Source organism: Anabaena sp. AL09, from assembly GCF_001672255.1.
GTDB classification, from domain to species: Bacteria; Cyanobacteriota; Cyanobacteriia; order Cyanobacteriales; family Nostocaceae; genus Dolichospermum; species Dolichospermum lemmermannii.
Genome location: NZ_LJOQ01000045.1, coordinates 1 through 57,671, shown reverse-complemented (window position 1 = coordinate 57,671; position 57,671 = coordinate 1). Strand labels below are relative to the sequence as shown.

Annotated in this window: 52 protein-coding genes, 1 tRNA gene and 1 pseudogene; 26 read left to right on the top strand and 28 right to left on the bottom strand. The window is 37.9% G+C overall.

All coding sequences use genetic code 11. The features are described from left to right. The first annotated feature begins 350 nt into the window (after window positions 1–350). From AN490_RS09495 to AN490_RS09485, 3 genes are all read left to right on the top strand, one after another. Window positions 351–1,550, top strand: coding sequence for an iron uptake porin (locus tag AN490_RS09495; RefSeq protein WP_300002281.1), 1,200 nt, complete (start codon window positions 351–353; stop codon window positions 1,548–1,550). Window positions 1,551–1,688: 138 nt separating this feature from the next. Beyond that, on the top strand, window positions 1,689–2,039 hold the full coding sequence (locus AN490_RS09490) for a hypothetical protein (protein ID WP_300002278.1): 351 nt from the start codon (window positions 1,689–1,691) through the stop codon (window positions 2,037–2,039). A 134-nt stretch (window positions 2,040–2,173) separates the two neighbouring features. Next, window positions 2,174–4,375, top strand: coding sequence for an ABC transporter substrate-binding protein (locus tag AN490_RS09485; RefSeq protein WP_300002275.1), 2,202 nt, complete (start codon window positions 2,174–2,176; stop codon window positions 4,373–4,375). A gap of 270 nt (window positions 4,376–4,645) precedes the next feature. Here AN490_RS09485 and AN490_RS09480 read toward each other — a convergent pair whose 3' ends face one another. Further along, on the bottom strand, window positions 4,646–5,584 hold the full coding sequence (locus AN490_RS09480; RefSeq protein WP_174782892.1) for a glycosyltransferase: 939 nt from the start codon (window positions 5,582–5,584) through the stop codon (window positions 4,646–4,648). 137 nt (window positions 5,585–5,721) lie between these two features. Here AN490_RS09480 and AN490_RS09475 point away from each other — a divergent pair, with 137 nt between their 5' ends. Beyond that, window positions 5,722–6,921, top strand: coding sequence for an argininosuccinate synthase (locus AN490_RS09475; RefSeq protein WP_213718527.1), 1,200 nt, complete (start codon window positions 5,722–5,724; stop codon window positions 6,919–6,921). 42 nt (window positions 6,922–6,963) lie between these two features. On the opposite strand, the gene AN490_RS09470 is transcribed toward AN490_RS09475, so the two are convergent. Further along, the gene (locus AN490_RS09470) at window positions 6,964–7,593 is read right to left on the bottom strand and encodes a DedA family protein (protein ID WP_213718526.1); all 630 of its coding nucleotides are present in this window, start codon (window positions 7,591–7,593) and stop codon (window positions 6,964–6,966) included. Between AN490_RS09470 and AN490_RS09465 the strand changes: the two genes are divergently transcribed. After that, window positions 7,572–7,802 (top strand): hypothetical protein, encoded by a 231-nt coding sequence (locus AN490_RS09465; RefSeq protein ID WP_300002264.1) that lies wholly within the window; start codon window positions 7,572–7,574, stop codon window positions 7,800–7,802. The genes AN490_RS09470 and AN490_RS09465 overlap by 22 nt on opposite strands. A 343-nt stretch (window positions 7,803–8,145) precedes the next feature. Continuing rightward, a complete protein-coding gene (locus AN490_RS09460) occupies window positions 8,146–8,502 on the top strand; it encodes an STAS domain-containing protein (RefSeq protein ID WP_015079471.1) in 357 nt (118 codons plus the stop codon). Window positions 8,503–8,565: 63 nt separating this feature from the next. Here the strand turns inward: AN490_RS09460 and ruvB are convergent, their stop codons facing one another. Next, the gene (ruvB, locus tag AN490_RS09455) at window positions 8,566–9,669 is read right to left on the bottom strand and encodes a Holliday junction branch migration DNA helicase RuvB (RefSeq protein ID WP_300002258.1); all 1,104 of its coding nucleotides are present in this window, start codon (window positions 9,667–9,669) and stop codon (window positions 8,566–8,568) included. 339 nt (window positions 9,670–10,008) lie between these two features. Between ruvB and hisF the strand changes: the two genes are divergently transcribed. The 5 genes from hisF to AN490_RS09430 all read left to right on the top strand — a co-directional run bounded on the left by hisF (window position 10,009) and on the right by AN490_RS09430 (window position 14,105). Next, window positions 10,009–10,782, top strand: coding sequence for an imidazole glycerol phosphate synthase subunit HisF (hisF, locus tag AN490_RS09450; protein ID WP_300002298.1), 774 nt, complete (start codon window positions 10,009–10,011; stop codon window positions 10,780–10,782). Window positions 10,783–10,886: 104 nt separating this feature from the next. After that, window positions 10,887–11,078: a hypothetical protein gene (locus AN490_RS09445; RefSeq protein ID WP_300002255.1), complete on the top strand. Its 192-nt coding sequence runs from the start codon at window positions 10,887–10,889 to the stop codon at window positions 11,076–11,078. A gap of 290 nt (window positions 11,079–11,368) precedes the next feature. Next, window positions 11,369–12,067 carry a hypothetical protein gene (locus AN490_RS09440; protein WP_213718523.1) on the top strand — a complete coding sequence of 233 codons (699 nt, stop codon included), beginning with the start codon at window positions 11,369–11,371 and terminating at the stop codon, window positions 12,065–12,067. 120 nt (window positions 12,068–12,187) lie between these two features. Then, window positions 12,188–12,961, top strand: coding sequence for a DUF1350 family protein (locus AN490_RS09435; protein WP_148766478.1), 774 nt, complete (start codon window positions 12,188–12,190; stop codon window positions 12,959–12,961). Between the two features lie 7 nt (window positions 12,962–12,968). Then, window positions 12,969–14,105 carry a SpoIIE family protein phosphatase gene (locus AN490_RS09430; RefSeq protein WP_300002249.1) on the top strand — a complete coding sequence of 379 codons (1,137 nt, stop codon included), beginning with the start codon at window positions 12,969–12,971 and terminating at the stop codon, window positions 14,103–14,105. Here AN490_RS09430 and AN490_RS09425 read toward each other — a convergent pair whose 3' ends face one another. Together AN490_RS09425 and grpE are read right to left on the bottom strand one after the other, a co-directional pair. Continuing rightward, window positions 14,106–14,432: an STAS domain-containing protein gene (locus AN490_RS09425; protein WP_300002246.1), complete on the bottom strand. Its 327-nt coding sequence runs from the start codon at window positions 14,430–14,432 to the stop codon at window positions 14,106–14,108. 158 nt (window positions 14,433–14,590) lie between these two features. Continuing rightward, window positions 14,591–15,259, bottom strand: a complete 669-nt coding sequence (gene grpE / locus AN490_RS09420) for a nucleotide exchange factor GrpE (protein ID WP_148766484.1) — start codon at window positions 15,257–15,259, stop codon at window positions 14,591–14,593. A gap of 261 nt (window positions 15,260–15,520) precedes the next feature. Here grpE and AN490_RS09415 point away from each other — a divergent pair, with 261 nt between their 5' ends. Next, on the top strand, window positions 15,521–17,098 hold the full coding sequence (locus tag AN490_RS09415; RefSeq protein WP_300002239.1) for a SpoIID/LytB domain-containing protein: 1,578 nt from the start codon (window positions 15,521–15,523) through the stop codon (window positions 17,096–17,098). Window positions 17,099–17,174: 76 nt separating this feature from the next. On the opposite strand, the gene AN490_RS09410 is transcribed toward AN490_RS09415, so the two are convergent. The 4 genes from AN490_RS09410 to AN490_RS09395 all read right to left on the bottom strand — a co-directional run bounded on the left by AN490_RS09410 (window position 17,175) and on the right by AN490_RS09395 (window position 26,730). Beyond that, entirely contained in the window at window positions 17,175–17,468 is a 294-nt protein-coding gene (locus tag AN490_RS09410) for a 2Fe-2S iron-sulfur cluster-binding protein (protein ID WP_271823819.1), read from the bottom strand. Window positions 17,469–17,723: 255 nt separating this feature from the next. Beyond that, a complete protein-coding gene (locus tag AN490_RS09405) occupies window positions 17,724–19,133 on the bottom strand; it encodes an MFS transporter (protein WP_300002234.1) in 1,410 nt (469 codons plus the stop codon). A gap of 98 nt (window positions 19,134–19,231) precedes the next feature. After that, entirely contained in the window at window positions 19,232–25,639 is a 6,408-nt protein-coding gene (locus AN490_RS09400; protein WP_300002231.1) for a non-ribosomal peptide synthetase, read from the bottom strand. Window positions 25,640–25,800: 161 nt separating this feature from the next. Continuing rightward, window positions 25,801–26,730, bottom strand: a complete 930-nt coding sequence (locus AN490_RS09395) for a sterol desaturase family protein (RefSeq protein ID WP_300002228.1) — start codon at window positions 26,728–26,730, stop codon at window positions 25,801–25,803. A gap of 621 nt (window positions 26,731–27,351) precedes the next feature. Here AN490_RS09395 and AN490_RS09390 point away from each other — a divergent pair. Genes AN490_RS09390 through AN490_RS09380 form a run of 3 tightly spaced genes read left to right on the top strand, consistent with a single transcriptional unit; the run spans window position 27,352 to window position 29,338 of the window. Next, a complete protein-coding gene (locus tag AN490_RS09390) occupies window positions 27,352–28,350 on the top strand; it encodes a Gfo/Idh/MocA family oxidoreductase (protein WP_300002225.1) in 999 nt (332 codons plus the stop codon). 11 nt (window positions 28,351–28,361) lie between these two features. Beyond that, the gene (map, locus tag AN490_RS09385; protein WP_300002222.1) at window positions 28,362–29,132 is read left to right on the top strand and encodes a type I methionyl aminopeptidase; all 771 of its coding nucleotides are present in this window, start codon (window positions 28,362–28,364) and stop codon (window positions 29,130–29,132) included. Continuing rightward, the gene (locus AN490_RS09380; protein WP_300002301.1) at window positions 29,027–29,338 is read left to right on the top strand and encodes a hypothetical protein; all 312 of its coding nucleotides are present in this window, start codon (window positions 29,027–29,029) and stop codon (window positions 29,336–29,338) included. The genes map and AN490_RS09380 overlap by 106 nt, the downstream gene beginning before the upstream one ends. On the opposite strand, the gene AN490_RS09375 is transcribed toward AN490_RS09380, so the two are convergent. The 3 genes from AN490_RS09375 to AN490_RS09365 all read right to left on the bottom strand — a co-directional run bounded on the left by AN490_RS09375 (window position 29,311) and on the right by AN490_RS09365 (window position 32,554). Next, the gene (locus AN490_RS09375) at window positions 29,311–29,733 is read right to left on the bottom strand and encodes a protease inhibitor I42 family protein (RefSeq protein ID WP_300002219.1); all 423 of its coding nucleotides are present in this window, start codon (window positions 29,731–29,733) and stop codon (window positions 29,311–29,313) included. The two genes, AN490_RS09380 and AN490_RS09375, sit on opposite strands and share 28 nt — an antisense overlap. A gap of 87 nt (window positions 29,734–29,820) precedes the next feature. After that, complete coding sequence (locus AN490_RS09370; protein WP_300002216.1) at window positions 29,821–31,008, bottom strand: C1 family peptidase; 1,188 nt, start codon at window positions 31,006–31,008, stop codon at window positions 29,821–29,823. A 232-nt stretch (window positions 31,009–31,240) separates the two neighbouring features. Further along, on the bottom strand, window positions 31,241–32,554 hold the full coding sequence (locus AN490_RS09365; protein ID WP_148766496.1) for a pentapeptide repeat-containing protein: 1,314 nt from the start codon (window positions 32,552–32,554) through the stop codon (window positions 31,241–31,243). Between the two features lie 496 nt (window positions 32,555–33,050). On the opposite strand from AN490_RS09365, the gene AN490_RS09360 reads away from it, so the two are divergent. The 4 genes from AN490_RS09360 to AN490_RS09345 all read left to right on the top strand — a co-directional run bounded on the left by AN490_RS09360 (window position 33,051) and on the right by AN490_RS09345 (window position 36,136). Continuing rightward, the gene (locus tag AN490_RS09360; protein ID WP_300002211.1) at window positions 33,051–33,794 is read left to right on the top strand and encodes a tetratricopeptide repeat protein; all 744 of its coding nucleotides are present in this window, start codon (window positions 33,051–33,053) and stop codon (window positions 33,792–33,794) included. Window positions 33,795–33,959: 165 nt separating this feature from the next. Next, the gene (locus AN490_RS09355) at window positions 33,960–34,664 is read left to right on the top strand and encodes a 16S rRNA (uracil(1498)-N(3))-methyltransferase (RefSeq protein ID WP_300002208.1); all 705 of its coding nucleotides are present in this window, start codon (window positions 33,960–33,962) and stop codon (window positions 34,662–34,664) included. Next, the gene (locus tag AN490_RS09350) at window positions 34,661–35,272 is read left to right on the top strand and encodes a TIGR04282 family arsenosugar biosynthesis glycosyltransferase (RefSeq protein WP_300002205.1); all 612 of its coding nucleotides are present in this window, start codon (window positions 34,661–34,663) and stop codon (window positions 35,270–35,272) included. The genes AN490_RS09355 and AN490_RS09350 overlap by 4 nt, the downstream gene beginning before the upstream one ends. Window positions 35,273–35,371: 99 nt before the next feature. Beyond that, window positions 35,372–36,136: a WecB/TagA/CpsF family glycosyltransferase gene (locus AN490_RS09345; protein ID WP_300002202.1), complete on the top strand. Its 765-nt coding sequence runs from the start codon at window positions 35,372–35,374 to the stop codon at window positions 36,134–36,136. A 2-nt stretch (window positions 36,137–36,138) separates the two neighbouring features. Here AN490_RS09345 and AN490_RS09340 read toward each other — a convergent pair whose 3' ends face one another. From AN490_RS09340 to AN490_RS09320, 5 genes are all read right to left on the bottom strand, one after another. Next, entirely contained in the window at window positions 36,139–36,336 is a 198-nt protein-coding gene (locus AN490_RS09340) for a hypothetical protein (RefSeq protein ID WP_300002199.1), read from the bottom strand. Between the two features lie 70 nt (window positions 36,337–36,406). Then, window positions 36,407–37,795, bottom strand: a complete 1,389-nt coding sequence (locus tag AN490_RS09335; RefSeq protein WP_300002196.1) for a transposase — start codon at window positions 37,793–37,795, stop codon at window positions 36,407–36,409. A gap of 120 nt (window positions 37,796–37,915) precedes the next feature. Next, on the bottom strand, window positions 37,916–38,524 hold the full coding sequence (locus AN490_RS09330) for an IS607 family transposase (protein ID WP_300002193.1): 609 nt from the start codon (window positions 38,522–38,524) through the stop codon (window positions 37,916–37,918). 103 nt (window positions 38,525–38,627) lie between these two features. Further along, window positions 38,628–38,699: transfer RNA gene (locus tag AN490_RS09325), tRNA-Lys, on the bottom strand. A 541-nt stretch (window positions 38,700–39,240) separates the two neighbouring features. After that, window positions 39,241–39,885, bottom strand: coding sequence for a DUF3386 domain-containing protein (locus tag AN490_RS09320; RefSeq protein WP_300002190.1), 645 nt, complete (start codon window positions 39,883–39,885; stop codon window positions 39,241–39,243). A gap of 103 nt (window positions 39,886–39,988) precedes the next feature. On the opposite strand from AN490_RS09320, the gene AN490_RS09315 reads away from it, so the two are divergent. From AN490_RS09315 to rlmN, 3 genes are all read left to right on the top strand, one after another. Then, complete coding sequence (locus AN490_RS09315; protein WP_148763026.1) at window positions 39,989–40,645, top strand: LuxR C-terminal-related transcriptional regulator; 657 nt, start codon at window positions 39,989–39,991, stop codon at window positions 40,643–40,645. A gap of 236 nt (window positions 40,646–40,881) precedes the next feature. Beyond that, window positions 40,882–41,712, top strand: coding sequence for a metallophosphoesterase (locus AN490_RS09310; protein WP_300002185.1), 831 nt, complete (start codon window positions 40,882–40,884; stop codon window positions 41,710–41,712). A gap of 215 nt (window positions 41,713–41,927) precedes the next feature. Further along, window positions 41,928–42,998: a 23S rRNA (adenine(2503)-C(2))-methyltransferase RlmN gene (gene rlmN, locus AN490_RS09305; RefSeq protein WP_300002182.1), complete on the top strand. Its 1,071-nt coding sequence runs from the start codon at window positions 41,928–41,930 to the stop codon at window positions 42,996–42,998. A gap of 13 nt (window positions 42,999–43,011) precedes the next feature. Here rlmN and AN490_RS09300 read toward each other — a convergent pair whose 3' ends face one another. The 8 genes and pseudogenes from AN490_RS09300 to AN490_RS09265 all read right to left on the bottom strand — a co-directional run bounded on the left by AN490_RS09300 (window position 43,012) and on the right by AN490_RS09265 (window position 51,018). After that, the gene (locus AN490_RS09300) at window positions 43,012–43,191 is read right to left on the bottom strand and encodes a hypothetical protein (protein WP_015078966.1); all 180 of its coding nucleotides are present in this window, start codon (window positions 43,189–43,191) and stop codon (window positions 43,012–43,014) included. 513 nt (window positions 43,192–43,704) lie between these two features. Next, window positions 43,705–44,481 carry a sulfite exporter TauE/SafE family protein gene (locus AN490_RS09295; RefSeq protein ID WP_015078965.1) on the bottom strand — a complete coding sequence of 259 codons (777 nt, stop codon included), beginning with the start codon at window positions 44,479–44,481 and terminating at the stop codon, window positions 43,705–43,707. Between the two features lie 72 nt (window positions 44,482–44,553). Then, window positions 44,554–45,270: a hypothetical protein gene (locus AN490_RS09290; RefSeq protein ID WP_300002173.1), complete on the bottom strand. Its 717-nt coding sequence runs from the start codon at window positions 45,268–45,270 to the stop codon at window positions 44,554–44,556. A 56-nt stretch (window positions 45,271–45,326) separates the two neighbouring features. After that, window positions 45,327–46,940, bottom strand: coding sequence for an iron uptake porin (locus AN490_RS09285; RefSeq protein WP_300002170.1), 1,614 nt, complete (start codon window positions 46,938–46,940; stop codon window positions 45,327–45,329). 199 nt (window positions 46,941–47,139) lie between these two features. Next, window positions 47,140–47,451 (bottom strand): annotated as a pseudogene (locus AN490_RS09280) (DUF4351 domain-containing protein); the annotation flags it as partial. 105 nt (window positions 47,452–47,556) lie between these two features. Further along, entirely contained in the window at window positions 47,557–48,558 is a 1,002-nt protein-coding gene (locus AN490_RS09275; protein WP_300002167.1) for a pentapeptide repeat-containing protein, read from the bottom strand. Window positions 48,559–48,579: 21 nt separating this feature from the next. After that, complete coding sequence (locus AN490_RS09270) at window positions 48,580–49,635, bottom strand: YwqG family protein (RefSeq protein ID WP_300002165.1); 1,056 nt, start codon at window positions 49,633–49,635, stop codon at window positions 48,580–48,582. A gap of 99 nt (window positions 49,636–49,734) precedes the next feature. Next, entirely contained in the window at window positions 49,735–51,018 is a 1,284-nt protein-coding gene (locus AN490_RS09265; protein WP_300002162.1) for an aspartate aminotransferase family protein, read from the bottom strand. Between the two features lie 489 nt (window positions 51,019–51,507). On the opposite strand from AN490_RS09265, the gene AN490_RS09260 reads away from it, so the two are divergent. From AN490_RS09260 to AN490_RS09250, 3 genes are all read left to right on the top strand, one after another. Then, the gene (locus tag AN490_RS09260; RefSeq protein ID WP_300002295.1) at window positions 51,508–52,524 is read left to right on the top strand and encodes a TrkA family potassium uptake protein; all 1,017 of its coding nucleotides are present in this window, start codon (window positions 51,508–51,510) and stop codon (window positions 52,522–52,524) included. Between the two features lie 69 nt (window positions 52,525–52,593). After that, a complete protein-coding gene (locus tag AN490_RS09255; RefSeq protein ID WP_300002159.1) occupies window positions 52,594–53,166 on the top strand; it encodes a leucine-rich repeat domain-containing protein in 573 nt (190 codons plus the stop codon). Between the two features lie 58 nt (window positions 53,167–53,224). Then, entirely contained in the window at window positions 53,225–53,851 is a 627-nt protein-coding gene (locus tag AN490_RS09250; protein WP_300002156.1) for a leucine-rich repeat domain-containing protein, read from the top strand. Between the two features lie 116 nt (window positions 53,852–53,967). On the opposite strand, the gene AN490_RS09245 is transcribed toward AN490_RS09250, so the two are convergent. Continuing rightward, complete coding sequence (locus tag AN490_RS09245) at window positions 53,968–54,651, bottom strand: response regulator transcription factor (RefSeq protein WP_300002153.1); 684 nt, start codon at window positions 54,649–54,651, stop codon at window positions 53,968–53,970. A 297-nt stretch (window positions 54,652–54,948) separates the two neighbouring features. Between AN490_RS09245 and smpB the strand changes: the two genes are divergently transcribed. Then, window positions 54,949–55,419 carry an SsrA-binding protein SmpB gene (gene smpB / locus AN490_RS09240; RefSeq protein WP_015078954.1) on the top strand — a complete coding sequence of 157 codons (471 nt, stop codon included), beginning with the start codon at window positions 54,949–54,951 and terminating at the stop codon, window positions 55,417–55,419. A 32-nt stretch (window positions 55,420–55,451) separates the two neighbouring features. On the opposite strand, the gene AN490_RS09235 is transcribed toward smpB, so the two are convergent. Together AN490_RS09235 and AN490_RS09230 are read right to left on the bottom strand one after the other, a co-directional pair. Then, the gene (locus AN490_RS09235; RefSeq protein WP_300002149.1) at window positions 55,452–56,846 is read right to left on the bottom strand and encodes an IctB family putative bicarbonate transporter; all 1,395 of its coding nucleotides are present in this window, start codon (window positions 56,844–56,846) and stop codon (window positions 55,452–55,454) included. A gap of 278 nt (window positions 56,847–57,124) precedes the next feature. Next, the coding region (locus AN490_RS09230) for a tetratricopeptide repeat protein (protein ID WP_300002146.1) at window positions 57,125–57,671 on the bottom strand (547 nt) is incomplete at its 5' end.

Sequence of the window (57,671 nt, the reverse complement as noted above, 5' to 3'; positions counted from 1 at the left end):
TCTGACATCCATACCAAATCAAAGCTGTACATCATTTGCATATTTTCTGGCTTCGATCTCAATACTTAATTAATTAAGTAGCCATCATCAACTGCGTACACCAGGGGGGATGAAAAAAACTTCTTATTCCCCTCCTCGCAAGCGGGGAGGGGTTAGGGGTGGGGTCTTATTTTCAAGTCAGAGGGGGCTAATTAAATATAAGCTAGGCAATGCCCATGCTAAATGTTACTCGCCTTACAAAAAGCTGTTTTTGGGCAATACCCACTTGACAACTTGTATGTCGTGTTTAATTAACTACCTCTACTTAATAAATTGCACGGAAGATAGTAATTCAAGAAGTAGGAGGAGTGATGTTGAAGAAAATAATTCGTCTGTTTTTCCAAGCCATTATAGTTTTGATATTGCCAAGTGCGGTTTTAGCTCAAGAGACTTTAGTTTTAGATGCTTCTGATTCTCTTAATCAAATTACCAATGTCAGCCAGTTACAAGACGTGCAACCAGGCGACTGGGCTTATCAAGCACTACGGGGTTTGGTGGAACGTTATGGTTGTATTGCTGGATATCGTGATGGGACATTTCGGGGTAATCGAGCTTTAACTCGTTACGAATTTGCAGCAGCTTTGGATACTTGTTTACAGCAAGTACAACAATTGATTGATTCTGGAACAGCTAACCTAGCTACAAAGGAAGACTTAGAAATTTTAAGTCGTTTAAATCAAGAATTTAAATCAGAATTAGCAACTATTAGCGAAAGAGTTGGCAAATTAGAAGAGAAAACCGATTTTTTGGAAAAAAATCAGTTTTCTACCACGACTAAGTTAAAAGGAGAAGGGATTTTTGCTCTAAGTTTTACGGATAAAGGAGAAGCAACTTTTAGCGATCGCGTCAGACTCAATTTTAATACCAGTTTTACAGGGAAAGATTTGCTGAGAATTCGTCTGCAAGCCAATAATGTTCCGAATTTATCAGGGGTAACTGGTACTGATATGAGTCGGACATCTTTCGATGCTGGAAACAACAATAATGTTTCACTCAATGAGGTCTACTACAGATGGAGTGATGGAAAAAAAATCCAATTCTGGATAGGGACAATAGGTTTAGATATTGATGACGTTTTCAATCCATACAATCCCAATTTAAACCCTAGTGGCACAGGAACAGTAACTCGATTTAATCCTATTGAGTTAATAATTTATCAGGGGAAAGACCAAATAGAACGTCGCACCGCTAGATTACCTCAAAACTCAGAACTGTATGAAAGTTTACAGAGTTTTTTATCGCATGAATATGAGCTACCAACAAGATCGTCACGACACACTATGCCAATATCGGTACAAACAAACCCAGAGCATAATTTAACGAATAAGTTTAATGATTGGCTTAAAAGCGAAGAGTTTAAAGAGATGAAATACCTATTTCTCTATCACGCGAGAGGGTTCGATGGTCTCATAATAGAATGTAATCAACTTGAAATTAAGCGGCTCCCCTGGTCATCCTGGGAAATAATCAGGACATATTGCCCCAATATAGTGGTTTCCTACACTTCTTAAACTTTTACTTTATGTGGAAAAACCCTAAAGGCGAATTAGCGAATCAATATTCGCCTTCACTTAAAAATTAAGGATTAACAGAAAGATTGTACTACAGTACCCTTGCTCATTTAATTTACTTGACATTTGAGGATCAATATGAAAAAAATAGCAGTTTTAAGATTTTTTCAAGGAACTATCCAGGAAGGGTGTCCTGCTGTTGAATTGCAAATTTATAAAAATAAACAACTAATTGACAATCGTGTAGGAACATTACCTAAAGGTGAAATTTCCATCACTTCTAAAAAAACATTGGAGGAAAAGTTTGATAATTGGCTTAATAGCAAAGAGTTTGAAAAGATGAATGAGTTCTTTATCTCTTACGCTCAAGAAATTGATATGCTCATAATAGAGTCAAACCAACTTGAAATTAAGCGATTACCTTGGTGGCAATGGTCAACAATTAAGAGGTTTTGTCCAAAGATATGTATTGGCTTTACTTCTTACTAATAGTTTAGTAGGGTAATATAATTTAAATTATGTTACGCGCAAGAATATAGCTAAGTTTGAATAAAAATAAAGACATAAGTTATGCCCCCCTTTAATGTAAATTCGCCAAAATATACGGTTCTACCGTTCCCCTTATGATCAAACATCCTTTTAATATATCCAAAACCATTGGTTTTGAAAATATTAAAACCTCAAATCCAATCGGTGTAGGGGTTTCAGGGATATTTTACCGAAAATATCATAAAGGGAGCGGTAGAGCCAAATATACTTTTCCCACACCTGTCAAAATTTTAATGCTTGTGGGTAAATATACAGATCCAAAGGAAAATATAGATACAGAGACGGATAAAAAATTAATTAGTAATTTAACCGGCGCGGCAAAACCTAAGATTGTTGAAGTTACATCAATAGCCGAAGTAATAAATGCCCTTGATAACAATAAATTTGATATTCTCATGTTTGCAGGGCATAGTAGCACTTTACCTGATGGTACGGATACAACCATTTGGCTAACTGACAATTTAAAAATTAATATTAATCAGATAAGCAACCAAATTCGTAACGCATTAAATAGAATAGATCATCCTCTAGTTTTAGCAATATTTAATTCTTGTGATGGTATAGGAATTGATGGTCAACTAAAAGAGCAAGGGATAAGAATACCTTATCTAATTGCTATGAAAGCACGAATCACAGATGAAATTGCCCATACATTTTTAACGCTATTTCTGCGTTATTTTGTCAGGAATAGAATGAGTTTTCAAATGGCATATCAACAAGCGCAAAACGGTTTAGATCCTTTTGTTCCTGGTGCAGGATCTTTACCTATTCTCTGTGTTAAACAAGCAATAATGCCAAATTTATTTTGGCCATTAGGTCGTAATCGCTATGTTCCATATTTTGGTGTAGCTATCATTATAGTAATAGCTATTATAGCCGTTAACAGACTACCATCAAAATTAGAAAGTGTTACTTGTCAAGCAGATACTAAATTAATAAGCTGTTATAATCCGTCAATATTAAATCTATCCGGTTCTCCAATAGATCAAAGTATACAGAAAAAATTAAAAGCGGTATTTACGGAAAATAAAAATATTGTTGATGATGTAAAAGCAGGAAAAATTGCAGAAAAAAACGTAATTAAAATTGCTCTTTCTCTTACTCTAAACGACACAAGTAGCCCAATTTATGAAACCGCTATATCTACCCTTAAAGGTGCAATTTATCTACAAGATGAATTTAATAGAAATCCAAACAAAAAACTATTAATTTTAATTGCTAATGACCCGAATAAGTGGGATCAAGCAAGATCACTGGATGTAACTACAGAGAAACTTAACAAAGAATTAATTGGGAGAGACCTTGATGCAGTAGTTGGACATTATGCTTCTAAATTGACATATTATACTTTAAAAAATACTTTCAATCAGAAAGAACTAGTCCTCTTATCCTACGCAGCTGCGGCTACTAGAGATGAAAACGCACAGAACTACTCAATCAACCAATTAACACAGAAACATAACAGAACTTACTTTTTTAGAGTAACTAACACAACTAGAGAAATGGCTCAACTACTAGCTAAATATTTCCAACGCCAAGGTATTGAGAATATAGCGTTATTTTATAACGATACAGAATTATTTAGTAGCTCGTTTGGATATGAGTTTAAACAGACTTGGAAAGGTAAGTTTATCTCGCAGGATCAGTCTAATATAAGCAAAATGACTAATGAAAAAATTCAAAGTATATTAAAGCAAGCTAATAATACTAATAATATTAATAAAACAGCTATCTTATTATGTCCAAATTCCTTCATAGACGATCCACTTACATCAGGAGAAATAAAGAATACGGAAACAGTAATGAAACTTAACAATGGACGATTATTGATTGGTGGTTGTAGCCTTATACCTGTTTATAAACAAGAATCAATCAATCCTAATAATCTTGTGGCTGCTGTTGCTTGGTCGGGAGATATCAATTCTCCAAATATTACCCCGGAACAGCGCACAAAATTTGTAAGTTTAAAGAATTACTGGGGACAAAATCTTACACAAGAGCAGATACGCCGTATAAGTTTAGGCTATGACTCAGTTATGGTGATAGCCGAAAGCCTATCACAAAAAGGAACTCAAAGTTTACAACAATATTTAATTAATCGTACTACACCTTTTAAAGGCATAACTGGTGACATATCGTTTAATGATGGTACGGGTAATTTAGGAAGTTTAGGAAGCGATCGCATTCAAAATGTCTCAGCTATTATTAAACCTAAATGCTTATCAACACCTTGTGAGAATTGGAATGGGCAATGGAAAACTGAATATAACAATTAATAAAAACTAGATAATAGATGTGTCTTGAAAATAGGAAGTAGGCAGTGGAGAGTGGGGAAGAGGCATTTTAACTTAAGGCATTACTGGCGAAATATCTTTTAAAGGAAGCGATCGCGTTTAGATACTTTAAGGGTAATTACTCCTAAATGGGAACTACAGGAATTTGCAACTGCTTATATGTAGCGAACCTTAACGGGTGACAAGACGCGTTATTTTCATAAAAAACAATATCAAAAATATGGTTAGAGGAATTAGTCCACAATTATTTAATTATTTACTTTCTATCTCAGAATAAGCCGCATAAACACCCTTTACATTATACCAATTCAAGAAAATTCGGGCAATTTCTAAAGCCAATTGTGGCTTACCCAAATCAATCAACCATTGCAAAAATGGGGACATAGTTTTTTCATTCAATAACCCGTTTACAGAAAGAATCCCCCATAATAAACGATGAAACCAAGTCATTTGAATCATCATTTTCACTTCCCAAGTAGGATGTTTTTGATAAAACAAAACTCCCATTCTTCCCCGTTGAATTTCCTGATCAATTAACTTAGGAATTTGCTGTAAACTAAAAGGTGGATGCCAATGATAACCAACAGCTTCAGGACATTTAATTAATTGCAAACCTAATTTTTTTAACCTCACACCTAATTCTAAATCTTCCCAACCATAAAGTTGAAACCCATTATCAAATAAACCAGCTTCTTCTAACCAACGTTTAGGAATAGCCACATTACCCGTAGCAAAGAAAGCAGCGGAAAAATCTGTGATTTTATAGGGTTCAGCGGTGGGATTGGCAAAATTACAAGTATTTATTACAGCACCGTAAGTAAAAAAACAGTTATTTCCTAATTTCTCTTTTCCTTGTACCAAAGCATTTGTATGAGCTTGCAGGAAGTTAGACAAAACCACTAAATCACTATCAATAAAAATAATTGTGTCACCTTGGGCTTTTTCCACACCTAAATTTCGTGCCGCAGCCGGACCTGCATGATCCTGCTCAAAACAGCGGACATGAGAAAACTCATCTTTGTGTACTGCTAACCAGTTCAAAGTACCATCAGTAGAACCATCATCTACCAATACAACTTCATAACCTTCTATATAGTTTTTGTTGCTGAACTCCTGACTCTCCAAAGCGCGGAGGCACTTTTCCAAAATTGGTAAGCGATTATAAGTAGGAATGACAATACTAAAAAACACAGTTTCACCCAAAAAAACTACTGACCATATTGAGAATAAGACAAATATAACAAAGTTACTGTTGCACAAGAAAATATACGCTAGGCAAGTCAGATATAATAATAACTCATTCTTTGTTTTCCTAAGTGGAGAAATTCATGGGTCGCGCTAAAAAGGTTGTTCTAGCATATTCTGGTGGAGTTGATACTTCTGTTTGCATTCCCTATTTAAAGCAAGAGTGGGGAGTAGAAGAGATAATTACCCTAGCAGCAGATTTAGGTCAGGGAGATGAATTAGAACCAGTTCGAGAAAAAGCCCTGAAATCCGGTGCAAGTGAATCCTTGGTAGTGGATGTTAAGGATATATTTGTTAAAGACTACGCATTTCCAGCGATTCAAGCCAACGCCCTCTATGAAAATCGCTATCCTTTAGGAACAGCCCTGGCTCGACCTTTGATTGCTAAAATATTAGTAGAAGCTGCTGCAAAATATGGTGCAGATGCGATCGCTCACGGTTGCACAGGCAAAGGCAACGACCAAGTACGCTTTGATGTCTCCTGTACAGCCCTCAACCCCAACCTCAAAATCCTTGCACCAGCGAGAGAATGGGGTATGAGTCGGGAGGAAACCATAGCCTATGGTGAGAAATGTGGTATTCCTGCACCGGTGAAAAAATCTTCTCCCTTCAGTATAGATAAAAACTTGCTTGGTCGCAGTATTGAAGCTGGTACATTGGAAGATCCAGCAAATGAGCCGCCAGAAGAAATCTATGAAATGACCAAAGCCATAATTGATACTCCCAATGAACCGGAATATCTAGAAATTGGGTTCCAAAAAGGGCTTCCTACCACCATCAATGGCACATCAAAACAGCCTGTGGAGTTAATTGAACAACTCAATAAAATCGTTGGTAATCATGGGATTGGGCGGATTGACATGATTGAAAACCGCTTGGTAGGAATCAAATCACGGGAAATTTACGAATCACCAGCAATGATAGTTCTAATTAACGCTCACCGTGACTTAGAAAGCCTCACTTTAACAGCAGATGTCAGTCAGTACAAACGAGGTATGGAAGAAACCTATACCAAACTCGTATATAACGGACTTTGGTACAGCCCACTCAAAGCAGCTTTAGATGCTTTTATTCAACAAACACAAGAAAAAGTTTCTGGTGTCGTGCGGTTAAAACTTTTCAAAGGTAACGCCACCATAGTTGGCCGTTGGAGTGATAATTCCCTCTACACTCCCGATTTAGCCACCTACGGCGCAGAAGATCAATTTGATCACAAAGCCGCAGAAGGCTTTATCTACGTTTGGGGACTACCTACTCGCATTTGGGCGCAACAGAATAAGTAATAATTCATATCCCCGACTTCTTAAAGAAGTCGGGTATCTTTACTACTCTTCTGTTTGCTGCTTAACTTCGCGGGACTCTAACCAAATTGGTATAGCAATCACAGCAACTAAAATAAGTAACGCCAAAATTGCAAATTTACTTACCCAAGCCACCAATTGTTCTAGGGAAATAATCCTTCCCGCAAAAAAAGCTAATGTCACCATGACACTAGCCCAAGTGGTCGCCCCAGCTACGTTATAAATCAGGAATTTACCAAAGGGCATTTCTGCTATACCCGCAAGTGGTGAAGCGAAAATCCGCAATAAGGCAAAAAAGCGGCCAAAAAATACAGCTTTAGCGGCGTTTTCCGTAAATTGCTCTTTAATACTCAGCAGTCGGACTTCGGAAATGCGGAAAATCTTGCCAGCTTGGAGCAGAAAAGGCCAACCGCCAACTCTACCAATCCAATAGCCGCAATTACCACCAATTACAGCACCTCCAATAGCGTTACCGAGAACCAGCCAGTAATTTAATTCATTACTACCAGCAAGGAAACCACCAACAATCGTGACGGTTTCTCCAGGAAGAGGAATGCCCAAATTTTCTAGCAATATTCCCAAAAAAATCGCTAAATAACCATAATTATGAGCAATTTCTTGGATGTTTTCTAGTGAAAGTAGCTCAAAAGACATCCAGCACCACCGAGTTTACAAATTTTTACCTTTACCATATCTTTGCTTGTTTTTGGCTAGGGTGTCAATCAAACCGCAATAGGAGGAGTCAGGAGTCAGGAGTCAGGAGTCAGGAGTCAGGAGTCAGGAGTCAGGAGTCAGGAGTCAGGAGTCAGGAGTCAGGAGTCAGGAGTCAGGAGTCAGGAGTCAGGAGTCAGGAGTCAGGATGAAGAATGAAGAATGAAGAATGAAGAATGAAGAAAATTCCTTCCCTGTTCCCTGTTCCCTGTTCCCTGTTCCCTATCTCTACAAGTAAGTTCATGAATCAAACCGGATTGCTATAGATAATTTTAGATAATGATAAGTTCGTTACCGAAATTAGCAGTAAATTATGCTTATACTAGAAAGACTTGTCAACAAATTATACGGCATAAATACTGAAAAAACTTTTTCTCAACTGTGCTACTGTTAATTCCCATAAACTTTGCGAAAACAGTCATTATGCGGTTGAATTATAAACAGTATTGATGTCAATTTTTCCTTTATCAGTGTTTCAAATACAAAGTTAAATTTATGACTCTTACACAAGAACGCCAAGTAATTTTGTTCAAACCTCAAGGTAGTATAGACCTGGATAGTGGTACTATCTTGAGCGAACAGATGGCTGCAATTGAACCTCAGCATCACCAACTCTGGGTTATAGATTTATCAGAAGTGGATTTCATGGATAGTTCTGGATTAGTCCCCCTCGTCAAGGGACTTACATCAGCGCGTCAAAGTGGTTGTCGGTTGGTTCTTTGTAATGTCAAAGCTCCAGTTAAGTTGATTTTGGAACTTACCCAGCTTGATTCAGTATTTGAAATTTTCCAAAATTACGAAGATATTTTTGCTCCTGTTACTAATCAACAGCTAGTAGCAACTGGAGTTTAGACTAAATTAGTATTTTTATATCTTTTAAGATCCCCGACTTCTTCAAGAAGTCGGGAATCTGGTCTACAGTAATGATAATTGCTCATTAGGTGGCTTAAAACCCATGTGTTGATAGGCTGCTTTAGTTGCGATTCTCCCCCTGGGTGTCCGGCTTAAATAACCTATTTGCATTAAATATGGTTCATATACTTCTTCAATGGTTTGGGTGTCTTCCCCAGTGGTAGCAGCGATGGTTTCTAAACCCACTGGCCCACCATTAAAGTTTTCAATAATCACACTGAGCATTTTTCTATCTGTCCAGTCTAATCCACAAGGATCTACTTGGAATAGTTGTAATGCTTCTGCTGCAACAGTTGCATTAATTTCCAGGAAAGATTTCACTTCCGCATAATCACGGACTCTTTTTAATAATCTATTGGCTATTCTTGGTGTTCCCCGTGAACGTTTGGCGATTTCTGTCGCCCCATCTAGATTAACTGGAGTTTGTAATAATTCAGCGGTGCGGATAACAATCCTAGTCAGTTCCTCAACTTCATAAAAACGCAACTTTTGAATTAAGCCAAAGCGATCGCGCAAGGGTGAAGTTAAAGCTCCGACGCGAGTTGTCGCTCCTACCAAGGTAAATTTACATAAAGGTATACTTCTAATTCTGGCACTAGAACCTTTACCCACCGTAATATCTAAGCGATAATCCTCCATCGCTGGATACAGAATTTCTTCTGTCATCCGTGATAACCGATGAATTTCATCTATAAACAGCACATCTCCTGGTTTCAGGTTTACCAATAACCCCACGATATCCCGTGGCCGTTCTAATGCTGGGGCGCTGGTAATTTTGCAACTTACCCCCATTTCTGATGCTAAAATCATTGCCATTGTGGTTTTACCTAAACCTGGTGGTCCATACAACAGCAAATGATCCATGACTTCCTCCCTAGATTTAGCGGCTTTAATGGCTATATCTAAAACATCCTTTAAATCCTTTTGGCCGATGTAATCAGCAAAGCGCTGGGGACGAATACTCTCTTCTGGTTTCCCTTGTTCATTAATAGCCGCTTCCGATTGTAACAGATTTTCTGCGGGGGGGGCTACTTTTGCTGATTCCCTTTGCTGTTTGGGTTCTCCATTGGGTTCTGGAGGCTGTTTTTTGGAAGAGATAATCGCCATAATTTTCAGGGATTCAGAAGTACAGAAATAGGGATTTAGCAGTTCATAAGTAAAATCAGTATAGGATATTTGGGGTTAGTTGAGAATACAGATACTATTTTCACAATATAAATATTTATTTCATTAAGTAGGTGAACACAATAAAACCAAACTGTGTAAAGAAATGTAAAATCGCTGAAAACTTCTTTACTCTTTACTCTTGCCTCTTGCCTGTATATTTGTTTAATTAGTTTTTCGTCTGGACAAGATCTGTTATATGTTGATCCTATCTTGTCAACTATTCCCCAATTGCCTTTACAATTTAAATTCCTAGCAATTACCGGGAGTGAAAACGTCATTATGTTGGCTAAAAGAATCTTACCTTGTCTAGATGTCAAGGCGGGCAGAGTTGTGAAGGGAATTAACTTTGTGGATCTCAAGGATGCTGGTGATCCTGTAGAACTGGCCAAGGTTTACAATGAAGCCGGTGCAGATGAGTTAGTGTTTCTAGATATTACGGCTACTCATGAAGACAGGGACACGATTATTGATGTGGTTTACCGGACTGCTGAACAGGTCTTCATTCCCCTGACTGTGGGTGGTGGGATTCAAACCTTAGAAAATGTTAAAGATTTGTTACGAGCCGGGGCGGATAAGGTTAGTATTAATTCGGCGGCGGTCAGAAATCCAGATTTAATTAATCATGCCAGCGATCGCTTTGGTAATCAGTGTATTGTTGTAGCTATTGATGCTAGACGTAGGCTTGATCCTGAGAATCCTGGCTGGGATGTATACGTTCGCGGTGGTAGAGAAAATACTGGTATTGATGCTCTATGGTGGGCGGAAGAAGTCACAAGACGAGGGGCTGGAGAACTGTTGGTGACGAGTATGGATGCTGATGGTACTCAAGCTGGTTATGATTTGGACTTGACAAAAGCGATCGCTAATGCTGTAGAAATTCCCGTGATTGCTTCTGGTGGTGCGGGAAATTGTGAACACATTCACACTGCATTAACGGAAGGTAAAGCTGAAGCCGCACTTTTAGCGTCTTTGTTACATTTTGGGAAGCTAAGTGTAGCACAAATTAAAACTTATTTGCAAGAACGCCATGTTCTGGTCCGTCTTCCTACTTGATATTAGACAGAAGAAAGCGACCAACTGCATCTGTTGAAGATAAAACACAGTTATCCAAAACAGTGTTAAGATAAGGGTACTTCTATGAAGAAATATTAAGAAATATGTTGGTTCCTATTTTAATCTTTGATGTGGCACTTGTAGCATGGTCGCTACACCTGATGGAAAAAGCTTATGAGCATAAAGAATTTTCGCTGATGCTGGCTGGTATACTAGTAGCATTGGCCGCAGCCGCAATGCTAGTAGTTTATTTTTTAATGGGTAACTGCATGAGCTATTTGTTGCAAGTAACTTAAGGGAGGAGTCAGGAGTCAGGAGTCAGGAGTCAGGAGGAAGAAAGGAAGAAAGGAAGAAAGAAGAAGAAAGAGGAGGAAGAAGGAAGAAGGAAGAAAGAGGAGGAAGAGGGAAGAGGGAAGAGGGAAGAATCATGTAGAACTTGAAAAGTGGTTGGTTTTTGATGGTATCAACATTTATTTCTTACACATTATCAACATTGAATACCCCTAAAATCACCGATTAATTGCCATTCTGGAAATCCACTTGTTATATTAGACTAAATCAATAGTATGTTAAGGATTTAGCAACTGTGCGAGATGATTTACAGGGATTGGATATTAGTCATGATCAACTTCAAGATGCGACTAACTTACCTGTTCATAATAAATTAATAATTATTACTGATGTTATTCAGCAATTCGGTATAAGGTTGCTAAAGAAAGCTCAAAAAACAGAAATTGCTACTGTAATTGCTACTGTGGTTTTCGCTGTACTTGCTATTTCTGTTTGTACTTACCTGTTAGTAAAACTATCATCTTGGCTATCATTAATTATCTTCGTTTTATGGACAGGTGGGAGTATACAAATTCTATTATATTTATTATGGAAAGGCAAAAGTAAGTTTCTCAAACAGAATATGACAAATTCTTTACGGATTTTACTAAATGATGTGGAAAGATATAATTCCGTGATTAAAGCTATAGATATTAACGACCAAATTGAAGATGTTGGCAACTTAGGAGTAAGTATACAAGCAAGAGAAAAAGTATTATTAGCACTTGAATTAACTAGAAATGATTTAATCCGCGCTTTAAAAACAGAGAGAATTTTGCGAGAAAATAAAAGTTTTATTATCACTAATTCTGATTTATTTACCAATAATTTAGCCGCTTTGGCATCAATGCAAGTTACTGAAGAAGCAACCGAACATGGTAGATTATTAAATGAAGCTTTGCAAATTTCCCTAGATGTACAGCAGGAAATGAAAAACTTGCAAAGTCAGAGTTAATACTTGATATATGTTTAGATGTAAATGTAAAATATATCTATAGAAAATACTTCCTTCTCTTTCTTCTCCTGACTCCTGACTCCTGACTCCTGACTCCTGACTCCTGACTCCTATTTTAACATGAACTGGCAAGAAATTAGAGGCAATTGGGTACTTATTCCCCGTAATCCCATTGGGATCATTCATTTTTTAGGTGGTGCATTTGTCGCCACTTTACCACATTTAACTTATCGTTGGTTACTTGAAAATTTAGCGGATCAAGGATACGTCATTATTGCCACACCTTTTGTCAATACATTAGATCATATAGCGATCGCTAAATCTGTCCAACTTAAATTTGAATATACCCTAGAAAAGTTACAAGACGCTGGAAAACTCCGCAAGCTGTACCTTCCCACCTATGGAGTCGGACATAGCATGGGTTGTAAACTCCATTTACTAATTGGTAGCCTGTTTCCAATCCAACGGGCTGGTAATATTTTAATATCCTTTAATAACTTTGCTGCCAATGAAGCCATACCATTAGTAGAACAGTTAAATTCCCAGTTCAATTCCCAATTAGACATTGAATTTACACCTACACCCGCACAAACTAACCAAATAGTCCAAGACAGCTATCAGATTCGGCGGAATTTAGTAATCAGATTTAATAAAGATACCCTGGATCAATCAGCAAACTTAACAAGAATTTTAGAACAACTCTTTCCTAATATGGTAACAACACAAACCTTATTAGGCACTCATACCACACCTTTAGGACAAGATGTTAAATGGCAACCAGGAAGTTCTTTTAGCCCCTTTGATGCTTTAGGACAATGGTTAAAACAAGAAGTCTATCGAGATTTAAATCAATTAAAACAAGTTATATTGTTTTGGTTAAATCCCCTTTCCTAATAATCTCATGTTTGAAATCCTAATTATTGATGATGACCGACCCATCCAAATGTTCCTCAAAAGAATCTTAGAAAAACAAGGTTATCAAGTTATTACTGCGAGTACAGGAGAAGAAGGAATTTTAAGAACTCTGGATTCACCTCCAGCCTTAATTATATGTGATTGGATTATGCCGGGATTAAGTGGGATAGAAGTATGTAATATCATTAAAAAAGATCCCAAATTATCTACCACATTTTTTATTTTATTAACATCTTTAGATTCCGTCGCAGATAGAGTTAAGGGATTAGATGCTGGTGCTGATGATTTTATCTCCAAACCTATCGAACACAATGAATTACAAGCAAGAGTTAGAGCCGGTTTACGTCTACATCAATTAAGTCAGGATTTACAGACCCAAAAGCTACTTTTAGAAACAGAATTAGCCGAAGCTACAGAATATGTAAAATCCCTTTTACCCCTGCCTGTAAATAACCCCCTGAGTATCCAGTTTACGTTTTTGCCATCACGGCAACTTGGTGGGGATTGTTTTGATTATAATTGGCTTGATGCTGATACTTTAGCCATTTACCTACTAGATGTTGCCGGTCATGGACTTAAAGCTACTCTACCTTCAATTTCTGTACTAAATCTCTTACGTTCCCGTGCGCTCAAAGATTTAAATTACTATCAACCTAGTGAGGTATTGGCAGCTTTAAATAATACCTTTCAAATGAATTATCAAAATGATAAATATTTTACGATTTGGTATGGAGTTTATAATCGAGTTAGCCGTCAATTAACATACTCTAGTGCTGGACATCCACCAGCTATTATCCTCTCTGGCAATTCTCCTACTCATACAGACGTAAAAAGATTAAAAACTCCAGGAATGCCTGTAGGAATGTTTCCTGAAGCTAAATATACAGATGCGTATTGTCAGATTGAAAAATCTAGCATCCTTTATATTTTTAGTGATGGTGCTTACGAAATCACTCAATCAAATGGTACTCTTTGGAGTTTAGAAGGTTTTATTCAGATTTTAATTAGCTTACAGTATTCTGTTGATAACCAACTTGATTATATCCTGGATTACCTAATTAACTTAAACTCCAAAGAGACATTTGAGGATGATTTATCTATTCTTCAAGTTAAATTTGATTAATCAAGTAGCAGAAAGCAAAATATTTTCAAATGCTTCTTGACTAGGAACAATTGTAAATTTGCCATCCATACCAGTTAATTCAAATAGCATCCTAACTTGCTCATTAATTGAACAAATAACCATCTTTATTCCCGATTCCTGTAAAGCTTTAAATGTTAAAATCAGAGTGCCTAATCCAGAACTATCCATAAAGGTAACATGATGACAGTCAATCAACACAATGGAGATTCTCTCATCAATTACTTCTTTAATACTTTGTTGAAAATTTTGTGAGTTAGTAGCATTAAAACTCCCACTGATTGCAATCACTTTCACCTGCTGATTCATAATATTCTAATTTTGATTTATTTAAGAATGTGCTGATTTTAATTTTATTAATATATCCTAACATTAGATTATAGAAAGGTATTTAGTACACAAAAATATGAAGTAATTTTCAATAAATTCATCAGCAAATAACCATCAAACTCAAAAGAGCATAAACTTTATCTGGGACTTACTCTAGCTCGGTACAAAAGCTGATCATGTTGCATATAACCTGTATAACGGACTTTAACAATCTCTCCTGGTTGTGCTGTTCCTGCTAATAATTCATGGAATTGAGGATTATAGGGGATTTCTGTGCCTACAGAAGCGATCGCTTTTACATTCCAATCCTGTAATAATCTTTTTAAAGGCGTATCTACCAAAGGTAATATCTTTACTGCTGATAACTGGTGATCTTCCCTGGCTCTATGTGCTGCTGTTGGCCATTGTAATATTAAAGATTCCAATATTTGTAAACTTGACCGCTGAAATTCCTGTTTTAATCCTTCTCTTTGTTCTAACATTGACAATGTTAATCGTTCATACTCAACTTGTAAATCTGTAATTTGCTTTAATAAGTCTATATTTTTATGAGAGGAATGAGTTTTGTGGAAACTTGAAGATAAACCATCAACGCTGAAATTTTCTACCAACTCAGTCCAAGATATCTGTAAAATCTCTGATAGTTTTATCAATACTTCTATCCGCATTTGTCCGATTTTTCCCCTCCGCAACTGCAAAATTTGCCATTGTGAAACACCAGCAGCACGACTTAAAGATTTAAAACTCTCATAACCGACTGTTTGCATTAAATTCCGCAAATTCTCGGTAAAATCAATTTCCAGCATAAAATATGGGTGATAAAGCAAGATTTAGTTAAATCATACTCATAATGAGTTTGATTTGCAAGTGTGCTGAAAAAAAGACGTAATGGTATTATAGAAGCGCGTAAGTTAAAAATATCTAATATTCCCCGTTACTAATTATCTAAGTTGATTATTAGTAATTTGTGATTCATCCTGCCGCCCTGCATCTTATTATCATGAGTAACTTGAGTTAATTAATTTAAAACCACTCCGACAGCATAAGGGCAATTAGAATTAGTTTTCATGAAAATATTTATTTGGCCTTCTTCCTACAGATTAATAACAACCTTGTGCCTATTGGGATTGGCTGCCGCATCAGAACCCGTAAGCAACAACCAGGATGTAAAATTGCAAATTGGTATTGTCCAACGATTTGGGGCTAAACCCACAGACAAGTTAGAATTAGCACCCACAAAAGGCGATCGCTTAACATTAAAATTTACAGTGGGTACTCAGCAACAAACCCTAGTCACCGACAAACCCATCCAGTTAACAACAGTCATGCAGCCCTTAACCCAAACAGTGGTTCAGGAAGTCTTAGTGCTGGGTGACTTTCGCACCTTTGAAACAGCGGAAGATAACGCTAACCACTGGCGTTCCCTGGGGATAGAAGTGGAAATATCCCAACCAGAACGTTGGCAAGTATGGGCAAAACGGGACGTTTACAGCACTCCCTTAATTCGTCGGTTACTATTAAAAAGTATAGAAACATCCGGTGATAAAAATGCTTACTTGGCAACCAACATTTTATCAAAAGTACCAAAAATTACTTGGGTAGTAAATGGTAAAAATTATAGTCCTAATTATCTAGAAATAACTGCTGGTAAAGACTCAATTAAGGTGAATACAGATGAACAGCCCCAACCAAAGCGTGTTTATCCGGGAAAAATGACCTTGCAGCCCAACGCCTATGGGCATTATACTTTAGTAAATACAGTCCCATTGGAAACTTATGTGCGGGGAGTTTTACCCCATGAAATTGGGATAAATGCGCCAATGGCAGCCTTAGAAGCACAAGCAATTATTGCTCGCACCTATGCCTTGCGAAACCTCCGCAGATTTGCGGTAGATAATTATCAGTTATGCGCTGACACTCACTGTCAAGTTTATCAAGGACTCAGCGGAGTTGCCAAAAATACAGATCAGGCGATCGCCTCAACCAGAGGTCAGGTACTCACTTATAATAACGAAATAGTTGATGCTTTATATTCTTCCACTACAGGTGGTGTTACCGCTAACTTTAGTGATATCTGGAATGGAGAAGATCGTCCTTATTTAAAACCTGTCCTAGATGCTGCTAATCAAAATCTTTGGAACTTATCGAGTCAGAATTTAGCAAATGATCAGAACTTCGAGAAATTTATCAATCTTAAAGCGGGATTTAATGAGAGTAAATGGGATGTATTCCGTTGGCACAGAGAAACGGACATCAATAGGATTACCCAAGACTTGCAGAAATTCTTACATTCCCAAAAAAGCCCCTATAGCAAGTTCAAAAAAATTCAAGCCATGTCTGTGGTTGAACGCAGTTCCAGTGGCCGGATTTTAAAACTGGCTGTGAAAACTGATATTGGCGTTTTCACCTTACAAAAAGACGAGGTTCGCAGTGCCTTTGCTGCTCCCATTAGCACCCTCTTTTACATTCAACCATTGAATAAAGGTCAAACAAATCTGTGGGGATATGCTTTTATTGGTGGTGGTTTAGGGCATGGAGTGGGTTTAAGCCAAACAGGCGCTCAGAATTTAGCCAAATTAGGTTGGTCTAGTGCCAAGATTCTGGAGTTCTATTATCCGGGGACTAAAATTAAAAGGAGCAGGTAATTGGGGAATTGGTAAAACTCATACTCAGTCGCCAATCCCCAATCCCCTGTTTGGACTAAATTCTTGTGACTAAAGCTTAGTAAAGGTCTTCTTCTTTGTGGGTTTCGATGGTGACATCAGAAGTAGGATAAGCCACACAAGTCAATACATATTGAGCTTCGATTTGATCATCATCCAAGAAGGATTGATCAGATTGGTCAACAGTACCGGAAATAATTTTACCTGCACAGGTTGAGCAAGCACCAGCCCGACAAGAGAAGGGTAAGTCAAATTCAGCTTCTTCTGCTGCATCCAAAATATAAGTGTCGTCATCGCAGTCTATAGTCTTAGTACCGTCTGGAGTGATGAGAGTAACTTTGTAAGTAGCCATTTAATTATCCTCTGTTGTGAAATCGGCAGTATAAGTTATTTTCAAGCAAACATTACAGCTATTCTGATGGGATTAGCCGCTGGTTTAAATTTGCTTCAATTCTGATACTAAGGGAAAAGTTAAAATTTATAACAGAAAATTGACCCCGATTAGTAATGAAATTTAGTTACTTATTACCAATAAGTTTTCGTTATATAAAATCCGCAGTGGGGTAGATGTCAAAGTGCATCTTGGGGACATTTTTTGATGACGGCTTTATGAAACCTCTGGTTGGTCGGGAATTGCATCAGGTAGTTCATGTTCTACGCAGCAAAGACGCGGATACAAGTAGGCAATCAATGTTGCGACTAGAGAAAACAGACCCAGAATGATAAACATTAAACCCATGCCGCGACCATGACCAACCCCAATAATCTGTCCAATGCTATGGGCTAAAGCTCCATCTTTTGCCATGATTGGTTCAAAAAATTGATCAGCTAATGCTCCACAGGTTAGGTAGGAAAGTGGTAAAAACCCCTGTACGGCAGCACTGCGAAAAGCAAAGACCCTTCCCTGTACTTCTGGCGCTACTTTTTTCTGATAGATGACTTGAATTGATCCATTGATGATGGGAAATATAAAAAATATCAAGAAATTGGCGATCGTAAAGACAATTGTTGAAGCCGTCAACCCAGCTAATACGTAGAAGATGCCCAAAAATATCATTGACACAAATATAGTATTGATCTGGCGTTCTAACCCGCCCCAAATGCTGATCACGGCACTGCCCAGTAATAGTCCAAAACCAGCAATAGAATAGATAGTCCCTAGAGATTGAGCGGAAGCAAAGGAAAGCACTAAGGGTGTAGTTAAAGCTTCTGCACTACCAACGAGAAAGTTGATAATGGCAATGAACATGACTAATCCGAGTAGTCCAGGACGTGCCACTAAATATTTCCAGCCAAAGGTTATTTGTTGCCAAAATGAATTAGTTTCGACATCAGGATTTTCTGTGGACGAAATTTCGGGAAATTTAACTACCAGCAAACAGATCAATGCCAAGATTAATGTAGATAAATCAATGATGACAATTCCTGAAAATTCTACAGTTACTAATAAAGCTGCGGCTAATACAGGGGAGAGAATTTCAGCGATCGCTAATCTGATCTGTGTCATCGAACTGGCACGACCAAGTTGTGCTTTTGGCACAAGTAATGTAGTCGCGGAGGAATAGGCTAGTCCCTGAAAAGCATTGAAACTGGAACTAATCGCACTGACTACGCACAGACTCCAAACTTCTAAGTGATTACTGATAAATAACCAAGCAATTAGTAAGGTACATAAACCTGCACAGAAATCACTAATAATCATGATCCAGCGCCGACTCCAGCGATCGACAACCACACCAGCAATGGGAGAGATCAAAATTGCCGGTAGGGTGGTGGAGAGAATCAGCAGTGTAAATTGAGTTGTGGAATTCGTATGTTGATAGACCCAAATACTGAGCGCAAAACCCGTTGTCCGCGAGCCAACTAGGGATAAAACTTGACCAAACCAGATCAAGATGAAAACGCTCATGCTTTGAGTTATCTCTCCTGACTGACTGGAGAAATACTCAGTCCATCTCAATAAAGACGATCCAAATCTGGGTTGTTGTTGCAACTCTGGTGGGCTGTTTTCTAACATGGTAATAGTGATTATTAGTGAATTTGTGGCAAAGCTTCATGGTTTAATGTCAGATCCCCGACTTCTTAGAGAAGTGGGGGATCTAACTCTTGCAATGTTCACCAATCAAAAAATCCACAAACTTGAATAGTTGGATCTTGGACAAGCTGCTGAAGAATTTGCTGGTAATCGCTAAACAAAACCTCGATGGTTTCATTGGTAAATAACTCCGTGCTGTAGAAAACCTTAATTTCCATAGTGGGATTATTTACTGAAGGTGAAGAAACATAAATTTCTAAGGGAATTTCTCCATCCCACAAGTCGAGATCGCGCTTTATTGATACAAAGTCAACATCTAATATCCAGTTATGCCAATTTTGTGGAGGTAACATAGTTAGGGCTGCTGAGATATTCAATGGTTGTTTACTGGAAATAGTGTCAATGACTGTTTGATAGGCAATCTCTTTATTGTTCATTGCTTCTGTGAGAGTTTCTTGGGCTTGTTCTAAAAGAATTTCTCCAGTTTGCTCAGAATAGAGATCGGATCTCAAAATTACATCGTTGATGAAACAACCGATCATTTTTTCAGTTTCCACCGGACTCCGATTACCAATAGTTGCCATGACTAAAATTTCGTTCTTACTATTGCGCTTGAACAAAAGTATATTTAGAGCAGTGAGAATGATTACAAAAATGCTGACCTTTTGAGAACGACAGAGAGCTTCGATTGATGTTACAATACACGCTGGCAGAACCACAGAATAAATAGCTGCGCTGGTATTTTCGTTACTCAACTGTAGCTGATTGCTAGATATTTCATTAGATTCTAGTGAAGTATTAGTTAGCTTTTGTAGCCAGTAAGCCAATTGCTTTTCTATGACCTTTTCATTAAAGTATTGCCGTTGCCAGAGGGTAAAATCTGCGTAATGAACAGGTAATTCCGGTAGGGGTGAAGGTAAACCATTCACAAAAGCTGCATAGAGGATTCCCAACTCCTCCAACAACAAACCAAATGACCAACCATCTGTGATGATATGGTGCATATTTATTGTCAACCAATGTTCTTCTGGAGTTAGTCGCAGTAAAGTTGTTTTGATGAGCGGGACTAAAGCCAGATCAAAATGGTGATTATATTGCAGCGCAGCTAGTCTTTCTGCGACCGATGTTCGCTCTATCAAGGGTAGGTTTTGTAAGTCTATAATCTCTAATGGAATAGTTAGAAATGGAGTAATTACTTGTACAGGTTGACCTTCTACTATCGTAAAAGCCGTGCGTAATATTTCATGACGACGAATTATTTCATTGAAACTGGACTCCAACGCAATTGCAGAAAGAGAGCCAGTAAAACGTAAAATAAAAAAGCTGTTGTAGGCGCAACTTTCAGGAGCTAATTGTTGTAAATACCAGATAGACTCTTGGGCAAAAGACAGGGGAATAGAAGTGTCTCGTGCGTGAGGGACAAGCGGTGGAAAGGTATCAACTGTTATGGCATCCAGTATATGTGTAATTATTAATTGACTAAGTTCAGCGATAGTCGGGGCTGTAAATAGAGAACGCAGCGGCAGAACTATGGAAAAATGTTCTCGAATGCGAGATATTACAGATGTGATCAGGAGAGAGTGTCCCCCCAATTCAAAGAAGTTATCATAGATGCCTACCTGCTGCCGATTTAATACTGTACACCAGATTTCGGCTAATTTTGTTTCTAGCGCGGTCACAGGGGCAACAAAAGCGGTTTCTAGGGCTAAATTAGTTGTTTCTGGCTTTGGTAAAATCCGCCGGTCAACTTTACCATTAGGAGTCAAAGGTAAGGCTTTGAGCATAACAAAAGCCGCAGGTATCATATATTCAGGCAGATTTCCTTTTAGAAATTGACGTAATTCGCTACTGGTCAATGTTTCTGTTTTACTAACAATATAAGCCGTTAAATACTTGTTTTCTGGATGATCTTCGCGGACAATTACTACTACCTGCTGAACTTGAGGATGTTGGCTTAATACTGTTTCAATTTCTCCTAGTTCAATCCGAAAACCCCGAATTTTAACTTGATGATCAATCCGTCCCAGAAAATCAATATTTCCGTCTGGTAAATAGCGTCCTAAGTCTCCAGTTTTATAAAGTCGTTCATTTGCCACAAAAGGATTAGCAATAAATCGCTCAGATGTTAAGTCAGGACGATTTAAGTACCCTCTGGCTAAACTTAGTCCACCAATGTAGATTTCTCCATAAACGCCAATCGGTAGGAGTTGAAGATAGCGATCGAGAATGTAAACTTGAGTATTGGCAATAGGAAGACCTATAGGTGGAAATTTACTATCTGATGCTTCTGGTAAAATTTGTCCAGAGGTTGTAACTACTGTATTTTCGGTGGGACCATAGTTATTAAAAAACTTAAATGGTAACTTATTTGATGGATAAGAATTAAGTCTATCTCCACCAGTTAACATCGTTCGCAAAGTTGTATTTTCTGACCAAGGTAAAAGACATAATTGTTCTGCTAAGGGTGTAGGAATAAAACTAATCGTAATATGATGTGATGTCAATTTCTCTTGAAGTATTTCTGGTGAAAGCAAAAATTCTGATTTAATTAAATATATACTCGCTCCCACTACTAAATAAGACCATAATTCCCAAACAGCAGCATCAAAGGCTGTTCCGGCTAACTGTGTAGTTCGATCTGATGATTTTACTTGAAAATTATTTAAGTGCCAGAATACTAGATTTAATAATGCTGAATGTTGAATTAGTACACCTTTAGGTCTTCCTGTAGAACCAGAAGTATAGATGACATAAGCTAAATTTTCCGGGGTGAAATTATTAATAGGATTATCGCAACTTTGGCTGGCAATTTCAATTTCAAAATCTTTATCCCAACAAATAATTTTAGTTTGTGATTGCTCTAGGGTTAATGATAAATGTGGGAGTAAGGAAGAATGAGTCAAAATGATGGACATTTGTGAATCTGCCACCATATAATTAAGGCGTTCTGGGGGATAGTTAGGATCGAGTGGCACATAAGCACCACCAGCTTTAAAAATGCCCAAATATCCTACTATCATTTCCAAAGAACGTTCTAAATAAACACCCACTAATATTTCTGGTTCTACACCCAGAAACTGCAAATAATGAGCTAGTTTGTTAGCTTGTAAATTTAATTGTTTGTAGGTTAATTGCTGATCTTCAAATACTAATGCCACTGCATCAGGTGTTTTTTCTACTTGTTCCTCAAATAATTGATGAATGGATTTTTGCGGATAATCAGTTACCGTATTATTCCATTCAACTAATAACTGATGTTCTTGGGATGCTGTTAGTAAAGGTAATGTCCTAATCCGTTCTTGAGGATTAGCCACAACTGCCTCAATTAAGGTGTGAAAACTCTCAACCATCCTGGCAATAGTATCAGCATTAAATAAATTAGCATTATATTCAAATGCACCGATCAATTCAGTTCCCAATTCTGAATCTTTTTCCTGCATTGATAAGGTTAAATCAAAATTTGCCCCCGCAGTCGCTCTTTGTAGTTCTATTTGAGTAACTTGCAAATCTCTTAATTCCAGTTTTGACGAGGGAGAATTTTGCAATACAAACATGACTTGAAATAAGGGACTATGACTGAGGTGGCGCTGAGGTTGGAGGGTTTCTACAAGTTGATCAAAGGGGACATCTTGGTGAGCATAAGCATCAAGTGCCATCTGTCGCACCTGTTGGAGTAATTCTATAAATGTGGGATTTCCTTCCAGACGAGTCCGTAAAACTAAGGTATTCACAAAAAAGCCAATTAATGGCTCTAACGCGACACGATTGCGATTACTAATGGGAGAACCAATGATAATATCTTCCTGACCACTATAGCGGGAAAGTAAGATTACAAAGGCAGTGAGAAGTGTCATAAATAGGGAAGAACCCGATTTTTGACTGAGGTTTTTGAGTTTGTGCGTGAGTTGGGAATCAAATTGAAATTTCTGAAGATCACCGCGAAAGGTTTGAATTGCTGTTCGTGATTGATCTGTAGGTAATTCAATGACTGCGGGAATATCTGCTAATTGTTGTTTCCAGTAATCAAGCGCGGGTTGATTTTCCAGCCATTGTCTTTGCCAATAAGCATAGTCGGCGTACTGAATTGATAATTTGGGTAAGGGAGAAGGTAAACCCGCTGTCAAGGCTGAATAAATAACCGATAATTCTTGGAGAAAATTCCCCACTGACCAGGCATCAGAAATGATGTGGTGCATGATTATTAATAACTGATGGGATTCTGCCCCCAATTGCATCAATGTCACTCTTAAGAGAGATGATTCAGTTAGGGCAAAAGGGCGAAGATATTCATTAGTAGTTAATCTTTGTGCCTCAGCCGTTTTGTGATCTTCTGCTAATTCTTGTAAATCAATTATAGGTAAGGTAAATGCTAATTTATCAGCAATAACTTGAATGGGTTTACCATCGGCAATTCCAAAACTGGTACGCAGGGTTTCATGACGATTAATAATTGTAGCGATCGCCTGTTCAAGTCCTGTAAAGTTAAGTGATCCTTGTAAATTGAGAACTCTGACAATATTGTAAGCAGGATTTGCCCCTTCCATTTGATCGAGAAACCAAAAACGCTGCTGGGTTAATGAAAGTGGTAATTCAATATTTCGAGGAACTGGTTCTAAGGTTGGCAGTAAATTCTGAACAGAAGTGCCAATTTGTTCACTAAATGTGGCAATTGTTGGTGCGGCAAATAAACTGGCAATTGATAATTCTAGGGATAGTGCCTCACGCAATCTTGATATAACTAAACTTGCTAATAGGGAATGTCCACCCAATTCCAAAAAATTATCATGGATACCAATTTTTTCAATACCTAAAACTTCTGCCCAGATTTTAGCAATGATTTCTTGTGTGGGTGTTTGCGGAGCGATAAATTCACTTTGAATTGCTGATAAATCAGGTTCGGGTAAACTTTTTCTGTCTAACTTTCCATTAGGTAAAACTGGCAATTTCTCCATGACCATTAAGGTATGGGGAATCATATAATCTGGTAGTTTGCTGGCAAGAAAATTGCGTAATTCTCCCGAATTAAAATCTTGATTATTCACTACGATATAAGCAACTAATCGCTGACCACCAGATACATCTTCTCTGGCAGAAACAACGGCTTCTCGAATACTGGGATGGAGTTTAATTACTGCTTCAATTTCTTCTAGTTCAACCCGCATTCCGCGGATATTTACCTGAAAATCAATGCGACCAAGAATTTCTAAATTGCGATCAATTGAATAACGAGCAACATCCCCGGTTTTAAAGAGTCGTTGTTGAGGATTAAAAGGATTAATGATGAATTTCTCAACATTTGCCTCGGTGCGGTTCAGATAGCCTCGTGCTAAGGTAGAACCCGCAATATGGACTTCTCCAGACTCACCAGTTTTGACTGGTTCAAGTTGGGAGTTAAGGACATAAACTTGTTGAATGTTTGCTAAAGGATGACCAACAGGAACATAGCCATCTTCAAGATCGTAATCTTCAGGAACAGTATAAAAACCATGGCCAATACTTTCTGTTTGACCAAGAATATTAAAAAACTGCGGTGGTATTTTAAACAGATTGCGTAACTTTTTAATTAGTTGATAGGGTAGTAATTCGCCACCAAATACTATTAATCTTAATTTTGATTCGCTCAGAGATTCTGTATATTGTTGGTCTAAACTTTCTAAAGCAATGAGTCCATATCGCCATACAGAGGGTACACCATCAGAAATAGTAACACCACGTTTTTGAATTAATTCAAATAGACTTAAAGGAGTTCTGGTTTGTTCACGAGTAGCAAGAATACTGATTGCACCTTGGGATAAAGGTAAAAATAATTGTCTGACTGAAGCAGTAAAAGAGAAAGATGCTGTATGGAGATAAATATCTTGATGATTAACTGGTAGGATTTTAGCGATCGCCTGTAAATAAGCAGTTACACTGGAATGAGGCATTTGTACACCCTTCGGCTTACCAGTAGAACCGGAGGTATAGATTAAATAAGCGAGATTTTCGGCTGTGACTCCACTCACTGGATTATGGGAACTTTGACAATCAATTTTTTGCCAATCTGTATCTAGACAAATTGTTGTAGAAGTTTCAGGAAGAGATACTACCAATTGTTGTTGTGTCACCACAAATTGCAACTTAGTATCTTCCAGCATGAATGCTATGCGTTCTTGGGGATAGGCCGGGTCTATAGGTACATAAGCGCCTCCAGCTTTAAGAATACCAAGAATACCGATAATCAGATCGAGCGATCGCTCTACGCACAAGCCGACCATTACTTCAGCACCTACACCAATACTCTGTAAATAATGTGCTAACTGATTAGCTTTAGCATTCAATTCTTGGTAGGTAAGTTGCTGATTTTCAAATATTGTCGCTACTGAATCTGGTGCTGCTTTTACCTGAATTGCAAATAAATCATGGATACAAACACCATTTTCTGGCAAATCATTGATGATTTTAGTCGTACTTGATAAATCTGAACTCAAATCTAATTTCATGTTATTCATAACTATAATTCCCAATTAATTTTTGATTGAATTTGTATTTAGATTCCTGATATAGCGGTTTCTAATCTAATGAGGTACAAAATTATCTGTGTTTATCTGCGTTTATCTGCGTTCCATAATTACTTCTTGTACCTCACTTGCATGGGAACTGCTATAAAAAATTATTCTCTACTTATCTTTTGGTTGTAACTTTGCCAAATAGATTTGAATGGCTGTACCAATAAATTAATTGGATTATTAAATAAACTTGATTCCCCATCTGACAGACCAAAATCCAGCTTTTCATAACCTTTCGGTACATATAAAGTCCCAAATATCCAATCCCAAAAAGACAGAATGTAACCAAAGTTCTTATCATAATGCTTTGGCTCAACACTGTGATGAATATGATGTTGAGCAGGACTCATCAACACATGACTAACACCATGAGGGTAGTTTAACCAAATATGAGAATGTCGTAAGTTAGCACCAGTTAAATAAAAGAGAAATATCTCCCAATTAACTCCATAAATGGATAAATGTGATACTTGATTACCAAATAAATAAATCCAAATTCCCGTAGTAAAACCCAGCATTACCGTCGCAAAGATCATACTTAAAAGCAAATCAAGAGGATGAGAGCGATAAACAGTCATTGGAGTTAATACATCCGCAGAATGATGAACTTTATGAAATTCCCAAAAGAATGAACTTCTATGAGCTAAATAATGGTAACAATAATAGGCAAAATCCCCCGCTAAAGCCACAAAAATACTCAATATGACATAATGGTACCAATAAGGATTGGTGATTAAAAAAGGCGTTGTCAGGTGCGTAATTTCTGTTAAATAATCACAAATGATATTTGCTAGATTTGGTAGAGATAATATAACTGGCAATATTACAAATATTTCTAAGAGCGAAGATAAAAAATAATACTTGTATTCAGCGATCGCTGAAGGATGTAAATAAACTGCTTTTGGCAAAAGATACTGTCTTAAATTTATCTGTTCATCTTGTTGAGATAACCCTAATTTATATATAATCAAAGCTAGTAACAAAGCCGAAAGTATATATAACCAATAAATCTGAGATGAGCTGATAAATGGCACTAGGAATGGATAAAAAATTCGCAGATTTTGGATTTGTGTCATCATCTTAGATATTGGGAAAATAGAAATCTAGTAGATACTTCTGAAAATTATCCGGGGATTTGATATTTAAAGGAGAAAATAGACACATTTTATACACAAGATGTATAATTTTTTGGGTATTTTCTAATTTATGTACCATATCATGTAAAACCTATAACAGAACCTAATTATTTACAAACGCGAATTTATGAGAAATTCAAAAATGCTCAAAAACCATAAAAAACCAGCTCTGAAAATTTAAAATCGTTTAATTACTTCTTTATCCTGAGTTTTACAGGATTTTTAAGCTGTATTATATTTATGGTAATGTTTCCAAAATTACCAAAGAGCGATAATATTTTACATTGATGAAAAATACCCTAGAAGTTCGTCAAATTTATTTTGACGGGTAATGATAGGAAAAAACTTCTGTTTTTTCCTCCCCTACTCCCCCCTGCCCCTCTTCTCCCCCTGCTTGCCTTTACCCGTCATTTTTGGATTGACAGACTACTAGAGAGGTATTAGATATTTCCTGATGGTGGCTTGTTGATAAAATACCAATGGCATTAAACCGAAACATTGAAAACTGGTGATAAATTTATGGACAATAACGAACTACCTTTATGTACACACAATCTCAGAGTCGGTTTAGTGGGAACAGGCTATGCGGCTAAACTCAGGGCTGAGGCGTTATTACAAGATCCTCGAACTGATTTAATAGCCATAACTGGCAATCCTGAAAGAACAGCGGTTTTAGCCCAAGAATACGCAACTGAAGCGATGGATTCTTGGCAACAGCTAGTAGAACGGGAAGATTTAGATATGGTGGTGATCTGCACCATTAATCAAGATCATGGTAAAATTGCTTATGCTGCCTTATCTAGCGGTAAACACGTCATTGTTGAATATCCTTTGTCTGTAGATGTCAAAGAAGCTGAAGAACTGATTGCTTTAGCAAAAACAGTCAACAAGCTTCTGCACGTCGAACACATTGAATTATTGGGTGGTTGGCATCAAACTTTAAAACAATACCTAGACCAAATTGGTGATTTGTTTTATGTTCGCTATAGTACCCTGAATCCCCAGCATCCAGCCCCGCGGAAGTGGACTTATAATCATGAGATGTTTGGCTTTCCCCTAATTGGGGCATTATCTCGGTTACATCGTCTGATTGATTTGTTCGGTGAAGTCTTCACTGTCAATTGTCACCAACGATATTGGCAAACTGAGTCTGATTATTACCAAACCTGTTTATGTTCAGCCCAATTATGCTTTGACAGTGGATTATTGGCACAGGTAATTTATGGTAAGGGGGAAACTTTGTGGCAATCAGAACGCAAATTAGAAGTTCAAGGTGAAAAAGGGGAAATAATTCTCGATGGTGATACCGGAATGTTAGTCTTAGCAGCAGGAACAAAGTTGATTGAAGTGGGAACGCGACGGGGTTTATTTGCCAAAGATACAACTATGGTATTAGACCATCTATTTGATGGTAGTCCCTTATATATCACCCCAGAACAAAGCTTATATGCTCTCAAGGTAGCAGATGCTGCACACAGAGCGGCAACAACTGGACTAACTATATTTTTAAAACAGTAGATAGAAAATTGATGAAAATCGAAACCATAGTCATTTTATCCCAACGAGAAATCGAAAAAATGCGCCGTGCTGGCAGCTTGGCCGCCAAGTTATTACAACATTTAGAACCTTTGATTAAACCGGGAGTTAGCACTCTACAATTGAATGATGAAGCGGAAAGATGGACTCAAAAGCATGGAGCAAAAAGCGCTCCTTTAGGTTATAAAGGTTATCCTAAATCTATTTGTACCAGTGTGAATGAGGTGATTTGTCATGGTATTCCCAATGCTAAACAAATTCTCAAGGATGGGGACATTATTAATATAGATGTTACGCCCATTGTTGAAGGTTATCATGGTGATACATCAAAAACATTTCTGGTTGGTAATCCTAGTCCCACAGCCCAAAAATTAGTAGAGGTAACCCAAGAGTGTTTGCGGTTGGGGATTGCAGAAGTAAAACCAGGGGCAAAAATTGGGGATATTGGGGCAGCGATTCAAGAGTATGCGGAGTCTTTCGGCTTTTCTGTGGTGCGGGATTTTGTGGGACATGGAATCAGCAATATTTTCCATACTGCACCGGATGTTCCCCATTATGGCATCAGAGGTAGAGGCAAGAAACTTAGAGCCGGCATGGTGTTTACTATTGAACCAATGATTAATGAAGGCACTCACGAAGCCGAAATGCTGAATGATGGTTGGACTGCGGTAACAAGCGATCGCTTACTTTCTGCTCAATTCGAGCATACCATAGCTGTCACCGAAGATGGTGTAGAAATTCTGACTTTGCCAGAAAATTTATAGTCACCGAGTCAGGAGTCAGGAGTCAGGAGTCAGGAGTCAGGAGTCAGGAGTCAGGAGTCAGGAGTCAGGAGGAAGAAAGAAGGAGGAAGAAAGAAGGAGGAAGAAAGAAGAAAGAAGAAAGAAGGAAGAAGGAAGAAGGAAGAAGGAAGAAGGAAGAAGGAGAAAATGCTTTTTATTGTCAACGAATTTGGACGTTAATTTTATAAGTTTTTAACGGTGGAAGATTTCTTTCCCAGGGACGTAAATAGTGAAGTTCTAGCATGGTTGAACCCAAATTTTGGGCTAAAAACCGGAAAACTTGATTTTCAGATGCTCCAGGGGCTTCTGCTTCTATTGGTTTTAATACTGAATCTCCCAAAGATTTGAGTTTATCAGGATCATTTTTAATAATTTGCCAACTATAGCCTATTCCTGGGTTGGTTAACAATTCAACAATCATAATATTACCTTTTTGAATAATAATCTGACTGTTATTGTTAGTATCGTTGACAGTGATTTCTGAGTTAGACATGGGAGGAGTAGCAGCATTACTAACTTGAAAAATAATGGTCAAGGTAGTTAGCAGAGAAATAATCAAAAAGACTCGCTTGGTAAAAGTCATAATTTTAATCTACCTTGTCGAGTGAATTCAAAAAAATCAATTTAGGTTAGATAAAACTTGCGCTTTACCCAACCTAAAATCAAAAAATTATCGAGAGATGTTTTTGGAATTAACTTTAATTAATTCTGGATTGATTTGGAAGATGTTGATTTTTTTCAACAAGTCAGGAGACAATTTATAGAAGTTGCTTCTGGCTTGAGTCCAAGCTGCGCCATAACCGATGCTATTACTGTTATAACCAATCCACATATAACCATTGTCACCCCAACCTGTACCCCAAGAATTTTTGATTAACCAGGCTTGTTTTTGATCATCCCAACCAATGAGGGTGACACCATGATTGATAGGACCTTGTGCTTGTTCGTTAAATACGCCGCTAACATAACCTTGGAAAGCAGGAGTAACTCGGACAGCAACTGTTAAGGGTCCATATTTACACATGGCCAGTTTCATTTCTGCAACTGTGGGAATTCCACCATCAGGTTTAACATATCCCCAGGCTATGGAACGGTAGGGAGTGGCTATGCTGGGGTCGTAGGGATTATTGGTGGCGGTATAGGGTACAGTAGCTTCGGTAGCTGTGCCTTTGCTAATGAGGAAATCAAATGCTTTAGACCACCAACCACCACCACAACTACCTGAACCACCCCAGTTGATAATTTGCTGTTCTGAAGCATCAGCAGCGGTGTTATTCCGAATTAGATTACTACCTTCGTATGCTCCCAAGGTAGCAAATGCCCAACAACTGCCGCAACCTCCTTGGTTCCGAACTGGGGTAACTTTATTGAAAGTCCGCCAATCAAAGGATTTTGCGGAAGCAAAGCAGCCACGAGCTTTAATTAATTGTAATTCAGGGATTACTCCTGGATTAATGCGTTCAAATTTCTCGCGTTCGGCTAAATCAATATTTAAGATTTGTGCAGCAACGGCATTTTGGATATTAGCCTGTGTTGGTAAATCATCTGGTGCTTTAGTGGCGGCTAGTTGCTCTAGTTTATAATCTAAGGCTGTGGTGTAACCTACCTCAAAAGTTAGATTTTTTGACTGGATATCACGGCGTAATTCCAGTATTTGATTTTTAATGATTAAGGGAGCTTTTTGTTCTCGTTCAAGATAAAGGGGATTGATTTTTATTTGAGATAAATTTCTCTCTACAGTTGAAGAAGCGGGAATTCTTATTTGGCGTTGAATTGGTTGAGCAAAAGCTATGTTTTGGAAGATTCCCAAACTCAATAAAGCCGCACTAGATATTTGCAGAAATTTGGAATTTTTCATCAAATTAAATTATCCTCAAACTTATTAGTTAAGGTTTAGTCTGTTTTTTTTAAAGAGTTTTTTTTACCCATTGATGGGTATGGCTGTTGACTTGTGGTTTGTAGATTTAGTTCCAAGATTTTTGAATATTAAGAATTGTCAATTTCCTGTTAGATAGGTCAAAGAGAAGCGTCTTAGTATAATTATTTCTTTAAAGATTTAGAAACTTAAAGAATGGTCATTTTCCTAACTCTTATCTTCCTAATTTATTGGGAATTCCTTCACAACCACCGGGAATTGTCCGTCTGGTTTTTTCTCCACACCAGGTACAGCAATAGTAACGGGTAGATTCGGACATTCTTTGAGCATTGGTGAAGTCGGCATTTTCCACAACTGCGCCGGTGTGTTCTCCTGTTTCGTAGTTGGGTGGTTCGGTGCGACTGCGGGGGGATGCCTGTTCTAGTAAACCATAAAATAGGCGCACTCCGTTTAAGTCAGCGTTGGTCAAATTGGCATCATATAAGATTGTGCGGGAAAGGTTGGCTTTGACTAAATCGCAATTGCTGAGATTAGCACGAATGAGGTTGGCTTCACTTAAATCTGTCCAGCGCAAATCATTGTCGGCTAAATCTGCACCTGCTAACATGACACCTAAGTCAATGACGCGCACTCCTTCTAAACGATCTTCGGCATAACCACCACTACCATCTAGAATAGCTCTTCCTAGTCGGCGATCGCGCTGGAGAGGAGAGAGTAATTTGGAACGGGAAAGAAACCGCAGAATTTTGGCTTTACCACTGCCATCTACACTACTAAATATAGCAGCGGTGCGTCCTTCAGCGATCGCTCTTTCTTGCGGCCAGTCTTCTAATAATCCTTCTTCATCTAATACTAAGTCGGAAACTCCTTGAAAGTAGGAGTCTATGGTTTGTTGTTGGGTAATGATATTTTGCTGTACAGTCAGGAGGTTTTGTTGGATAGTTAAGTCTTTGGAAATTACATATTGTCGCCATGCTACATAAACGGCGATAATGGCAATGGCAATTTGTCCCAATGCTCCAAACCATTCTGCTAAAGTACCAGAGGCATCCCAGTTAACTCTTCTTCCCCAACGCAGTAAGCCACTACCTAAATTAGTAAATCTGAATAAGCCAATTATTCCGACTATTACTCCTATTAAACCCACAAATACATTTCTATCTTGAGGTGAAAACCACTCTTGGATGACATTTCGCAACCACGGAAAGAGGATGAACAGTGATAACGCTAAGGTTGCCAAAGTTCCCAAAATGCCCAGAAATGAGTTATTAATGACAATACTAATGATAGTTGTGGCGATCGCCAAACTAGTGAATAATAAAATTCTGGGGGTGATAGCAGTTTGCAGGCTGGAGTTGCTCTCAACCAGAACCGCAGTTCCTTTGATCATATTTGTCTTGAAGGCAGATTGTCCAGATATTTGTTTTTTTTCTAATCCTTCTGTTAGTAATAAGTGATCACTACCACCAGTTTCTAATTCATCTTCTTGATTTATTTCTGAGTTAGATGAGTCAGGTTCAATTGTCATAATTTTTATTTTCCTCCCATCGTCTCACTATAAATTTCCACGCCGTAAAAATACTTACATTCACAGTATTATATACTTCTAATACCAAATTAAGATGAAGCTGGATAAAATCAGATTTTTAGAATATTTGACCGCAGATAAACGCAGATAAACGCAGATAAACGCAGATAAGTACCAATAATTATGATTCTGTGTCTCCATTAAGCAACAAGCAGTAAATTTTATCACAGATCATTTAAAATTTCTGTGTGGGATGATTCTTTTTTAGGGTTAGTAACCCAGATTGATCTAGTTCAGCTAAGTTTGTACTTACCAATAATTGATTTATTGACTATGAGTATGGTATTGTATTCATAACTTCTGATGAAAACCTTATCCAAATCTTCATCTTGAGTTTACATAATCAAATAACAATTAAGCACAATTAGTTGATTTTGATACGACTTTTAACTTCCCATCAGTTTTAGGATAATTGTATGATTTTTGTAGGTGCAGTATGATAATTTGGCGACAATTAATTACCTCTAGTTTAATCAGTTTTTTGGCGATTGGCTGTAGTGATTTGGCAAATTCTTCACCAGATAATACCAAACAAGTTGTTCAAGAAAGCAATGTTAATCAACTAATTACAGAGGTACAAGATAGTCAAAAAGCAGAAAATTTATTACTACAGGGAAATGGCTTGTTAGATACCCATCGTTATCAAGAAGCTTTAGGGGTATATAATCAGGTGATAGCTATTAAAACCGATAGTGCGGAGACTTGGGTAAATCGCGGCTATGCTTTGATTGAGTTGCAACAGTATCCAGAAGCTGTAGAATCTTATGATAAGGCGATCGCTATTCGCCCAAATAAAGATGAGGCTTGGTATAATCGTGGTATTGCTTTAACGGCTTTACGAAATTACGAAGAAGCTGTAAAATCTTATGATGAAGCGATCGCTATTCGCCCAAATAAAGATGTGGCTTGGATTAACCGAGGCATTGCTCTGACTAAATTACAACGCTACAAAGAAGCTTTAGCATCTTATAATCAAGCAATTACCATCGATCCTAATTTGCATAAAGCATATTATAACAAAGCTTGTAATTATGCCTTGCAAAATAATCTAGAACTAGCAATTGATAACCTCAAAAAAGCTATTCAATTTGTCCCCAAAAAATATCAAAACTTAGCGAAAACTGACCCGGATTTTGATAAAATTCGGGGTGAACAGCGGTTTCAAGCATTATTACATTGACACTCCCCGGTCTAAAGACATGGGGATTCTTGGTTCAACGAGACCTGTCAATTCCGGGGTTTTCAGCTTATTTTCTTATAACGAAAATAGTTAACTCTGCGCTATCAAACACCACTTTTACTTCTTCTTCTTCTTCTTCTTCTTCTTCCTCCTGACTCCTCCCCTATGTCCCAACTTCAACGCATTACTATTCATCCCCAGCAAGTTCAAGCCAACCAGCTTTTATTAACACCTCAACAACAACATTATTTGCTGCGGGTATTGCGCTTGCGAGATGGTGATAAATTTATTGTCATGGATGGTATGGGGAAATGGTGGTTAGCGCGGTTACAAGGGGAACAGGGAGAGGTTTTAGAACTGCTGGAGGTAAAAACTGAATTACCTGTGGCTATTACCTTGATGATGGCATTACCAAAGGGAAATGGATTTGATGAAATTGTCCGGTGTTGTACGGAGTTGGGAGTAACTTGTATTGCACCTGTTTTGAGCGATCGCACCCTATTAAATCCCAGTCACCAAAAACTAGAACGCTGGCAGCGCATAGCTTCAGAAGCCGCTGAACAGTCAGAACGGGCTGTTGTTCCCACCATCCTCCAACCCGTAGCTTTCAACACTGCCATAAAAGAAACTACTGCCACTCATCGTTATATCTGTGAAGCCCGTGGGGATTATCCTCATCTACAGCAGGTAATCAATAAAACTGCAAATGGGATAATTATTGCCATTGGACCAGAAGGAGGTTGGACAAATCAAGAACTAGAAATAGCCATAGCATCAGGATTTCAGCCCATTTCCTTGGGTCGTCGGATTCTTCGCGCAGTCACCGCACCCATAGTTGCGATATCTTTAATAGCAGCATATTTTGAATGATCTCCTTAAAACCATCAAAACAACATCTGATTATTTTTACCCGCTACCCAGAACCAGGGAAAACAAAAACCCGGTTAATACCTGCTTTGGGTGATGTTGGTGCTGCTAATTTACAAAAGCAGATGACTGAAGATACTATTTCTCAGGTTAAGGAATTACAAAAAATGTCTAAGACATCTGTAGAAATACGGTTTACGGGTGGCGATTTACAAGTAATGCTAAATTGGTTAGGAAATGATTTACTATATCAATTTCAAGGTGAGGGAGATTTAGGTAAAAGAATGGAGCGATCGCTCATCAATGCGTTTAATCAAAAAGCAGAACGAGTCATCATCATTGGTACAGACTGCCCTGATCTAAACTCGCAAATTTTAATAACCGCTTTCGAGCAATTAGAGGTTTTTAATCTTGTCCTGGGACCAGCCCTGGACGGTGGTTATTATTTAATTGGATTACAACAACCAATAGCCGAATTATTTATGAATATTTCCTGGGGAACTGCTCAAGTATTCGTAAAAACAGTAGAAATTGCTCAAAAGTTAAATTTATCAATTGGCTATCTGCAATCTTTAGCAGATATTGATCGTCCAGAGGATCTTAACCCCTAAACTGTTTTCCTTGACAAATTATTGTTATTTATTCAGGAAAAAATTTGATACACTAACCTTCTATCAAACATCCGCCTAAAGTCTGATTTTAAAGAAACTATGTTTAAATTCCCTCAAGTATTTCCCGTATTAGGTTTACCAGTGCATATAATGAGTAATTATCCAAACTGGTTATTAGATTGCTTAAAAGCAGGTCAAGGGACTCATGTAGTCACCCTCAATGCCGAAATGACTATGCAAGCAGAGCGCAATCTCCCCTTAGCAAAAATCATTAAAAATGCTGAATTAGTTATTCCCGACGGCGCAGGAGTAGCTCTCTATTTACAATATTTATTAGGACAAAAAGTTCACCGGTTTCCCGGAATTGAATTAGCAGAAAGCCTTTTACAAATAATAGATCAAGAACAAACATCTGCTTCAATATTTTTCTATGGAGGCGCACCAGGAATAGCCGAAAAAGCAGCAGATTTATGGCAAAAACAACTTCCCACTCTCAAAATATCCGGCACACATTCTGGTTATCATTCTTTAGCAGAAGAACAACAGTTATTGCAAACTCTGACTCAACTACAGCCACAAGTAATATTTGTTGGTTTGGGAGTACCACGTCAAGAATTATGGATTGCTGAACACCGTCATTTGTGTCCTCACTCCATTTGGGTAGGTGTTGGTGGTAGTTTTGATATTTGGTCAGGAATAAAAACTCGCGCTCCCCGTTGGTTAGCAAACAATAATTTAGAATGGCTATATAGACTATATCAAGAACCTTGGCGGTGGCAACGAATGTTAGCCCTACCAGAGTTCGTTTACAAATCCTTGATTTATCGTTGGACTAGGAAAGATGTTAATCGTTGGGAGTTCTGAGTTCAACGGCAATACGGAAACAGTTCACAACGAAGAACGACAAACTCAACGTCAAGTTGGGACAATGATAGAGCGCCATATAAACCAGGTTCACCCTTTGGACTGGGTTCACCCTTTGGACCCTGCAACCCAGGTATACCCGCTTTAGATAAGGCATCTTGTGCTAATTGCTTCGCCGCCGCCGCTTCACCTTGTGTCATGGTAATTTGCTTGTAAATCCAGAATTCGGCAGGGATATTTCTTCTATTTAGGGATACACAAATAACGTAGTTAACTAAGGTCAAACAACGTCAATTGCTTATAATTTGCTCTCTGATTGACCTTACTCGTAAGTTTGCTTTTAGGTTCTAGAGTCTGGGGCTTATCCTTGCCCGTTGTCGCCTCGGTCTCTACTATCAGAGATTCCCGAAACTTCTGAGTTCGTTCTAGCAAGATTACTTTTACATTGGAATGTTTCATGTATCGAGTGATTTCAACGTCACTCATTCTTGCTAGAACGTTATCAGCAGCGTTAGTATCTGAGTGCATCACGACCCCATCATGTCCGGTAAACTTGTCACCATTTCTACTACCCGTTAAGGTACTAAATCTGGAGTCAAGTTGTGACGTATATGCACAATTAACACTAACAACCGTGCAACCTACACGGGTTGAAACTTGTTTGAGGGCATCCGCAACTATCCCCTTGCACCATGAAGAAACATTTCTCTTCATGCGCTTTCTCATGGGCTTTTTGCCTTTTAGTGCTTCCGTCAAATCTTCAAAAGCTACCTTGATTGCATCTGTCATCAAGTCATGCGTAGCTGTAAAAACTATTGTTTGAATCCTACCTTTAAAGGATGTTTCCCGATTATTCCACTTGATTTTACCAAGGTTATTCCGTTTAATTCTATCAGCCTTGGCACTGTTTCCTTTCTTCGTAGACTTGTTAAAAACTGACCTGATTTTATTACGTTTAACTTGTTTCGCTGTTCTGTAATCGGTTTCTTGAGTTTGGATTTTACCAAAATCATTACCCAAAAATCTAGCACCATCGTTAGAAGATGTGGCATAAACTTCGGTGTAACCTCTATCACATCCAATTATTTTACCATCGGTCTTTTTTCCAGCTTTTTGGATATCAGTTGTGTAGTGAATGTCCCATCTACCATTACGCTTAATTAACCTTATCTGACACTTTATTTCTGTTGGTAAAGTCGTTGGTAGTTTTAGAGTTTTACATGGAGTTAAACCTCCAAAACGCAACCACACCACACCTTTATCATCCATTTTAGTATCATAAGCTTTCACGATAATTTGGTTACAAACTTTCGTGTGACCTCGATACCAAAACTTTCTAACTAAGGTGCAAAGTTTTGGGTGTTCCAACCATTCACGGCTTTCTAGGGTAAGTTGTAAAACTCCTTTTTTAGCCTGAAACGATTGGAACGATTGACCCAAAGATTTCATCACCTTCTCAACACAAGCAGCCTGAACTAAATGAATATCATCAATTACGTCATAGAGAGTTGCTTCCCATAACTTAGCAGGTAATTGGTACTTGTCTTTCGACGTGCGTAGCTGTTTGTCAATCTCAAATTTAGAAACGCCCCAGGCTTTCAACGACCCGAACTCATTCCACAAATCAGAGCGTAGTTTACCCAAGCTCAAAGCAATCAAATCAAGCTCGTTAGATTTCCACTTATTTAGTTTTTGAGTCCCTAAAATAGCTATTCTCGTAACGGTTAATTGATTCTTTACCTTGAGTTTCATAGGCTTGGTTTACTACGTCTTTTACTACTATACACCCATTGACTCGTATTGACTACTATTTGTTTCATGAATATTTTGCTCTTCGGCTATTTTTTTCTTGTAAGCCCTAAGGAAGTAAAGTTTGGAGGAAAAGCAGTGCATGATAGCCATAAAATCCTGCATTAACTCTTCGTGCGGTGATAGTTTGGCATTGTTTACCACAACAATTTTGCAGCCGTGAAGGTTGCAAAACCACTCAACGAACTCAAAGCCAAATCTGCATAACCTGTCCTTGTGTCCCACGACAATTTCAGAGATTTGATTCTGGGCAACTTGAGTCATTAATTTAAGAAAGTTTTTCCGCTTCCAGTTCATGCCACTAGCCACATCCTTAACGACTCGACATCCTGGGTAAGTTTTGCCTAAAAATTCTATTTGTGTGTCAAGGTCTAACAACTGGGTTTTTGTGCTGACACGGGCATAAAGAACCCGCTCTTTATCCGTTGAGACTGTTTTGATAAATGCTGACTCTGGATATCTTCGATGTCCACCAGGGGAACGGATACATTCTATTTTCCCTAAGTCAGCCCATTCTGCCGTCGTCTTAGGGTGATAGCCAAATTGTTTGTAAACTTGTTCTGGGGTTAGGTATTTCATCTTTCGGTTAAATACGATTAACCCCAGTATACTACGTTATTTTAGGATTTGAGAGTGCGGCAATATCTAGTCAAGGTCAAATATTGAAAACGCTGAAAGCTAATGGGTGAGGAGGGAATCGAACCCGCAACCAATTGATTAAGAGTCAACTGCTCTACCGTTGAGCTACTCACCCGCTGACAAAGCCATCATATCAGACTTTTGACTTTAGCGCTAGTGTTGCAGCTAAAAAACTGGAAACAGTGGAAATTGCATGATAAAAGTAGTTTAACTGTTGTACATAGGTTTTGCTGAAAAAGTTGTCTGTAAGGGCAGGGAACAGGGGAAAGAGAGAGTATTTTGCCATAATTTACAAAAATATGTCTTATTTCTTATACATAGCAAGCTTTATGAGATTTTTTTTGTTTAGATTTTGCATACTATGTACTCAAGAGCCAAATCTTTTTTTTCATAACGATTATACTCAAAACGGTTGGGACATGGACTTTTGTAAAATCACGAAAAACCTAGATTTGTAGGAGTTTAGCAATGCTAAACCCCTAACCGCTTAAATCAAATAATTAAGGCGTGTTGAGTATATTTACTAGAAAGTCAAAAAGTCCCTATCAACTAGAATTCAGTAAAAAATCTGGAGATGATTTTGTAGTGAGGGCTTCAGCCCTCAAATGAGGAATAAATTCCTCACTACAAACTTTGAATTATTCAAGCCGTTCTACTTAACCTAACAACTCAATGTTAGAAAAGATGAAATCTTGAATAGAAATGCGTTCTGCGATTTCCGTGCGGATTTCCCGACGGTTGAGAATGTAGTAATTTCCTACCTTTTCATATTCATCAGTAAAATCGCTTTTACCGCCCTTTTGAGCGGCGGTTTCGGGGTCATGATAAACAGAATTGTATGTGTGAGAAAGATATCCTTCTCCAGTGTCGTGACTACTGAAAGTGTCAATAGTCACAAAAGTACCGTGAATTAAACGGTGAACGTGGCAAACTTCATTGTTACGCACTTTGTACTTATCTCCTTCTGACTTTCCACCAACAAAAATTTCGACTGCGCCGGTTGCGTCAGTGTCACCGGGTCTAAAAGTATTTGCGCCGTGGGTTTGTTCAAAAGCGCGACGGACACGGTGAACGGCGATTTCCCAAGCTTGTCCGTGAATGGCTTTTTTAGCAGCTTCGTCTTCCACATTCAGAACTTCTGCCTTCATATTGGCATCAATCACCACTTGACCTTTGATCACTTGGTCATCATACTTATAAGTAATATCTGCGGTATAGCCAGGGAAATTTCCATCCCAAGTATAACGGTTTTGATAGGCAGCCTGAAAAAGTTCTTGGGCTGAGATTTGAGTAACTGTCATCGTGCTTGTCCTCTGGTTACAAGTTAAAATAGCTTTTTATCGTTGCTGGTATTAGCATAGAGGTAATTATCGAGGTTCGCATAGACCCCAAATGGGTACACTTATGGCTAAAACTCTCCACGCCATTTTTCAAGCGATCGCTAATGTCCAAAATGAGCAAGAATTAAAACTAGCTCTCATGGATACCATTGGCGACCATTTTGCAGTACAACATTGGGGTATGGATCTCCTAGGTGACCAATTAGATACTCAAATTGAAATTCCCGCTGTCTGCTTAGAAGCTAACCCCATTGGGCGTTATGTTGTCGAACGTCACGCCCCCACCCATGAACAATTAATTTTATCCCCAGAAGACTGGAAAAACTATTGCACTCGTCACGAACACGTAATGACTGGTCCGATAGTTTGTAATGGTCAATTAGTGGGGACTTTAAACTTTGCTCGTGACCCCGGAAGTCAGCCTTTTGATAGTAATGATTTAGCTGATTTAAGTGCAGTTTGTTTACATTTATCAGCGAAAATGGCCACACTCCAAGCAACACCAAAAACCTTTGCATCTGCTGGTAATTGTCCTCTCACAGCGCGAGAATTAGAAATTGCCAAATTAGTGGCTCAAGGTTTAACTAATGGGGAAATTGCCGTTAAATTATGGATTACTCAAAATTCTGTCAAGCAAGCTTTAAAAAGGATGTTCCGTAAATTAGACGTTTCTACTCGTGCGGAAATGGTGGCAAAACTACAAGATAGATTAGTTTCCTAATAGCTATAAGTAGATCATCATAGAATGATAGATTATAGATACCCGACTTATTTAAGAAGTCGGGTATCTGAGTATTCAAATATATTACTCTTTTGCTACAGTTAATATCAAAATATTTTGTTAATGTCAAAAGAAATCCGATTATATTTTGATAATTGTAGGTTGGGTTAAGCGACAGCAACCCAACAAAATTTCAGAAATGTTGTCTTGATTTATAAACATAGTTTTATTCTATTATGCACAAATTATTAACTGGAGCTTTGTCCACAGAAAAATTGACAGTGAAAATCCCCAACTTACCTCTATCATTAGCAGGATTAAAGTTGGTACAAATGTCAGATTTTCACTATGATAATGGTTTATTATCAGAAAAAATGTTAACAGAAGCAATTGCGGTTAGTAATGCAGCAAAACCAGATTTAGTCATTTTAACTGGCGACTATGTTAACACAATTGCTAAACCAATTCATCAACTAGCACTAAGATTAAAAAATCTAGAAAGTCGCTATGGTGTCTATGCTATCCTTGGCAATCATGATATTTATTATCCAACTTCCAAATCAGAAATTACAAATGCTTTAACAAATGTGGGGATTAATGTACTTTGGAATCAAATTGCTTACCCAGTTGGAGAAAAATTACCTCTAGTGGGATTAGCGGATTTTTATGCAAAAGAATTTAATCCAGAAGCAATTATGAATAAACTTGATTCTACTACACCTCGGATTGTCTTATCTCATCACCCAGATACAGCCGAAATTCTCAAAAAATGGCGGGTAGATTTACAATTATCTGGTCATAGTCACGGAGGACAAATCGTAATTCCTGGACTGGGACCTGCAATGATTTACTATGCAAAAATAGTCAAAAAAATCCCCAAAAAAATTCGGCGTAAATTACCATTTTTACGGAAAACCCATTCTATATTACGCCATTGGCAATGGTCACAGGGTTTACATAAAGTGGGAAATAATCAATTATATGTAAATCGAGGTCTAGGAACTTATTTCCCCGGACGGTTATTTTGTCCACCAGAGGTTACTATTATTATACTCAAAACGGCTTGATTGTTTGATTCTAAACGTAGGGGTTTAGCTCTTGCTTTACCCCTACACATCTGGGTTCTTTGTCATTTGGCAAAAGTTTAAATCTCACCCGTGTTTAGTATACCTTGGAAATTTCTTAATCTATTTCTTCCTTTGCGCCTTTGCTCCTTTGCCCCTTTGCGCGAAACAAAAACAATATAGTACAATAGAAAATTAGCATCAAATTGTGATTTTTTATGTCTGCTACGCCGTTTGTATCTCAGCTAGATTCTCCTAACTCGACTAAATCTGAACTTCTTCCCCCTCTCCTTGGTGCTTCCGTGACGGAGTTAACTGCTTGGGTACAGCAGCAGGGACAACCGAGTTATCGGGGTAAGCAATTGCATGATTGGATCTATAATAAGAGTGTGCGATCGCTCGCTGATATTTCTGTATTTCCGAAAAATTGGCGTTTGCAAGTTGCAGATGTTCCCATAGGTCGTTCTTCTCTACATTACCGCTCCGTTGCCCCCGATGATACCGTCAAATATCTCCTCAAATTGACTGACGGGGAAATTGTGGAAACGGTAGGTATTCCCAGCGATAAACGGTTAACAGTCTGCGTTTCTACTCAAGTTGGTTGTCCTATGGCTTGTGATTTCTGTGCAACTGGGAAAGGTGGTTATAAGCGTAATCTTACCCGTGCGGAAATTGTTGATCAAGTCCTGACTGTCCAAGAGGATTTTCAAGAACGGGTGAGTAATGTGGTATTCATGGGCATGGGTGAACCATTGTTGAATACGGAAAATGTGCTTTTAGCGATTAAATCCATTAATCAAGATCTGGGAATTGGTGCGCGATTTATTACACTGTCTACTGTAGGTATCCGCGATCGCATTCTTGAAGTCGCCCAACACCAACTACAAATTACCCTCGCTGTCAGTCTCCACGCACCCAACCAAGCATTACGAGAACAACTCATTCCCAGCGCCAAACCCTACCCCATAGAAGACTTACTGGCAGAATGTCGAGAATATGTAGAAATAACTGGACGCAGAGTTAGTTTTGAATATGTTCTTCTCGCTGGAGTCAACGACTTACCCGAACACGCTTTAGAACTATCAAAACGTCTGCGGGGTTTTCAAAGTCACGTTAACTTAATTCCCTATAATCCCATTCAAGAAGTAGATTATAAAAGACCAACCCGTGAGAGAATAGAAGCCTTTGTTAACGTTCTCCAACAACAAAATACTGCGGTTAGTGTCCGTTATTCTCGCGGTTTAGAAGCCGATGCTGCTTGTGGACAATTAAGAACAACAAAAAGGTAATTAAAATTGTCAATTATTTCCTAGCATAAATGCCTGGTGCATAAGCCTCAATTACTTTACCGGTGCGGGTGCAAGTTATCATTAGGTAATCGCAACTAGGGCATTGTGTCCGCGTAATTTGACTATCAGAAATATAGTGACGTTCAGCAGCACTACCGCAATTTGGGCAATGAATCTTTTGTGATACTTGCATTTTAAAACCCCTGGATTTAATAATTTTTTAGAAAAAGTGACAAAAATTGTTTAATTGTTGTGAATGTGAAAAATTTGATATCTTCGGTCATTATCTTAAACCTGATAATTATTATCATCATACCTGAGATATATAAATTTACTTTAGATGTAACTTTCCTTAGATTAGCAGTGATCCCTATGGTGCAATCCTTGAGATAGTCTTGTTTATTCTTGTGGAAAAATAAATTATTTTTCCATTCAAGCGTTACCAAATAGAAAAAACTGTAATCAAAGTCACAAAATCAATAGTTTTATATTTAATTAATATTTGGACAGACCACATACCTATCCCACCAGTCATACAATTATTGTGGGGTGGGCTTCTAGCCCGTCCATTGAGTATTTATACTAGACACTAGGAAAATATATTAGTCCGTTAAAACGGACTTGAGCTATGAGACAGGGAATTTATTCCCTGACGGTTGTGGAAGGCAACAGATAAGCCGTTTTGAGTATAATTGTATTTACCTACTTAGCCATGAATAAAAAAGTAAGTAGTCATCCCAAAAGCTACCACAATCACGAATTTTCGCACCAAGCTGGGTTCTAGTCTGCGGGCAAAATGAGCGCATAAATAACCACCCAGAGAACCACCAACCGCCATGATCATAACTTGATGCCAAGCAATCAAATTAGCGAACATAAAAGGAATAATTGCCACACCATTAATGCAACTACCCAATAAAGTTTTAAAAGCATTAATAGAGTGAATATTTTTCATCCCTAAAAAGGTTAAAGTTGCTAACATTAAAATGCCTATACCCGCACCGAAAAACCCACCATATATAGAGATTGCCAATTGAGAAACTAGGAGAATAAATAAAGGTGGAGGTGCAGAAACATCATTTTTACTCTGAAGTTGCAGCCAGCTTTTTAGAGATTCACTAAATGTAAATATCAATGTTGCTGATAGTAACAAATAGGGCAGCATCTTTTTAAATACATCCGGTGATGTGTATAATAAAGCTACAGAACCAATGACACCACCAACTAAACTGGTACCAGCTAGTAATAATAATTGTCGTTTTTCGATGTTTAAATCTCGACGATAAGCTCCTGCACTAGCTATAGCTGCTATCCACAGTGCAGTATTATTTGTAGCATTAGCGTTAATTGGGGCGATACCTGTAAATATCAGGGTAGGAAAGGTAATAAAACTGCCACCACCCGCTACAGCATTGAGTCCACCGGCAATAAATGCGGTGCTGAACAGAAGTAAGCTATGGATTAAAGTTAAATCTTGAGGCATTTTCTGTAATTAATAAACTCAGTTATACTGTTGTACAATAAAATACTGTAAGTTTATCGAATTATAGTTGATTTATTTTCTGGGTGCTGTTAAACCGGGGTAAATTCTCGAAGGTAGTCCAGGAGTTGTTATCAACCCAGGAGAACCAACTCTCCCATAGTTGGGATTATTAGTTAATGATTGAATAACTTGGGGATTCAAGCCTAATTGAGGTAAGTTAAACTGCTCTGTGGCTGTTCTCCCTAGATTTGATAATACACCAAGGTTTGTTAAATTTGTCCCAAAATTAAATGCTCCAGGTTGAGTTAGATTTGTGAGTAAATTAGTATCAATCTTGCCACCAGTAATGGCGATATTTCCGGCTTGGGTAAAGTCATTAATCTTCTGAAGAGAAGAGACAACACCATTGATAGTTATAGGAGTATTATTAAAAAGTAGAGAATTACCATTAGCAGTTTGTGATCTCCCAGTTATTAAACCAGATAAAGTCCCAATTGTCGGTTGACCATTTTGGAGAATACCTGCTAAATTACTAACTTCTTTTAATTGACCAGTTCCTTGAAAATTAGATATTCTACCAATGTCAGTTTCTAAATTAAATGAGTTAACATCTAACCCAGTTAATCTATTAGCAATAGGTACTATGGGATTGTCATAGTTATAATTCAGATTTCCAGATAGATTACCACCTTGAATCATAATTTGCCCTTGAACAGGTAAATTAGCAGCTAAAAAACAACTGCCAAATATTCCCATTCCTAAAATATTACTAATAGATTTATTCCACATTTTTTTGCAAATCCTATTATAGAAAAATTTGTATTTTAATTGGTAAAAATATAGCTTTAGAAACTAAAAGTTGTTCGGAGAACACCAATGGTAATCATGTCGCTATTCGGGCTATGTCTTGGCTCAAATATCAAGATTACACCAGGAGTAATATTAATATTATTTGACATTCGATAACGATAAAAAGCTTCTACATGAGTAGTAGTTCCTGGTTGTCCTCCCGCACTACCAAGAGAATCTTTGAGAATACCTGGAAGATTATTCCCTATTAGTAAATCACTCCTGACAATTTTGGGAGGTTGTCCGACATAAATTCCCCCCAAATTTCCTTTTTCCAATAAATCAGGGAAATTGAGAAAAGCCATCCAATTATTAGTTTCTACACTCCCTGATTGTCCAGGTATGTGAGAAGTCGTAAAACCGCCCCAACCACCAATTGTAAACTTTGGATTAACCTGCCAAGATGCAGTAGCACCAAAAGCATCAGTTGTGAGAGGACTATTACCTGTAAGTGTATAAGCCAATAAATCATCACCAATTCCAGTTCCTAAAAATCCTGTAGTCGAGTAGGAATTAATATAATTTAGTGCTAAATCAATATTATTAGTAGGAGCAAAATTTAATTGTACTCCGGTGGCATTTCCGCCATTAAATAGTCCGGCATTTTGGCTACTATCTGCGGGTTTACTGGCTGTATAAACTGCTTGTAAACTAATTCGTTTATTCATTTGCCAATCAAAGCCTAAACCACCTGTACCATTACCAATTGCTAAAATTGGGTTACGTTGAGCAAAGGCAGAAATTGGACCTTTACCCGCACTTTCTATGCGGTTTGCTCCTCGAAAAGTGTTGATAGGATTAACCCCTGCTGTCCCAACTATTACTGCTACTTTATCACCTACTAAAAACCGATAATTGAGGTCAGTTAAAACTAAGCTATTATCTGTATTCCCTTCATAAGCTAATCGGGTATCGTTGGTGATTCGCGGGGCATTGAAACTAGCTGTACCCCCATTACCAGCTTGTAATCCTGTTAGTAAAAAGCTGCGGTTTTTAAATTGGGTAAGTAGTGTGAGTTGAACATTACTAATAACGTTAATTTTTGTCCCGTTATCTATTGTTTCTTTAATCCCATCTTTTGGTGACAAATCTGCACTATTTTCACTCCGTCCTTGAATACCAAAAATTGCTTGTCCAAATAGTTTGGTAGTGGTAGAAAATTGATTTGCTTCTAGTTCTGTGGTTTTTGCCTCTAAAGTATCTACTTTTCCCCGGAGTGTGGCTAATTCAGCAGCAAATTCTTCTCCTAATTTTTGTAATTTACTAAAATCTTCTTTTGTGACTGCGTTACTTGTGCTTGTGGCTATCAATTCATTAACTCTATCTAAACAAGCATTTAACCCAGCAGCGAATTCATAACGAGTTAAAGCTCGATTTCCTCGGAAAGTTCCATTGGGATATCCAGCAATGCAAGCATATCGTTCTACTAGAGATTGTAAAGCCTGAAATGCCCAATCTGTGGGTTCTACATCTTTGAATTGAGAAACTGATGTAACTTGTTCTATCTCTGATGAATCAACATTTTCGGCATTAGCTATAGTATGACTAAATAAGGCATAAGTTAAATTAACTACAGATACCAGTAATATTCTTGTTATTAACTTGATCATCTTTGCTTGCACACCACACATTAATAAGTGATGATAGATTAATGTTTTTATTTTCGCAATGCTTATGCAATATCAGAGACAAAATAGATAATTTTGGTTGTTTTGCCTTGAACCAACTAGAAAAAATTAAGCTGTGCTGGATTTAATTTGTATTATTTTTGTATACTTTTAGCGAGCAAGATGCCCGCACTACATATTTTTACTGATGAGATTCTAACCAGTTAAACAAATCCTCAATAGCTGTAAAATCTAGCAATGCTTCACCGAGGGATTCCAACTGATTTAAAGAAAGAGTTTGAATTTTTTTCCTAATTTCTTCTGGTAAATTTCCTACCCGTTTTTGTAGTAGTCGAACCACAAGATTTTGCTCACCTTCTTGTTTACCTTCTGCTATTCCTCGCTCGTAGCCAATGCGCTCACCTGTAGTAATATAAGTCATAGTTCGCTCCTGTTCAAATTGTTTAAAATCTTGCCAAAAGTCCGCTTCTAATGCTTTTGGTAATATCATAACTGTATGAATTATGTTTCGCGCAAAGGCACAAAGGAGCAAAGGCGCAAAGGAAGAGAGAAACAAAAGTGTGGTTTAAATAAACGAAAAATTCTGTCGCAAGTAAATTCACCATTCACATCGGATTACTTCTTCAATATGATCAGGCAATTTAGTATCTTGATCGATATTTGCTTTTTCAATCTGGACTAATTCTAGATTTTTAGCTTTAGAAAGGTCTACTTTTTGCAGGTTTGCTTGAAACAAGTTTGCTAAATGCAGGTCCGTTGAGTCTAAAGGAAATGACTCTTTTAGGGTTGCTTTATTAAACTTTGCCTGACGCAAGTTAGCTCCAGCAAGATTCACTTTTTGCAAAATGGCTTCCGAAAAATTTACCCATTGGAGACTCGAACTCCAAAGAGATACATCTTGCAAACTAGCTTCTTGGAACGAGGCAAGGTCTAAGTTACTGCAATACAGGTCAACTCTCTTTAAGTTTGCTCTATCAAGATTTGCCTCTCTAATATCAATAAAAGTTAAATCCAATCTCTGATTTTCCTGCTCATTTTCACAATTACGTCGTCCTATAACGGTCAGGGCTGCTTGAATGTCTGCCCGAAGTTGCGGTATTTTTCCCTTCTCTCCTTCCTCTTCTTTCTTCCTATGTGCATTTTTTCGCACAAAAGCCGTGAGGACTTCCATAATTGTCCAATGGTATTTTTCCGACGAATCTTTAGCAATTTGTTCTAGGGCATAAATTCCGCCTAATTTTACTTCAATCTCTTTATTACCAAGCAATTCAATCGCTTTAGAAAAACGTTCTGTAATCTGCTTATCTTCTGCTGCTTGTGCATTTTTGTATACAGCTTTGGCATTTTCATTAGCAGCGTTCGCACTTCTTGATGCTTGATAAGCATTGAAGAAAACGGCAATTCCAGCAACAATTGTTCCAGTAGTTTGGACGGCTGAAATACCATACTGTAATCTCTGCTCTATTTTTAAACCTTTAGCATTCAAAAATGCAAAATCCGAAAAAGAAAATATCAAGACAATAGTAATCAAGACAATAGAAAAAATAATCCCTAGAATTATCAACAAACTCTTGAAACCTTCTGTATTATTTTCAGACATATTAATTTTTCTCCTCACATTTCAACAACAAGCATAGGTGTACAAAATCTTAGAAAAATCCAACCGTTTAAGTGCAGAAGACTGAATAAAAAAGTTGCCAATTCCCTCATCTCCCCACATAATTGAGTGATCATCATCAGAGTCCATTTGTAATAGCAGAAAATCATAACCTTCCTCTTCCTGCAACTCCGCACGATCATCATTTTGGACAAATGCAGGATATCCTCCTAAACGGTGTCCTCCTAGCAATTCTTCATATTTTTCTTCATACTCGTTGATAAAATCATCTGCAAGTTCTTCTAAAGAATTTTCCATTGCTTTGGTTAAATTACTTTGTTGGAAGAGGGGAAAATAGCTTTTAACTAAGTTTCTAAACCGATAATCTGATGCACTCATGGAGGTTGATTTAATAGCAAAATTTAGACCCAGACAGTCTACTAATGGTAAACCTATTCCTGGAGGCAAAAAATCAAAGTTATCTAGGAGATTATCAATATTCAAATCTGGTTCAGGAAAGTAAATAACTCTAAAAGTAGTTTGTGCTAATTGGGGATATTCTTCAATTCCATAGGCTGTTTCACCTCCGGCTTCAATATAAAATTGAAGAATCCCTTTTTCTGGTAAATCTTCTAATTTAGGAGTTTCAGCAAAGTTGATTTGTGCTAAAAGATGAAGGGGTGTAGAATCTGGGGCTTTGGGATAATCAAGATGTTTAGGAAAATAAGGTAAACCACCAAATTTACTTTGCCATAATGTAGTTTCTGTTGTTGAAGATGGGGTAATTTCTATATAAGGTTTGATAATTGCATTGGCAAATTCATCTACTTGATTTTTTAATTCTAAGAACATCCCATACAATTCATCTGGAGTGAAATCTTTGTTATTTTCATCTACTGGAACAGATTCTACATCATACCAACCATGTGTGAGTAATTCTTGAATACTTTGATTAAAAAAAGCTTCTGCTTCGGCTTCAGAAGAGAATTTATGCAGTTCTTGATAATGGGTAACATTACAGCCGTCTAAATGAATAGATGTTCTGAGGGAACTTAATCTAAATATTTGATTGGATTTCATGATAATTAACCTTAAATGTGATAATGAATGATAGAAATAAAAACCAAAAAAATTCGTAATTGATAATTATTAAATTACAAATTACGAATTTTTAATTACCTATGCTGTTAGTTTAGCTAATGCTTTTTCTACAGCTTCTAATGCTTGCTTGATTTCTGCCTCTGTGACAATGAGAGGAGGCACAAACCGCACAACCTTGGGACCTGCGGGAACAAGTAATAAACCTGCTTCCATTGCAGCTTTGACAACTTCAGCAGCAGTTAAGGGAATATCGGCTTTGATTTCCATGCCGCTAATTAAACCCCAACCGCGTACTTCTGAGATATGCTGAGGATATTGACGAGCGATCGCTCTTAATCCTTCTCGTAAATGTGCGCCCTGTTCTCTGACATTATCTAAAATATTCTCTTTTTCCAAAGTCTCACACACACTCAGCGCCACACCACAAACAAAGGGATTACCGCCAAATGTACTTGCGTGTTCTCCTGGTTCAAAAATATCGCAGAATTTCTTACTCATCATCGCACCGATGGGAATACCACCGCCCAAACCTTTCGCACTGGTGAAAATATCTGGTTCTACTCCCAAATGTTCATAACCCCATAATTTGCCACTGCGTCCCATACCAACCTGTACTTCATCGAAAATCAACAAAATACCGGTTTCGTCGCAAATCTCCCGTAATCGCTTAAAGTAAGCAATATCCCCAGGACGAACGCCACCTTCCCCTTGCAATGGTTCAATTAAAATTGCCCCGACCCGATAATTACCTTCATCTAATTCAGTAACAGCGGCTTCCACTGCTCTAATATCGTTGTAATTTACATAATGGAAACCAGGAACTAAAGGATCAAAATGCTTTTGATATTTTGGTTGTCCAGTGGCAGTCACAGTGGCTAAAGTCCGTCCGTGAAAACTGGCATGGGCAGTTAAAATGATTGGGTGGGCAATTTCTAGGACAGTGTGGGCGTATTTCCGCGCTAGTTTAATTGCTGCTTCGTTGGCTTCAGCGCCAGAATTGCAGAAAAATACTCTATCTGCACAGGAATGATTAACAATCCATTTAGCTAATTCACCCTGTTCAGGAATATAGTACAAATTAGAAACATGATGCAATTTCTGGATTTGTCTAGTTACAGCCTCTACCATTGCTGGATGGGCGTGTCCTAGAGTACAAGTGGCAATGCCCGCGACAAAATCCAGATATTCGTTGCCCTGACTATCCCAAACACGGCAACCAGCACCCCGTTCTAAAGCCAAAGGAAACCGTCCATAAGTGGACATGACAGCCGCATCGAAGCTATCAACATCAAAAGGTGTAGATGGCATAATACCTGACTCCAAGGGGTTCGTGGCTTGTTCAATTAGAGTTTGCACGCTCACTACCGCTACTCCTGAAAAGCTTTTATCGTAATACTTTACTAGGTTCTGGGAAATATTGGTATTCCGTAATTTTCATCACATTGCTACCCCCCTTAGTCCCCCCTTGTAAAGGGGGGAAACAATAAAAATCCAGTTCCCTCCCCTTTAGAAGGGGAGGGTTAGGGTGGGGTAAAAAATATTTGATACATCAACCATAACTTTTCAAACACCCTCTTAAGAGAAGTCACCGAGTCACCGAGTCACCGAGTCAGGAGGAAGAAGAGGAAGAAGGAGGAAAAATTACCCATAATTGTGCAAATATTATTTATTGTGAATCCCTACATTAGAAATTGTTTAATTCTTAATTCGGGCTTGCTGATTTTGAAACTATCAAAAAACTATCACTTTCCTAGATTCTTCCTTCTGACTCCTGACTCCTGAACTCCTAATTTTTAATTGCCTGTGTATTCTACCCTTGAACAAAAATATCAACGGATTCAAAAGGAGTTAATGGCTGGGGCGCTTGCTTTAGCTGGTATTTTCCTAATCGGGACTTTATGGTATTCCCTGGTTGAGGGCTGGAAATGGGAAGATGCAGCTTACATGACTGTAATTACTCTAGCAACTGTCGGTTATGGAGAAACTCACCCATTAGGTAGTCGAGGGCGTTTATTTACCATTGTCTTAATTTTAATGGGTGTGGTGAATCTTACTTATATTGTCAATAGATTTACAGCCGCAGTCATTGAAGGTTATTTTCTAGAAGGAATTCGACTCCGACAACAAAGGCGTTTAATGGAATCATTATCAGAACATTATATTATCTGTGGATTTAGTCGCACTGGGCGACAAATTGCTAAGGAATTTCAGGCTGAAGCTGTTTCTTTTGTAGTGATTGATTCGGAACTAGAATCTGTCCAAAAAGCCCAGGAAATTGGTTATATTGTTTTTCAAGGTGATGCGACGTTAGATGATACTTTGTTAAAAGTTGGCATTACTAAAGCAATTTGTATTGTGGCGGCTTTACCTTCAGATGCGGAAAATTTATATACTGTTCTCTCGGCAAAAACTCTGAATCCAGACATTCGAGCGATCGCTCGCGCTAGTACGGAAGAAGCGGTACAAAAGTTACAACGTGGTGGTGCAGATGCCGTAATTTCACCGTATATTACTGGTGGCAAACGCATGGCAGCAGCAGCCCTCAGACCTCAGATTTTGGACTTTGTGGATGGGATGCTTTCTGGTACAGACCGTCAGTTATATATGGAAGAATTTTTACTAGATTCCGATAGGTGTCCCTTCGTTGGTCAAAGTTTACAAAGAGCGAAATTGCGATCGCAATCAGGCGCATTAGTTCTGGCAATTCGTCGTCTTGATGGTAAACTCATTGGTGGTCCAACTGGAGATACGGTTTTAATGTCGGGAGATACCCTAATTTGTATGGGTACGGCTGAACAATTGCGGGATTTAAATCAAATTCTCGGTCCGATTAATTCTATTCCCCTCAAACGTCCGAAAAATAGTTAAAAGCAGACTTGTTTTGCAAGTTGGAAGATGGTAGAATTACTGTAGCTTATTTGTATAACTTGCAAAATCATGAAACTAGCTTTAGTAGCGGCCACTATTTTTACCTTGACTTTAGGATTGTACACCGCAAAAGTCACTGCAGCACCTACAAAAACACCTAAGACTTTTACAGAATGGTGTGAACAAAAAGGAAGTTTGCCTGAAGAGACAAGAGACACGGTTGAAGTATTCTTAAAAATTGCTAAAACACAAAATTGTAGTCAAGCTAATCAAACGCTTACTAATTTGACTTCTCTTACCTTTGAGAAAAATCAAATCAGCGATATTAAACCTTTGTCTAGTCTGACTAATCTGACTTCTCTTACCTTTGAGAAAAATCAAATCAGCGATATTAAACCTTTGTCTAGTCTGACTAATCTGACTGATCTTAACCTTAGAGATAATCCAATCAAAGATATCAAGCCTTTGTCCAATCTGACTAATTTGACTGATCTTAACCTTGGAGATAATCAAATCAAAGATATCAAACCTTTGTCTAATCTGACTAATTTGACTTCTCTTTCCCTTGATAATAATGAAATCAGCGATATCAAACCTTTGTCTAGTCTGACTAATTTGACTTCTCTTCAAACCTTTGTCTAGTCTGACTAATTTGACTTCTCTTACCCTTGGAGATAATCAAATCAAAGATATCAAACCTTTGTCTAGTCTGACTAATCTGACTTCTCTTACCCTTGGAGATAATCCAATCAAAGATATCAAACCTTTGTCTAGTCTGACTAATTTGACTGATCTTTCCCTTGATAATAATCAAATCAAAGATATCAAACCTTTGTCTAGTCTGACTAATTTGACTGATCTTAAGCTTGGAGATAATCAAATCAGCGATATTAAACCTTTGTCTAATCTGACTAATTTGACTGATCTTTACCTTGAGAGAAATCAAATCAGCGATATCAAACCTTTGTCTAATCTGACTAATTTGACTCTTCTTTACCTTGATAATAATCAAATCAGCGATATCAAACCTTTGTCTAATCTGACTACTTTGACTCTTCTTTACCTTGATAATAATCAAATCAGCGATATCAAACCTTTGTCTAATCTGACTACTTTGACTTCTCTTACCCTTGGGAATAATCAAATCAACGATATCAAACCTTTGTCTAATCTGACTAATTTGACTCTTCTTATCCTTTCACAGAATCAAATCAGCGATATCAAACCTTTGTCCAATTTTACTAAGTTGACTTATCTTTCCCTTTGGGAAAATCCACTTACCTCTAAAAAATGTCCCATTCAACCAGAATCTATTTGTAGTTTTTAGCTAGTGGTTAAATCCTCATCATATCCCAGACTTCTTTTTTAAATTTGTAAATAAATGATGAATTAATATCATAAGTCTGGGATTTACTCTTTTGAAAAAATGCACTCTACAAAATTTTATTCTACTAAATCATGTTTTATCGCAAACCTGACTAATTCTGCGCGGTTGCTAGTTTCAGTTTTTCTCAATAAACTACTCACATATTTCTCCACCGTGCGCGGACTCAAATGTAAATGATTACCAATTTCCACATTAGACAAACCATGAGTTAATAAGTCTAAAACTTCCTGTTCTCTCACAGTTAACGGTGTCAATACTTGAGATTGTTGTACATGAGTAGGTATGGAAATATGACCGTTTTTTGCTTTTGTATAAGTGGCAAAACTGATTTCTTCCTGATAAAGAAAACGACATTCTGATTGGATGATTTGCGATCGCTCTAACAAATTACGTATAGCAGCGGCTATTTCTTCCAATTCAAAAGGCTTAGGCAAATACAAATCACAACCAGACTGATATCCCAAAATTCGTTCTTGGGTTTTCGTTCTCTCTGTTAACAAAATCACAGGTAATAATCGAAACGCCGATAATTGACGAACACGACGCACCAACTCATAACCATTCATCTGTGGCATCATAATATCTGTCACCATCAAATCAGGATGACGCTTTTCAACCATAGCCAAAGCATCAATACCATTGTCAACAGTAATGACACTATACCCAGACAGATCAAGATAATCACTAATAGATAGACGCGTGCCTAAATCATCATCGGCGACAAGAATAGTCAAGGGCATGGATAATACACCCCTATAATTTTTTGGTTGAGTAATTTACTGTAATCACAAATATTAATAGACACAAGCAAGAATACTAATTCTATCTCTAATACTATGACAAGATTACTTACTCATGATGACATCATCAATGATTTCTAAAGAAAATATTAAATTTTTAGGAATAGTTAACAAAACTTTACGTAATTTAGAGACTAAACAGGTTTACCTGTCACCTGTCTTTGTGAACTACAATCAATAAAAGAGTTAGTCTAAAGAAATTTTTAGGCGTATTTATTAAAACTAAGAAGATTTTCGATGAGTGATAAACAGAGTGAAGGTTACAAAGTTATTTGTGATAATCGGCAAGCACGGTTTTTATATGAAATCATAGAAACCTATGAAGCGGGAGTTCAGTTGACAGGAACTGAAGTAAAATCAATTCGTGCGGGTAAAGCCAATTTGCAAGATGGTTATGCGTTGCTGCGGGACGGTGAAGCATGGTTAATCAACGTCCATATTTCTCCTTATGCCTCTAGTGGTGCATACTTTAATCACGAACCCAGACGAACCCGCAAATTATTACTTCATAAACAAGAACTGCGTAAACTTATTGGGAGGGTACAACAGGAAGGTTTAACCCTAGTCCCCTTAAAAATGTATCTGAAACGAGGTTGGGTAAAAATAGTCATTGCGCTGGGTAAAGGTAAAAAACTCCACGACAAACGCGAAAGCCTCAAACGTCGTGACGACCAGCGAGATATGCAAAGGGCAATGAAAAGATATTAAAGTATCTAGGGCGCGAAACCGCGCCCATATTTCTAAGCTTGTTGATTATTTCGCATTAAAGGTTGCCAATAACTGGCAATTAAAGCCATCATTAACCACCAGAGAGTATTAACTTCAGGACGATAGAAAACTGTATCAAATAAACCCTGAGTTAATAAACCTATTATAGCAGCTATTGCCCCCATTAGCCACAAGCCTTCCATATTCTTAGTTTTTCGTAACCGACTTAATTGCAAATATCCTGTATTTAATGCAACGACAATCAACCACATAAAACAAGTAAAACCCAAAAAGCCAGTTTCTACAATCGTTTCTAGAAACACCGAATAGGCACTTAAGGCTGTAAATCTCGAATGTTGGTACAGAGGATAAACTTTATTAAAAGCACCATGTCCTGGTCCTATACCAATTATAGGGCGATCGCGGATCATTTGAAATACCGATTCCCAAACATTTTTCCGAAAGTTATTACTACTGTCTTTGCGGTCGGCAAATATACTCACGATTCGCACCCGGAAGGGTTCGACAAATATCAATCCAATTATCAATAACCCCACTACAGTTCCTAAGAATATTGGTAAAGACCAAGTCCGCCAAAATGGGGGCATACTTATACTCCACCAATAAAACAGCAACACCGCTATTGTCAATAATTCCACTAATAAGGCAATCCAACCACCGCGACTAAAGGTCAAAATTAAAACAGCAGCGTTAACCACAAACATTGTTAAGGCTAATAATTTCCTAATCCAACCCGGCCAAGCTACAATAGCAACTAAGCTGAAAATTACAGCGGGTAAAAGATATCCAGCTAATAGGTTAGGATTTCCTAAGTAACTGTAAACTCTCGTAGTTTTAGCTAAGGGAGATTCGGGGTCAACCCACGTAGCTAAGGCCTTCGCACCAAAAAACCATTGTCGCAACCCATAGACGCTGACGATTAGGGAAATATGCAAATAGAGGGTAATTAACCAAGACCGAAACCGCGCCACTCTCAACACTCTAGCACAAAGAACAAACAGCAATAAATAAAGTGTTAATGTTTGTAAATCACCTAATGCTGCTTTTTTCACCGGTGATAATGCTGTTGATATGGCAGCAATACTCCAATACAGCAATACTAGTAAATGAATGGGAGTGGCAGTAGGAGCATTAACTGATGTATAATCATCGGATAAGGTCAATAATAACCACAATCCCACACAAGCTACTAACAATAAACCCATTAAGGTGCTAGAAACAAAAGGTGCAAGACCATAAACAAGGCTAAGTAAGCCTACAGCAATTATATCTCCCCACTGGATGAAAATACTACTTTGTCGCCAAGGTTTTAACAGTCCCACCAAAAACTTATGGAGGTAACTGCTAGACAAATATTCTTTCAGTGGTAAAGAAGATAAAGTTAATCTTTCCCAAACTAAGTTCATGAGGAAATACAAAGTACAGAAGTTATAAAGTATAGCTTATCGCCAGTCTAATTGTAAACCTATTTTAAAAGGAAGAATCGGCAAGGGTTAAGAAGCAAGAGGCAACGGAAAACAGGAAATAAAAACCAGTATTAGCAGATTGCTTAACAAAAGTATTGTCACAGCAACAAAATTTATGGAAATTTAAACGTCAAACATCAGATTGCTAAACAAAGCTATTGTTGTCTTATCCAATAGATTTGTCTGAGAATAAATGCTTTAAGATTAACAGCATTTATTTAAAGATTGCGTAAACGTTCAAGATTATTACGAACAGTAATAGTAGTAGGATGATCTACTCCTAAGCGTTGTTCTAAAATATTTACCGCTTGAATGTAGAGAGGTTCAGCTTCGCTGTACCTGCCTTGGGATTCGTAGAGTCCTGCCAAATTGTTGAAACTGGTAGCCATAGAGGGATGGTCATCACCCAGCAGCTTTTGCCAGAGAGCTAAAGCTTGGATGTAAAGAGGTTCGGACTCGCTGTACCTGCCTTGGGATTTGTAGAGTAGAGCTAAATTGTTGAAACTTTGAGCGACATAGGGATGGTCATCACCTAAAAGCTTTTGCAAGAGAGCTAAAGCTTGAATGTAGAGAGGTTCGGCTTCGCTGTACCTGCCTTGGGATTCGTAGAGTCCTGCCAAATTGTTGAAACTGGTAGCGACATCGGGATGGTCATCACCCAAGAGCTTTTGCCTGAGAGCTAAAGCTTGGATGTAGAGAGGTTCTGCTTCGCTGTATCTGCCTTGGGAATAGTAGAGTAGAGCCAAATTGTTAAAACTGGTAGCG

Bases quoted from the DNA above. Each gene is read 5' to 3' on its own strand.
- AN490_RS09415 (WP_300002239.1), top strand. From the start codon at position 15,521: ATGAAAATATTTATTTGGCCTTCTTCCTACAGATTAATAACAACCTTG.
- AN490_RS09390 (WP_300002225.1), top strand. From the start codon at position 27,352: ATGGACAATAACGAACTACCTTTATGTACACACAATCTCAGAGTCGGT.
- AN490_RS09430 (WP_300002249.1), top strand. From the start codon at position 12,969: ATGTTTGAAATCCTAATTATTGATGATGACCGACCCATCCAAATGTTC.
- AN490_RS09490 (WP_300002278.1), top strand. From the start codon at position 1,689: ATGAAAAAAATAGCAGTTTTAAGATTTTTTCAAGGAACTATCCAGGAA.
- AN490_RS09330 (WP_300002193.1), bottom strand. From the start codon at position 38,524: ATGAAATACCTAACCCCAGAACAAGTTTACAAACAATTTGGCTATCAC.
- AN490_RS09355 (WP_300002208.1), top strand. From the start codon at position 33,960: ATGTCCCAACTTCAACGCATTACTATTCATCCCCAGCAAGTTCAAGCC.
- AN490_RS09365 (WP_148766496.1), bottom strand. From the start codon at position 32,554: ATGACAATTGAACCTGACTCATCTAACTCAGAAATAAATCAAGAAGAT.
- AN490_RS09470 (WP_213718526.1), bottom strand. From the start codon at position 7,593: ATGTCTTTTGAGCTACTTTCACTAGAAAACATCCAAGAAATTGCTCAT.
- AN490_RS09295 (WP_015078965.1), bottom strand. From the start codon at position 44,481: ATGCCTCAAGATTTAACTTTAATCCATAGCTTACTTCTGTTCAGCACC.
- AN490_RS09260 (WP_300002295.1), top strand. From the start codon at position 51,508: ATGGCTGGGGCGCTTGCTTTAGCTGGTATTTTCCTAATCGGGACTTTA.
- smpB (WP_015078954.1), top strand. From the start codon at position 54,949: ATGAGTGATAAACAGAGTGAAGGTTACAAAGTTATTTGTGATAATCGG.
- AN490_RS09245 (WP_300002153.1), bottom strand. From the start codon at position 54,651: ATGCCCTTGACTATTCTTGTCGCCGATGATGATTTAGGCACGCGTCTA.
- AN490_RS09275 (WP_300002167.1), bottom strand. From the start codon at position 48,558: ATGTCTGAAAATAATACAGAAGGTTTCAAGAGTTTGTTGATAATTCTA.
- AN490_RS09405 (WP_300002234.1), bottom strand. From the start codon at position 19,133: ATGTTAGAAAACAGCCCACCAGAGTTGCAACAACAACCCAGATTTGGA.
- AN490_RS09435 (WP_148766478.1), top strand. From the start codon at position 12,188: ATGAACTGGCAAGAAATTAGAGGCAATTGGGTACTTATTCCCCGTAAT.
- AN490_RS09460 (WP_015079471.1), top strand. From the start codon at position 8,146: ATGACTCTTACACAAGAACGCCAAGTAATTTTGTTCAAACCTCAAGGT.
- hisF (WP_300002298.1), top strand. From the start codon at position 10,009: ATGTTGGCTAAAAGAATCTTACCTTGTCTAGATGTCAAGGCGGGCAGA.
- AN490_RS09270 (WP_300002165.1), bottom strand. From the start codon at position 49,635: ATGAAATCCAATCAAATATTTAGATTAAGTTCCCTCAGAACATCTATT.
- AN490_RS09350 (WP_300002205.1), top strand. From the start codon at position 34,661: ATGATCTCCTTAAAACCATCAAAACAACATCTGATTATTTTTACCCGC.
- AN490_RS09255 (WP_300002159.1), top strand. From the start codon at position 52,594: ATGAAACTAGCTTTAGTAGCGGCCACTATTTTTACCTTGACTTTAGGA.
- AN490_RS09315 (WP_148763026.1), top strand. From the start codon at position 39,989: ATGGCTAAAACTCTCCACGCCATTTTTCAAGCGATCGCTAATGTCCAA.
- AN490_RS09375 (WP_300002219.1), bottom strand. From the start codon at position 29,733: ATGACTTTTACCAAGCGAGTCTTTTTGATTATTTCTCTGCTAACTACC.
- AN490_RS09485 (WP_300002275.1), top strand. From the start codon at position 2,174: ATGATCAAACATCCTTTTAATATATCCAAAACCATTGGTTTTGAAAAT.
- AN490_RS09285 (WP_300002170.1), bottom strand. From the start codon at position 46,940: ATGATCAAGTTAATAACAAGAATATTACTGGTATCTGTAGTTAATTTA.
- map (WP_300002222.1), top strand. From the start codon at position 28,362: ATGAAAATCGAAACCATAGTCATTTTATCCCAACGAGAAATCGAAAAA.
- AN490_RS09345 (WP_300002202.1), top strand. From the start codon at position 35,372: ATGTTTAAATTCCCTCAAGTATTTCCCGTATTAGGTTTACCAGTGCAT.
- AN490_RS09300 (WP_015078966.1), bottom strand. From the start codon at position 43,191: ATGCAAGTATCACAAAAGATTCATTGCCCAAATTGCGGTAGTGCTGCT.
- grpE (WP_148766484.1), bottom strand. From the start codon at position 15,259: ATGCTGGAAATTGATTTTACCGAGAATTTGCGGAATTTAATGCAAACA.
- AN490_RS09290 (WP_300002173.1), bottom strand. From the start codon at position 45,270: ATGTGGAATAAATCTATTAGTAATATTTTAGGAATGGGAATATTTGGC.
- AN490_RS09370 (WP_300002216.1), bottom strand. From the start codon at position 31,008: ATGAAAAATTCCAAATTTCTGCAAATATCTAGTGCGGCTTTATTGAGT.
- AN490_RS09320 (WP_300002190.1), bottom strand. From the start codon at position 39,885: ATGACAGTTACTCAAATCTCAGCCCAAGAACTTTTTCAGGCTGCCTAT.
- AN490_RS09410 (WP_271823819.1), bottom strand. From the start codon at position 17,468: ATGGCTACTTACAAAGTTACTCTCATCACTCCAGACGGTACTAAGACT.
- AN490_RS09340 (WP_300002199.1), bottom strand. From the start codon at position 36,336: ATGACACAAGGTGAAGCGGCGGCGGCGAAGCAATTAGCACAAGATGCC.
- AN490_RS09360 (WP_300002211.1), top strand. From the start codon at position 33,051: ATGATAATTTGGCGACAATTAATTACCTCTAGTTTAATCAGTTTTTTG.
- AN490_RS09445 (WP_300002255.1), top strand. From the start codon at position 10,887: ATGTTGGTTCCTATTTTAATCTTTGATGTGGCACTTGTAGCATGGTCG.
- AN490_RS09475 (WP_213718527.1), top strand. From the start codon at position 5,722: ATGGGTCGCGCTAAAAAGGTTGTTCTAGCATATTCTGGTGGAGTTGAT.
- AN490_RS09400 (WP_300002231.1), bottom strand. From the start codon at position 25,639: ATGAATAACATGAAATTAGATTTGAGTTCAGATTTATCAAGTACGACT.
- AN490_RS09495 (WP_300002281.1), top strand. From the start codon at position 351: ATGTTGAAGAAAATAATTCGTCTGTTTTTCCAAGCCATTATAGTTTTG.
- AN490_RS09235 (WP_300002149.1), bottom strand. From the start codon at position 56,846: ATGAACTTAGTTTGGGAAAGATTAACTTTATCTTCTTTACCACTGAAA.
- AN490_RS09310 (WP_300002185.1), top strand. From the start codon at position 40,882: ATGCACAAATTATTAACTGGAGCTTTGTCCACAGAAAAATTGACAGTG.
- rlmN (WP_300002182.1), top strand. From the start codon at position 41,928: ATGTCTGCTACGCCGTTTGTATCTCAGCTAGATTCTCCTAACTCGACT.
- AN490_RS09425 (WP_300002246.1), bottom strand. From the start codon at position 14,432: ATGAATCAGCAGGTGAAAGTGATTGCAATCAGTGGGAGTTTTAATGCT.
- ruvB (WP_300002258.1), bottom strand. From the start codon at position 9,669: ATGGCGATTATCTCTTCCAAAAAACAGCCTCCAGAACCCAATGGAGAA.